Origin of the sequence: uncultured Stenotrophomonas sp., from assembly GCF_963519125.1 — a bacterium.
GTDB lineage: Bacteria > Pseudomonadota > Gammaproteobacteria > Xanthomonadales > Xanthomonadaceae > Stenotrophomonas.
Genome location: NZ_CAUQLJ010000014.1, coordinates 1 through 57,671, shown reverse-complemented (window position 1 = coordinate 57,671; position 57,671 = coordinate 1). Strand labels below are relative to the sequence as shown.

General features: G+C 67.1%; 47 protein-coding genes, 1 tRNA gene and 1 pseudogene (1 of these 49 running past the window's edge). 16 read left to right on the top strand and 33 right to left on the bottom strand.

From position 1 onward, the window contains the following. The 4 genes from RYM47_RS13330 to mtnC form a co-directional block, all read left to right on the top strand. Positions 1-949: the 3' portion of an amino acid permease gene (locus tag RYM47_RS13330; RefSeq protein ID WP_315388552.1), read on the top strand. 479 nt of this gene lie to the left of the window's left edge; 949 of the gene's 1,428 nt are visible here — the last part of the coding sequence; its start codon lies beyond the left edge, outside the window; the stop codon is at positions 947-949. Between the two features lie 139 nt (positions 950-1,088). After that, complete coding sequence (locus tag RYM47_RS13325; protein ID WP_315388551.1) at positions 1,089-1,727, top strand: methylthioribulose 1-phosphate dehydratase; 639 nt, start codon at positions 1,089-1,091, stop codon at positions 1,725-1,727. 76 nt (positions 1,728-1,803) lie between these two features. Then, positions 1,804-2,361, top strand: a complete 558-nt coding sequence (locus RYM47_RS13320; RefSeq protein ID WP_315388550.1) for an acireductone dioxygenase — start codon at positions 1,804-1,806, stop codon at positions 2,359-2,361. Positions 2,362-2,364: 3 nt separating this feature from the next. Beyond that, positions 2,365-3,063 (top strand): acireductone synthase, encoded by a 699-nt coding sequence (mtnC, locus tag RYM47_RS13315; protein WP_315388549.1) that lies wholly within the window; start codon positions 2,365-2,367, stop codon positions 3,061-3,063. A 107-nt stretch (positions 3,064-3,170) separates the two neighbouring features. On the opposite strand, the gene RYM47_RS13310 is transcribed toward mtnC, so the two are convergent. The 6 genes from RYM47_RS13310 to RYM47_RS13285 form a co-directional block, all read right to left on the bottom strand. Next, entirely contained in the window at positions 3,171-5,795 is a 2,625-nt protein-coding gene (locus RYM47_RS13310) for a glycoside hydrolase family 2 protein (protein WP_315388548.1), read from the bottom strand. A 33-nt stretch (positions 5,796-5,828) separates the two neighbouring features. Beyond that, positions 5,829-7,022: an AGE family epimerase/isomerase gene (locus RYM47_RS13305; RefSeq protein ID WP_315388547.1), complete on the bottom strand. Its 1,194-nt coding sequence runs from the start codon at positions 7,020-7,022 to the stop codon at positions 5,829-5,831. Continuing rightward, on the bottom strand, positions 7,019-8,017 hold the full coding sequence (locus RYM47_RS13300; protein ID WP_315388546.1) for a carbohydrate kinase: 999 nt from the start codon (positions 8,015-8,017) through the stop codon (positions 7,019-7,021). Before RYM47_RS13300 ends, RYM47_RS13305 begins: the two co-directional genes overlap by 4 nt. Before the next feature lie 7 nt (positions 8,018-8,024). After that, entirely contained in the window at positions 8,025-9,269 is a 1,245-nt protein-coding gene (fucP, locus tag RYM47_RS13295; protein WP_315388603.1) for an L-fucose:H+ symporter permease, read from the bottom strand. A gap of 110 nt (positions 9,270-9,379) precedes the next feature. Further along, positions 9,380-10,450, bottom strand: coding sequence for a LacI family DNA-binding transcriptional regulator (locus RYM47_RS13290; protein WP_315388545.1), 1,071 nt, complete (start codon positions 10,448-10,450; stop codon positions 9,380-9,382). Between the two features lie 70 nt (positions 10,451-10,520). Further along, the gene (locus tag RYM47_RS13285; protein WP_315388544.1) at positions 10,521-12,956 is read right to left on the bottom strand and encodes a GH92 family glycosyl hydrolase; all 2,436 of its coding nucleotides are present in this window, start codon (positions 12,954-12,956) and stop codon (positions 10,521-10,523) included. Between the two features lie 424 nt (positions 12,957-13,380). On the opposite strand from RYM47_RS13285, the gene RYM47_RS13280 reads away from it, so the two are divergent. Beyond that, positions 13,381-16,461, top strand: a complete 3,081-nt coding sequence (locus RYM47_RS13280) for a TonB-dependent receptor (RefSeq protein WP_315388543.1) — start codon at positions 13,381-13,383, stop codon at positions 16,459-16,461. A gap of 112 nt (positions 16,462-16,573) precedes the next feature. Here RYM47_RS13280 and RYM47_RS13275 read toward each other — a convergent pair whose 3' ends face one another. From RYM47_RS13275 to hisS, 14 genes are all read right to left on the bottom strand, one after another. Beyond that, positions 16,574-17,314, bottom strand: a complete 741-nt coding sequence (locus RYM47_RS13275; protein ID WP_315388542.1) for a copper homeostasis protein CutC — start codon at positions 17,312-17,314, stop codon at positions 16,574-16,576. Next, a complete protein-coding gene (locus tag RYM47_RS13270; RefSeq protein ID WP_315388541.1) occupies positions 17,314-18,312 on the bottom strand; it encodes a N(4)-(beta-N-acetylglucosaminyl)-L-asparaginase in 999 nt (332 codons plus the stop codon). The genes RYM47_RS13275 and RYM47_RS13270 overlap by 1 nt, the downstream gene beginning before the upstream one ends. Before the next feature lie 24 nt (positions 18,313-18,336). After that, positions 18,337-19,296 (bottom strand): glucokinase, encoded by a 960-nt coding sequence (locus RYM47_RS13265; RefSeq protein WP_315388602.1) that lies wholly within the window; start codon positions 19,294-19,296, stop codon positions 18,337-18,339. A 227-nt stretch (positions 19,297-19,523) separates the two neighbouring features. Then, complete coding sequence (locus tag RYM47_RS13260) at positions 19,524-21,122, bottom strand: calcineurin-like phosphoesterase family protein (RefSeq protein WP_315388540.1); 1,599 nt, start codon at positions 21,120-21,122, stop codon at positions 19,524-19,526. 89 nt (positions 21,123-21,211) lie between these two features. Continuing rightward, complete coding sequence (hisIE, locus tag RYM47_RS13255; protein ID WP_315388539.1) at positions 21,212-21,835, bottom strand: bifunctional phosphoribosyl-AMP cyclohydrolase/phosphoribosyl-ATP diphosphatase HisIE; 624 nt, start codon at positions 21,833-21,835, stop codon at positions 21,212-21,214. Further along, complete coding sequence (gene hisF / locus RYM47_RS13250) at positions 21,825-22,601, bottom strand: imidazole glycerol phosphate synthase subunit HisF (RefSeq protein WP_315388538.1); 777 nt, start codon at positions 22,599-22,601, stop codon at positions 21,825-21,827. The genes hisIE and hisF overlap by 11 nt, the downstream gene beginning before the upstream one ends. Continuing rightward, positions 22,595-23,329: a 1-(5-phosphoribosyl)-5-[(5-phosphoribosylamino)methylideneamino]imidazole-4-carboxamide isomerase gene (hisA, locus tag RYM47_RS13245; RefSeq protein WP_315388537.1), complete on the bottom strand. Its 735-nt coding sequence runs from the start codon at positions 23,327-23,329 to the stop codon at positions 22,595-22,597. Before hisA ends, hisF begins: the two co-directional genes overlap by 7 nt. Next, positions 23,326-23,928, bottom strand: coding sequence for an imidazole glycerol phosphate synthase subunit HisH (gene hisH, locus RYM47_RS13240; protein WP_315388536.1), 603 nt, complete (start codon positions 23,926-23,928; stop codon positions 23,326-23,328). The genes hisA and hisH overlap by 4 nt, the downstream gene beginning before the upstream one ends. Then, positions 23,925-24,998, bottom strand: coding sequence for a bifunctional histidinol-phosphatase/imidazoleglycerol-phosphate dehydratase HisB (gene hisB / locus RYM47_RS13235; protein ID WP_315388535.1), 1,074 nt, complete (start codon positions 24,996-24,998; stop codon positions 23,925-23,927). The genes hisH and hisB overlap by 4 nt, the downstream gene beginning before the upstream one ends. Then, complete coding sequence (gene hisC, locus RYM47_RS13230; RefSeq protein ID WP_315388534.1) at positions 24,995-26,083, bottom strand: histidinol-phosphate transaminase; 1,089 nt, start codon at positions 26,081-26,083, stop codon at positions 24,995-24,997. The genes hisB and hisC overlap by 4 nt, the downstream gene beginning before the upstream one ends. Further along, complete coding sequence (hisD, locus tag RYM47_RS13225) at positions 26,080-27,375, bottom strand: histidinol dehydrogenase (RefSeq protein ID WP_315388533.1); 1,296 nt, start codon at positions 27,373-27,375, stop codon at positions 26,080-26,082. The genes hisC and hisD overlap by 4 nt, the downstream gene beginning before the upstream one ends. Beyond that, positions 27,372-28,283 carry an ATP phosphoribosyltransferase gene (gene hisG / locus RYM47_RS13220; RefSeq protein ID WP_315388532.1) on the bottom strand — a complete coding sequence of 304 codons (912 nt, stop codon included), beginning with the start codon at positions 28,281-28,283 and terminating at the stop codon, positions 27,372-27,374. The genes hisD and hisG overlap by 4 nt, the downstream gene beginning before the upstream one ends. Positions 28,284-28,294: 11 nt before the next feature. Next, positions 28,295-28,621: a YerC/YecD family TrpR-related protein gene (locus tag RYM47_RS13215; RefSeq protein ID WP_315388530.1), complete on the bottom strand. Its 327-nt coding sequence runs from the start codon at positions 28,619-28,621 to the stop codon at positions 28,295-28,297. Positions 28,622-29,326: 705 nt separating this feature from the next. Next, positions 29,327-30,724, bottom strand: coding sequence for a histidine--tRNA ligase (gene hisS / locus RYM47_RS13210; protein ID WP_315388529.1), 1,398 nt, complete (start codon positions 30,722-30,724; stop codon positions 29,327-29,329). A gap of 108 nt (positions 30,725-30,832) precedes the next feature. Between hisS and RYM47_RS13205 the strand changes: the two genes are divergently transcribed. Continuing rightward, positions 30,833-31,582, top strand: coding sequence for a helix-turn-helix domain-containing protein (locus RYM47_RS13205; protein WP_315388527.1), 750 nt, complete (start codon positions 30,833-30,835; stop codon positions 31,580-31,582). Positions 31,583-31,620: 38 nt separating this feature from the next. On the opposite strand, the gene thrC is transcribed toward RYM47_RS13205, so the two are convergent. From thrC to RYM47_RS13180, 5 genes are all read right to left on the bottom strand, one after another. After that, positions 31,621-32,910, bottom strand: coding sequence for a threonine synthase (thrC, locus tag RYM47_RS13200; RefSeq protein ID WP_315388525.1), 1,290 nt, complete (start codon positions 32,908-32,910; stop codon positions 31,621-31,623). Positions 32,911-32,942: 32 nt separating this feature from the next. Next, positions 32,943-33,857 carry a homoserine kinase gene (locus RYM47_RS13195; RefSeq protein ID WP_315388601.1) on the bottom strand — a complete coding sequence of 305 codons (915 nt, stop codon included), beginning with the start codon at positions 33,855-33,857 and terminating at the stop codon, positions 32,943-32,945. Between the two features lie 14 nt (positions 33,858-33,871). Then, the gene (gene thrA / locus RYM47_RS13190; protein ID WP_315388524.1) at positions 33,872-36,394 is read right to left on the bottom strand and encodes a bifunctional aspartate kinase/homoserine dehydrogenase I; all 2,523 of its coding nucleotides are present in this window, start codon (positions 36,392-36,394) and stop codon (positions 33,872-33,874) included. Between the two features lie 351 nt (positions 36,395-36,745). Further along, positions 36,746-37,693 carry a DMT family transporter gene (locus RYM47_RS13185; protein WP_315388522.1) on the bottom strand — a complete coding sequence of 316 codons (948 nt, stop codon included), beginning with the start codon at positions 37,691-37,693 and terminating at the stop codon, positions 36,746-36,748. Positions 37,694-37,766: 73 nt separating this feature from the next. Continuing rightward, on the bottom strand, positions 37,767-38,495 hold the full coding sequence (locus RYM47_RS13180) for an AraC family transcriptional regulator (RefSeq protein ID WP_315388520.1): 729 nt from the start codon (positions 38,493-38,495) through the stop codon (positions 37,767-37,769). Positions 38,496-38,615: 120 nt separating this feature from the next. On the opposite strand from RYM47_RS13180, the gene RYM47_RS13175 reads away from it, so the two are divergent. After that, the gene (locus RYM47_RS13175) at positions 38,616-39,152 is read left to right on the top strand and encodes a GNAT family N-acetyltransferase (protein ID WP_315388519.1); all 537 of its coding nucleotides are present in this window, start codon (positions 38,616-38,618) and stop codon (positions 39,150-39,152) included. Here the strand turns inward: RYM47_RS13175 and RYM47_RS13170 are convergent. The 4 genes and pseudogenes from RYM47_RS13170 to kdsA all read right to left on the bottom strand — a co-directional run bounded on the left by RYM47_RS13170 (position 39,097) and on the right by kdsA (position 41,568). Then, a pseudogene (locus RYM47_RS13170) lies at positions 39,097-39,384 on the bottom strand (hypothetical protein). The gene RYM47_RS13175 and the pseudogene RYM47_RS13170 overlap by 56 nt on opposite strands. Before the next feature lie 152 nt (positions 39,385-39,536). Then, positions 39,537-39,986, bottom strand: coding sequence for a PA2169 family four-helix-bundle protein (locus RYM47_RS13165; RefSeq protein WP_315388517.1), 450 nt, complete (start codon positions 39,984-39,986; stop codon positions 39,537-39,539). 535 nt (positions 39,987-40,521) lie between these two features. Further along, positions 40,522-40,598 (bottom strand) — tRNA-Arg (locus RYM47_RS13160). 124 nt (positions 40,599-40,722) lie between these two features. After that, positions 40,723-41,568, bottom strand: a complete 846-nt coding sequence (kdsA, locus tag RYM47_RS13155) for a 3-deoxy-8-phosphooctulonate synthase (RefSeq protein WP_315388515.1) — start codon at positions 41,566-41,568, stop codon at positions 40,723-40,725. A 167-nt stretch (positions 41,569-41,735) separates the two neighbouring features. On the opposite strand from kdsA, the gene RYM47_RS13150 reads away from it, so the two are divergent. Genes RYM47_RS13150 through RYM47_RS13120 form a run of 7 tightly spaced genes read left to right on the top strand, consistent with a single transcriptional unit; the run spans position 41,736 to position 48,171 of the window. Continuing rightward, positions 41,736-43,268, top strand: coding sequence for an aldehyde dehydrogenase family protein (locus RYM47_RS13150; RefSeq protein WP_315388513.1), 1,533 nt, complete (start codon positions 41,736-41,738; stop codon positions 43,266-43,268). Continuing rightward, entirely contained in the window at positions 43,265-44,026 is a 762-nt protein-coding gene (locus RYM47_RS13145; protein ID WP_315388512.1) for an SDR family oxidoreductase, read from the top strand. The genes RYM47_RS13150 and RYM47_RS13145 overlap by 4 nt, the downstream gene beginning before the upstream one ends. Before the next feature lie 51 nt (positions 44,027-44,077). Further along, on the top strand, positions 44,078-44,362 hold the full coding sequence (locus RYM47_RS13140) for a DUF4190 domain-containing protein (RefSeq protein WP_315388509.1): 285 nt from the start codon (positions 44,078-44,080) through the stop codon (positions 44,360-44,362). Between the two features lie 7 nt (positions 44,363-44,369). After that, positions 44,370-45,140 (top strand): class I SAM-dependent methyltransferase, encoded by a 771-nt coding sequence (locus tag RYM47_RS13135; protein WP_315388507.1) that lies wholly within the window; start codon positions 44,370-44,372, stop codon positions 45,138-45,140. A gap of 9 nt (positions 45,141-45,149) precedes the next feature. Next, complete coding sequence (locus tag RYM47_RS13130; protein ID WP_315388505.1) at positions 45,150-46,205, top strand: quinone-dependent dihydroorotate dehydrogenase; 1,056 nt, start codon at positions 45,150-45,152, stop codon at positions 46,203-46,205. Continuing rightward, positions 46,202-47,251, top strand: a complete 1,050-nt coding sequence (gene murB / locus RYM47_RS13125; RefSeq protein ID WP_315388503.1) for a UDP-N-acetylmuramate dehydrogenase — start codon at positions 46,202-46,204, stop codon at positions 47,249-47,251. The genes RYM47_RS13130 and murB overlap by 4 nt, the downstream gene beginning before the upstream one ends. Positions 47,252-47,283: 32 nt before the next feature. Next, the gene (locus tag RYM47_RS13120) at positions 47,284-48,171 is read left to right on the top strand and encodes an EamA family transporter (protein WP_315388600.1); all 888 of its coding nucleotides are present in this window, start codon (positions 47,284-47,286) and stop codon (positions 48,169-48,171) included. Here the strand turns inward: RYM47_RS13120 and RYM47_RS13115 are convergent, their stop codons facing one another. The 3 genes from RYM47_RS13115 to RYM47_RS13105 all read right to left on the bottom strand — a co-directional run bounded on the left by RYM47_RS13115 (position 48,172) and on the right by RYM47_RS13105 (position 52,195). Further along, entirely contained in the window at positions 48,172-50,364 is a 2,193-nt protein-coding gene (locus tag RYM47_RS13115; RefSeq protein ID WP_315388501.1) for a hypothetical protein, read from the bottom strand. Continuing rightward, positions 50,361-51,578, bottom strand: coding sequence for a hypothetical protein (locus RYM47_RS13110; RefSeq protein ID WP_315388499.1), 1,218 nt, complete (start codon positions 51,576-51,578; stop codon positions 50,361-50,363). The genes RYM47_RS13115 and RYM47_RS13110 overlap by 4 nt, the downstream gene beginning before the upstream one ends. Before the next feature lie 92 nt (positions 51,579-51,670). Next, positions 51,671-52,195: a DUF3592 domain-containing protein gene (locus RYM47_RS13105; protein WP_315388497.1), complete on the bottom strand. Its 525-nt coding sequence runs from the start codon at positions 52,193-52,195 to the stop codon at positions 51,671-51,673. Positions 52,196-52,450: 255 nt separating this feature from the next. Between RYM47_RS13105 and RYM47_RS13100 the strand changes: the two genes are divergently transcribed. After that, complete coding sequence (locus RYM47_RS13100; RefSeq protein ID WP_315388495.1) at positions 52,451-55,534, top strand: discoidin domain-containing protein; 3,084 nt, start codon at positions 52,451-52,453, stop codon at positions 55,532-55,534. A gap of 336 nt (positions 55,535-55,870) precedes the next feature. On the opposite strand, the gene RYM47_RS13095 is transcribed toward RYM47_RS13100, so the two are convergent. Further along, positions 55,871-56,716, bottom strand: coding sequence for a hypothetical protein (locus RYM47_RS13095; RefSeq protein ID WP_052914393.1), 846 nt, complete (start codon positions 56,714-56,716; stop codon positions 55,871-55,873). Between the two features lie 55 nt (positions 56,717-56,771). Between RYM47_RS13095 and RYM47_RS13090 the strand changes: the two genes are divergently transcribed. Then, the gene (locus tag RYM47_RS13090; RefSeq protein WP_137138293.1) at positions 56,772-57,533 is read left to right on the top strand and encodes an IS5 family transposase; all 762 of its coding nucleotides are present in this window, start codon (positions 56,772-56,774) and stop codon (positions 57,531-57,533) included. Positions 57,534-57,671: the final 138 nt, after the last annotated feature.

Below are 57,671 nucleotides of genomic sequence, written 5' to 3'. Positions count from 1 at the left end.
GATCGCCAACATCCCGGCCGCGATCCTGGTCCTGCTGCTGACCTGGCTGTGCTACGTGGGCATCAGCAAGTCCTCGGCGATGAACATGGCGATGGTCATCCTGAAGACCGGGTTGATCGTGCTGGTCATCGTGGTCGGCTGGAAGTACGTCGACCCGGCAAACTGGAGCCCGTTCATCCCGGAGAACCAGGGTCCGGGCAAGTACGGCATGGAAGGCGTGCTGCGCGGCGCCGCGATGGTGTTCTTCGCCTACATCGGCTTCGAGGCGGTTTCGGTCGCCGCTCAGGAATCGCACCGCCCGCAGCGCGACATGCCGATCGGCATGCTGCTGTCGCTGGTGATCTGCACCGTGCTCTACATCGCCATGGCCGCGGTAATGACCGGCCTGGTGCCCTACACGCTGCTGGGCACCGACGAGCCGGTGGTCACCGCCGTGGCCGCGCATCCCCAGCTGGGCTGGCTGCGGGTGGTGGTCGAGATCGGCGCGCTGATCGGCCTGAGCTCGGTGGTGCTGGTGATGATCATCGGCCAGCCGCGCATCTTCATGATCATGGGCCGCGACGGCCTGCTGCCGCCCGTGTTCACCAAGATCCACCCCAAATACCGCACCCCGCACATCAACACCGTCATCACCGGCATCGGCATCGCCCTGCTCGCGGCCCTGTTCCCGCTGGACATCCTCGGCGAACTGACCTCGATGGGCACCCTGATCGCGTTCGCGGCCGTCTGCGCCGGCGTGCTGGTCCTGCGCCGCACCCAGCCCGACCTGCCGCGCCCGTTCCGCATCCCGGCCGCCTGGCTGGTCTGCAGCCTGGGCGTACTCAGCTGCCTGGCCCTGCTCTCGGCCATGACGATGCACAACTGGATGCTGATGGGCGTCTGGACCTTCGTAGGCTTCGTCATCTACTTCGGCTACAGCTACCGTCACAGCCGCCTGCGCAACCGCTGACGGCGATGGTCTTGGAGCCGGCCAGAGGCCGGCTCTACCTCCCCTCCCACCCAAAGATGCTGGCACTCGCCCAAATCTGTCGAGGGGCTTTTACCTGCCTTTACCTGCCCTTACCTGCTTTCGCAGTTAAAATGCCAGCATGAACGACACCCCCTACGACACGACCCGGCTGAGCGAACTGGCCCAGGTGCTGATCGACAACATCCGCGAACTGGCCCAGGCCGGGTGGACCCCAGCGACCAGCAGCAACTTCTCGCACCGGCTGGACGACCAGCACGCCGCCATCACCGTGTCCGGCAAGGACAAGGGCCGCCTGATCGAAGACGACATCATGGTCGTCGACTTCGACGGCAAGGCGGTCGGCCGCCCGCTGCGTCCCTCCGCCGAAACCCTGCTGCACACCCAGCTGTACCGCCGCTTCCCTGAAATCGGCTGTGTACTGCACACCCACTCCCCGGTGCAGACCATCGCCTCTCGCCTGTATGCCGCCAACGGCCATATCCGGATCGAAGGGTATGAGCTGCTCAAGGCCTTCCATGGCAACAGCACCCATGAAACCGCCGTTGAGATTCCGGTATTCGCCAACACCCAGGACATGGATGAACTGGCGGCCAAGGTCGAAGCAAAGCTCGACGAAGGCTGCATGTGGGGCTACCTGATCGACGGCCATGGCCTGTACGCCTGGGGCCGCGACATGGCTGAAGCGCGCCGGCATATGGAAGCGTTCGAGTTCCTCCTGCACTGCGAGCTCGAGCTGCGCAAGCTGCGCGGGCCCTGAGCGTTCCAGCCGTGCGGTTGCCGGGCAGAGCCCGGCGCTACACACTCTCTGTCCCCCTCCCGTTCAAGCTGCCGCCATGAGCCGACTGCGCATTTACGACCACGACGTTCCCGACGCCCCGCTGCTGGACACCCAGGACGGCGCGGTCATCGCTGCCGAACTGAAGAAGATCGGTGTCACCTTCGAGCGCTGGCAGGCCGCCCATGAGGTTGCCCCCGGCGCCAGCCAGGACGAGGTGTTCGCCGCCTATCGCAGCGACATCGACCGCCTCGTCGCCGAGCACGGCTTCAAGAGCGTCGACGTCGCCTCGATCGCTCCGGACAACCCCAACCGCGCCGAACTCCGCAAGAAGTTCCTCGACGAACACTTCCACAAGGAAGATGAAGTCCGCTTCTTCGTCGCCGGCTCCGGCCTGTTCACCCTGCACGTGGACGACAAGGTCTACGAGATCGAGTGCGTGAAGGACGACCTGATCGCCGTGCCCGATGGCACCACCCACTGGTTCGACATGGGCGATGAGCCCAGCTTCGTTGCGATCCGCTTCTTCACCGAGCCGGACGGCTGGGTCGGCCACTTCACCGGCACCGACATCGCACAGAAATTCCCCCGTTACGTTCCGACCAAGGCGTCCTGATCCATGCCCCACCCCACCGTCATCCTCACCGACATCGAAGGCACCACCAGCAGCATCTCGTTCGTCAAGAACGTGCTGTTCCCGTATGCGCGCAAGGCCCTGCCGGCCTTCGTCACCGCGCACGGCCAGCAGCCGGAAGTGCGTCGCTGGCTGGATGCGGTGGCCGTGGAGATCGGCGGTGCCTGCCAGGACGCCCTGATCGTGGAGACCCTGCAGGGCTGGATCGACCAGGACCGCAAGCACACCGCGCTGAAGGCGCTGCAGGGCATGATCTGGGAAGCCGGTTACCGCAACGGCGACTACAAGGCGCATTTCTATCCGGAAGTGGCTGCCGTGCTGAACGGCTGGCACGCCGAAGGCAAGCCGCTCTACGTGTATTCCTCCGGCTCGGTGCCCTCGCAGAAGCTGTTCTTCGGTTTCAGCGAACCCGGCGACCTCACCGGCCTCGTGTCCGGCTGGTTCGATACCGAGATCGGCGGCAAGCGCGAAGCCGAGAGCTACCGCAACATCGTCAAGGCGATTGGCGTGCCTGCCGGGCAGATCGTGTTCCTGTCCGATGTGGTTGAAGAGCTGGATGCTGCGCGTGAGGCCGGGTTGCAGACGCGCCTTCTGGACCGCCTGGACGATTACCCGATGCCGCGCACCGGAGATGCGACGCATGGGCATGACCGGGTCGAGAATTTCCAGCAGATCACGGTGTGACCTGACATCGCGCGGGACACGCATGGCGTGTCGCTACGCATCAACGCTCGATGAGATGCCGCGTAGAGACACGCCATGCGTGTCCTCGCGGTGCCCGGCGCGGTCGACTAGCTCCCGATCGCGTCCGCCACGGATCGAACCTGCAACGCGTTCTGCAACGCCTCCGCATCTGCATCCGCGTTGACCCGCACGCGTACCGTCTCACCCGGCACCAGGTCGAACGCGTTGTCATCCAGCGTCGCATCGAACCCGTCAAACGCCACCCAGACGCCGCGCGCCAGCTGCGCCGAACGCAGCTCGAGCACAGTGCCAGCACCGTCCTGCAGCCAACGCGCCTCGATCTTCGCGTTCGGCAACTGCATATCCTTGGCCGCGGCGAAATAGACCACCTGGCGCGACAACACCTTCGTTCCCTCGAGCAGCTCCACCACCGCTACCGTCCGCGTTGGATCGGCCTTGCCCAACAGCTGCGCATCGGCGAAGCGCCCTACCTCCAGCGCCGACAGCGCGGGCACCATCACCGCGTGCTGCTGCTTCGAAATCTCCCGACCGTCCACGTCCATGACCCGCACCCGCCACTGCGCCTTCAACGGCGTCTGCAGGTCGTTGAGCAGGTTCACCCGGGTCACATTCTCATCGCGCAGTGCCGCCACCGCATGGTCGGCAAAGAACCGCTTTGCATGGAAATGCAGCGCCTTCCAGCGTCCCGCGTGGTCGATGCTCGACCACGACGCCCCCGGCCACACATCGTTGAGCTGCCAGTACAGCGAGCCCATCGTGTAGGGACGTGAGGCGCGGTGATGCAGGGCGGCCAGCTCGATGCCTTCGGCCTGCATGACCTGGCTCAGATAAACGAAATCGGCGAAGTCGCGCGGCGTGCCGAATTCTCGTTCGATGTACTGCAGCAGGCGCTGATTGCCCTCGCCCGCCATGAACTTCTGGTGCGCACGCACGGTGGTGCTGTCCACCTGTCGCTCGCTCTCCGGGATGATGCCATCCAGCGTCCGCAGCACCGGCCACGCCTGCAGGCCGTATTCGGACATGAAGCGCGGCGTCTCGCGCAGGTAGGCCTGCACCGGCAGCGCTGGATTACCCCATACCTGCCAGTAGTGCTTGTCGCCCCGGGTCGAGTCATTGGCCACGGTGTCCAGGTCGTTGCTCGGCGAGCTGGACCAGTACGGCACGCCCAGCCCGTCCTCACCCACCACCTGGCGCAGATCATTGCCGAACAGATCCACATAGCCCTGCCAGACCTTTGCTGCAAACACCGGATCGGCCGCTTTCAGGTCTTTGCCGTGGCCCCAATCCTTCCACGCGGTTTCTTCTTCATTGTTGCCACACCACAGCACCACGCTGGGATGGCGACGCAGGCGGCGCACGTTGTCGCGCGCCTCGGCCACCACGTTGGCACGGAACGCCGGATCGTAGCCCGGCTGCATGCCGCCGCCGAACATGAAGTCCTGCCAGACCAGCAACCCCAGTTCGTCGGCGATGTCGAAGAACGCATCGTCTTCGTAGTAACCGCCGCCCCAGTTGCGCAGCATGTTCATGTTGGCGTCGCGTGCCGCGGTCAGCTCGCGCCGGATCCGTGCCGGATCGACCCGGGCCGGGAACATGTCGAACGGAATGACGTTGGCGCCCTTGGCGAAGATCGGCACGCCGTTGATGACGAAGGTGAAGCCTTGCCCGCCCTTGGCGTCGTTCTCGCGACGCAGCTCGACCGTGCGCAGGCCGGTGCGGATGCTGCGCTCCACCGCGTCGGGCGTACCGCCATCCACGCGCACGTTCACGGTGTAACGCGCCTGCTCGCCTTGCCCGACCGGCCACCAACGGCGCGGCTTGGACAGCGTGACCGGCACCGACACTACCTGGACGCCGGCACGCAGCGAGGTCGGCTGTGTCACCGTGGTCGCGATGCGCCCCTCCGGATCCACCATCTCCACCTGCACCGTTGCCTGGCGTGTTCCGGCGGTTTCCACCTCGACCTGGACCTGCAGCGCAGCGCGCCGTGCGTCCAGTGACGTGGTCTGCACCGCCACATCGGTGATCCGCTGCGCGTTCCAGCTTTCAAGCCGCACCGGCCGCCAGATGCCGGCGGTGACATAGCGCGGACCCCAGTCCCAGCCGAAGTGGTAACCGGGCTTGCGCACGAAATTGCCGACCATCGCATCACGCGGTTCATCGCCGTACGGCGACGGGTAGTTGCCCGCGATCTTGTGCGGCATTGCCTGCACGCCCGGCAGCAGCGTGGCGATCGGCGAACGGAACACCACCTGCAGCTCGTTGCCGCGGGCGCGCAGCTGGCCCGCAACGGAAGCCCGCCACGTACGGTGGCTGTTGTCGGCGCGCAACAGCGGCCGACCGTTGAGGGTGACTTCGGCAAACGTGTCCAACCCTTCGAAGACCAGTTCCGCGTGCGCACGCGCCAGGGTGGCGGCGTCCACATCGAAACGCGCCTGGTACTCCCAATCTGCCAGACCGATCCATTGCAGGGCGGCTTCAGGCGCGCCGGCGTACGGGTCAGGAATCAGGTTCGCTGCCAGCAGGTCGGTGTGCACCGAACCGGGCACGGACGCGGTGCGCCATCCGGCCGCTTCCGGGTGTGCCTGCACCTGCGCATTGCCGGGCAGCAGCCGGAACGACCACTGCGCCTGCAACGGCGCGGCGGCGGTGGGGAGCGCATGAAGCGCAAGCAGCAGAACAAGACCCGATACCCACGCCCACTGCTTCATTCACCTACCCCTTCATTGCCCCTGGAATCGAACTCAGCGCACCACGTTGAGCACTTCGTAACACGCGCCCATGGTGTGGTAGTCGGTCTTGCCCGCCGGGCTCTTCTCGTCGCTGTACTTGCGGTTCTGCACATCCAGGATGCGGTACCAGGCACCGTACTGATGGTCGATCATGTGCGCCCACGAATACGCCCACAGGCGGTCGTACCATTCCCAGTACACCGCCTCGCCGGTGCGCGCGGCCAGCAGCGCGGCCGTCGCCAGCGACTCGGCCTGCACCCAGAAGTACTTGTCGTCGTCGCACACGCTGCCGTCCGGCGCGAAGCCGTAGACCAGGCCGCCATGGGTGTCGTCCCAGCTGCGCGCCATCGCGGTATCGAACAGGTGGCGCGCGGTCGGCACCAGCCAGTCCGCCTGCACGTGGCGGTCCAGGATCAACAGCAGCTTGGCCCACTCGGTCTGGTGGCCCGGCTGGAAGCCCCACGGACGGAACAGGTGCTTGGGATTGTCGAGGTTGTAGTTCCAGTCGATCTGCCAGTTGCGGTCGTAATGTTCCCAGACCAGGCCATCGCCCTGCGCTGCCTGGCGGCGGGTCATGTGGTCGGCCAGCAGCAACGCACGGTCGCGGTAGCGCGCCTCGCCGCTGGCCTCGAACGCGGCCAGCATCGCTTCGCACATGTGCATGTTGGCGTTCTGGCCACGGTAATCGCTGAAGTTCCAGTCGGCGTCGGCTTCGTCCTTGTACAGGCCGAATTCGGGTTCCCAGAAGCGCGCTTCCAGCAGCTCCCAGGTTTCATCCATCCACGCACGTGCTTCGCCGATGCCGGCCTTGAGCGCGCAGCTGTAGGCCAGCAGCACGAACGCCACGCCGTAGCAGTGGTTGGTGGCATCTTCGACCACGCCATCGCGCAGGGTCCACGCATAGCCGCCGGTAACTGGGTTGCGGTGCACCTCGCGCAGGTAGCGCACGCCGTGCTCGGTGGCCTTGAGGTCCTCGGGGTTGCCGAACTCGCGATAGGCCATCGCGTGGTTGAACACGAAACGGGTACTGCTCACCAGGTGGCGGTGGTGGGCGTCGTAGACAGTCCCGTCGTCACGGTAGTAGTGGAAAAAGCCCCCGTTCGGGTCGAGCTCGTGCGGATGGTAGAACGCCATGGTGTGCGCGATGTGCGCGCGCAGGAACGCAGGCGAACGAAAATCGGGCTGGGCGGGAACGGCGGTGGTCATGCGGGAATTTCCTGTTGTTGCTGCAGCAGTTGCTGGACGTCGGCCAGGCTCGGCATCGCGGCGAAAGCGCCCTTGCGGGTCACCGCCAGCGCGCCTACCGCAGCACCAAAACGAATGGCATCCTTCAGAGCGGCCGGATCGCGGCAGAAGTCGATGAACGCTTCGCCGTCGGCACCGCGCTCGCCAAGCGCGAACAGCAGGCCGCCGACGAACGCATCGCCTGCGGCCGTCGTGTCTACGGTAGGCACCTGGAACCCGGTGACCACGCCGTTGCCGTGGCGGGTGTACCAACGCATCGGGGCAGCACCGTCGGTGACCACCACGGCCTGTGCATGGGCGGCGAGCAGGCGCTGGATGACCACGCCATTGCCGTCGGCGCCCAGCGGCGCGGCGAGGTATTCAAGTTCCTCGCGCGAAAGCTTGACCAGATCGGCCAGCACCAGCGCCTGCCACAGCGTGGCGGTCGGGTCCACGTCGGCCGGCCACAGCGCCGGGCGCAGGTTGAGGTCCAGGCTCACCATCGCACCGGCGGCGCGCGCGCGCTGCATGCCGTCCAGCGTGGCCTGTGCGATCGCGGCCTCGGTCAGGCTGTTGGAGCACACATGGAAGCTGCGGGTGCCTGCGAAGCAGGCCGGGCTGAAGTGCTCGGCGCGGAACAGCAGGTCCGCCGCCGGCGGACGATAGAAGCTGAAGCTTCGTTCGCCGTGCGCGTCCAGCGCCACGAACGCCAGCGCGGTCTTGGCCGCGTCGGTACGCACGATGCAATCGGTAGCGACTCCGGCGCTGGCCAGGCTTTCGGCGAGGAAGTCACCGAACATGTCCTGGCCGAGCATGCCGGCGAAATGGGTATCGGCGCCGAGGCGCGCTGCGGCCACCGCAACGTTGGCCGGCGCACCGCCGGCGTACTGCAGGAACGCACGCGGGGTGTCCGGGGTGGCCGGCGGCTGTGCAAGTAGATCGATCAAAATTTCGCCGAAACAAACAATCTTGGTCATGACGCGCTCAGCCCCCCTGGCTGAAACCGGCACGCGGGCGCGAGCCCCACATGCCATAGAAGAGGATGTAGCCGTAGCACAGCAACGGCAGGATGAAAGACAGGTGCAGGCCGATACGGTCGGCCAGCAGGCCCTGCAGGAACGGAATGATCGCGCCACCGACGATGGCCATGATCAGCAGGCTGGAGGCCTTGTTGGTCAGCGGACCCAGGCGCTCGATGCTGAGCGCGAAGATGGTCGGGAACATGATCGAGTTGAACAGGCCGATCGCCACCACCGAGTACATCGCCACGTGGCCTTCGCTGGCCAGCGTTACCGCAAGCAGTACCGCATTGGCGGCGGCAAACAGCGTCAACAGGCGGCGCGGCGAGAAGCGGGTCATGATCGCTGAGCCGGCAAAGCGGCCGACCATCGCCATGGTCCAGTAGGCCGACACGTAACCGGTCGCCTGCTGTTCGGTCAGCCCGCCAATGTTGGGCATCGACAGGTAGTTGACCAGGAAGCTGCCGATCGACACTTCCGCGCCCACGTAGAAGAAGATGCCCAGCACGCCGAACAGGACATGGCGGTGGCGCAGCGCGTCCATCAGGGTGTGGCTGCCGGTGTCGGCCTGCTCGGTGGTCTCGTTCAAGGCCGGCAGGCGGAACAGGTAGACGAACACCGCCAGCAGGGCCAGCGCGATCGCCAGGCCCACGTACGGGCCCTGCACCGCCTGCGCTTCCTGGGTGCGGTAGGCCAGCTGTTCGGCGGCGCCCAGCGCGGCCAGCTCGTCGGCGCTCTTGACCGTGTTGCCCAGGATCAGCAGGCCACCGAAGATCGGCGCGATCGCGGTGCCCAGCGAGTTCAGTGCCTGCGCCAGGGTCAGCCGGCTCGAAGCAGTCTGTTCCGGCCCCAGCAGCGCGACATACGGATTCGCCGCCACCTGCAGCACGGTGATGCCGGTCGCCAGCACGAACAGCGCGCCGAGGAACGCTTCATACACGCGCAGTTCGGCGGCCGGCCAGAAGCCCAGCGCACCGACCGCAGCGATGGCAAGGCCAGCCACGATGCCCTTCTTGTAACCCAGGTGCGCGACCAGCCGACCCGCCGGCAGCGACATCAGGAAGTACGCACCGAAGAAGGTGAACTGCACCAGCATCGCCTTGGCGTAGTTCAGTTCGAACACCGCCTTCAGATGCGGAATCAGGATGTCGTTGAGACAGGTCAGGAAGCCCCACATGAAGAAGATCGTGGTGGCGACCGCCAACGCCATGCGCGTGTTGACCACGGGTGCGGTGGAAGACGACGTGGGCAGGCGTGGCGTCGGAGAAATGGGCATGCGGTACGCGCCTCATTGCGCGGGCGGGTGAAGGGGAGTCGGGATCAGGCGGCCACGGGGCCGCTGCTGTCACGGATACGGAGCTGCACCGGTGCCACGGTACGGCGCGGAGCAGCGGTGGGATCATCCAGGCGTTGCAGCAAGAGTTCGGCTGCCTGGCGGCCGCGCTCTCGGGGGTTTACGGTCAGCGTGGTCAGCGGCGGCATCGCCACCGCGGCCTCGGAAATGTCATCGAATCCCGTCACCGCGAAATCGCGGCCCGGCTGCACGCCGCGCGAGGCCAGGCCCAGCATCAGGCCCAGTGCCACGGTGTCGTTGTAGCAGACCGCAGCAGTGGGCACGTCGCCGGCAAACAGCTCGCCCGTCCGCGCGGCGGCTTCAAGACGGTTGGGCGCCGATTCGATCAGCCAGTCCGGCTGCACCTCCAGCCCTGCTTCGGCCAGCGCCTGCGCATAGCCGGTGCGGCGCTGGTGGCAGGAACTGGATTCGGCGTGACCGCCGAAGAACGCAATGCGCTGGTGGCCGCGCTCGATCAGGTGGCGGGTTGCCAGGTAGGCGCCCTGCTGGTTGTCCAGCGTGAGGAAATCCCAGTCGCCGCCGTTGAGTTCGCGGTTGAACAGCAGCACGTTCGCATTGAAGCCCAGCGCCTGGCGTACCTCGGTAGCGTCGCTGCCTTCGGCCGGCGACAGGATCAGCCCGGCCGGGGTGTGTTCCATCAAGGTGGTCAGCACCGCCTGCTGCCGCTCGGGCGACTCGCCGGTGCTGCCAAGCAGGGTCACGTACCCCTTGGCCCCCAGCGCCTCGTCGACGCCGGAGGCGAATTCGGCGAAGAACGGGTTGGAAAGATCGTTGATCACCAGCGCCACGCTGGTCGAGGTGCGGCGGCGCAGGTTGGCCGCGCCCCGGTTGTACACATAGCGCTGCCGGCGCAGTTCGGCCTCCACCCGCGCGCGGGTGTCGACATTGACCAGTGGGCTGCCCCGCAGCACCAGCGACACCGTGGCGCGCGACACGCCGATGGCATCGGCAATGTCGGTCACGGTGACCGCGCGTGCGGCGCCGGCACGGGGCGTGCTGGCGCGGGTTCCCTTGGCAGCGGAAGTGTCCTTTTTCATCGTGGCGTCGGTCGGGTCAGGGTGCTGCAAGCCTAAACGATCGCATCGGCCAGCGGACCGGGGCGGCGGCTCATTCGAGCACGGCCCCCGGCGTGGCGCAGTACGAGACCGGCAGGTCGGCCACCTGGGTACCCCAACCGGCTTCCGGGGCGGTTTCGCCGAGTGCGTAGGAAATGGTGCCGCCCTGCTGCAGCCGGTTCCAGTCCATCCAGACCGGCGAGTGCGCCTGGCCGTCAACCTGCACGCCCTGCACATACTGGAGCTTGCGGCCGTCGGCGCCCGGCGCCTGCAGGCGCAGCGTGCGGCCCTGGCCCAGGTCCACTTCGACCTTGGCGAAGCGCGGCGCATGCAGCAGGAACTGGCCACTGCCCGGCACCGCCGGGTACAGGCCCAGCGCACTGAACAGGTACCACGCCGACATCGTGCCCAGGTCATCGTTGCCGGTGACGCCGTTGGGCGCGTTGGTGAACAGCTGCTGCGCGGCGCGCACCACCGTAGCGGTCTTCCACGGCTGGCCGATCAGGGTGTACATCCACGGCGCGTGCAGGTCGGGTTCGTTGTTCGGGTTGTAGCGATACTGGTTGTAATAGCTGTAAGGACCGACCACCCATTCCTTGCGCGCGGCCTGCAGCGGCGACTGCAGCAACGCGTCGTAGGCGAAGAAGGCATCCAGGCGCTTGCCGGCCTGTTCGCGGCCGTGCATGGCCTGGACCAGGCCGGGGATGTCCTGCTGGGCCAGCCACTGGTACTGCCACGCGGTGCCTTCATGGAAGCCATGGTGCGAACGCGGGCTGTAGTGGCCGTCGGCCGGCAGGTACCACTTGCCATCATCCATGCGCGGACGCGGGAAGCCGCTCATGCCGGTTTCCTCGTCGCGCACGCTCGGGTCCCACACCTTCTGCCAGTTGCGGCCGCGCTGGCGCAGGACGCCCGCATCGTCGGCATGGCCCAGGCCGTCGGCCATCTGCGCCAGCGCGCAGTCAGCCAGTGCGTACTCCAGCGTGGCCGAGCCGCCGTGGTGCGGGTCGACGTCCATGCCCTTGGACGGGAACGCACGGTCGTAGGCGACGTAGCCGTTCTCGACATAGCCCGGGTTGCCCGAGCGGCCGGCATGGCGCGAGTTCATCGGCGGCAGTTCGAACGCATTGCGGCGCAGCGCGGTGTAGGCCTCGCTTTCGCGACCGGCCAGCGCACCGAAGCGCCACAGGTCGACCATGAAGGGCGTGACCGGGTCGCCGGTCATGATGTTGGTTTCGAAGTTCGCGTAGCCCCAGCGCGGCAGCCATCCCCCCTGCTCGTTGATCGCCAGCAGGCTGCGGCCGATGTCGCGGGTAACCTGCGGACGGGTCAGCGCCAGCCACTGGTTCTGCGCGCGGTAGGTGTCCCACAGCGAGAAGTACTCGTAGTAGGTCCAGCCGTCGGCACGGTGGATGTTGTCGTCATAGCCCCGGTAGCGGCCGTCGGCATCGCTGCCGGTCAGCGGCTGCAGCAGCGCGTGGTACAGCGCGGTGTACAGCACGGTACGGTCATCGGCGTGCTTGCTGTCCACGCGTACCGTGGACAGTTCCTTGCGCCACTGCTGCTGGGACAGGCTGCGCATGCGCTCGAAGCCGAGCAGGCGGCCATCCTGCATGCCGTCGCTGCGCAGGTTGGCGCGCGCGCCTTCGGCGTCGACGTGGGAAATGGCGCTGACTGCCGTCACCGCGCGGCCCTTGGACGTATCGAAGCTCAGCCACGCCCCGCTGGGCTTGAGCTCGCCTTCCATGCCGTGGCGCGCGCCGGGCAGGCCACCGCCCTCGCCCCAGGTGCCGTACGCCTTGAACGGGCGATCGAACTCGATGCGGAACCAGGTGGTGTACTGGTGGCCGCCGCAGAAGCTCTTGGTGACCAGCTTGCCCTCGACCACGCGGTCGCCGACCACATCGATCACGCTGCCGATCACCGAATGGCGTTCGTTGGCCTGGCCGACGTTGACCAGCACGTGGCCGGTAGCGGCGTCGACCGGGAAGGTGTAACGCTCGGCGGCAGCGCGGGTGCGCGCGGTGGCCTCGGCATCGATGCCGCCGTAGCTGGTCAGCCGCACCTTGTAGTAGCCGGCCTGGCCGACCTCGCCTTCGTGGGTATAGCTGGACGCGTAGGTCTTGTGGTCGAAGCTCTTGGCGCTGTCGGTGTCGAAATCGCCACCCGGACCGATGCTGCCGGTCACTGGCAGCACCGAGACCTGCCCGCCCTGCTCCCAGCAGCCTGCACCGGACAGGAAGGAATGGCCGAAGCCGCGGATCTTGGGGTCGTCATAGCGCCAGCCGGCGTAGTGCTCGCCGATCGGGCTGACCTGGATCAGGCCGAACGGGGCCGAGGCGCCCGGGAAGGTGTTGCCGTCATCCTTGCTGCCGATGAAGGTGTTGACCTCACGCTCCAGCGCGGCCGGGGCGGCCTGCAGCACGGGGGTGAAGGCCAAAACGGCCAGGCAGGTCGTCAGGGCGAGGCGGGACGGCAATCGGCGCATGCAGAGGTTCCTGTGGGTTTGGATCGCTCCAAAGTCACGACGGCGTGAATTTAGATCGATTTAAGTAGAACACGGGGCAATCCGGGGATGCATTCTGCGGCGCAACATGAGCGCACCCGCGAACCCATCGTCGCCACCGCGTCCCGACCGCTGCGCAACTGAAGCGTTCAAACTCCCTCCCGCCCCTTGTCCCTTGTGGCGCCTGCGCCCTAGGCACATTCCAGACCCCGTCGTCCATATTGCGGAGCAGCATGCTTCCCTGGCGCGGCCGTGTTAAAAATCCGCTGCCAGCGGTTTAGATCGATCCAACTCCGAACCGTCATATGCGTGGCACGGCGAGCTGGGGGGCTCGCCAGGTCCGCTGCCAGTTTTAGATCGATTCAACGAAATCTCAGTACCGATTCAATCCAACGGAGAGAGTGGAATGAAGCAGATGTCCCGCATGCACGGCCGTGACGCCTTGTCCGCCGCGATCACCTTTGCCCTGGCCGCCGCGGCCTTCGTGCCGGCGACCGTGTTCGCCCAGCAGGCCGCGACCCCGTCCCAGACGCCCTCCGCGACCACGCTCGACAGCGTCCAGGTCACCGGCTATCGCTACGCCATCGAAAAAAGCCTGCAGCAGAAGCGCGACGCCAATGCCGTGGTCGAAGTGATCACCGCCGAAGACGTGGGCAAGTTCCCCGACAAGAACGTGGCCGACTCGCTGCAGCGCGTGCCGGGCGTGGTCATTACCCGCGACGGCGGCGAAGGCAAGAGCGTCAGCGTGCGCGGCCTGGATCCTGACCTGACCCTGACCCAGTTGAACGGCAATTACATCGCGACCTCGGAAACCAACGACGAGGCCAGCCGTTCGTTCAACTACACCCTGCTGCCGTCGAACATGCTGTCCAGCGCCGAGCTGTTCAAGTCGCCCGAAGCGCGCATCGACGAAGGCGGCATCGGCGGCACGGTGATCCTGCATACCCGTCGCCCGCTCGAGATGGAATCCAATTCCGGCTACGTGACCCTGGAAGGCACTTCCTCGGACACCAGCCCTGACGTCGACCCGCAGGCGTCCGCGCTGTACTCCTGGCACAGCGACGACGAGCGCTTCGGCGTGCTGGTCGGCGTGACCCAGCAGAAGCGCACCAGCCGCACCATGGAAGCCACCACCGAGAACTACCAGTGGTACGGCACCGACACCGACGCGCGCGATGTCAACGGCAACCCGCTGACCCAGGGCGGCGTCAACTACTGGTGGGGCAACTCGGGTTTCAACGACCAGAACGGCAACAACTACACCGACTTCTTCATGCCCACCTCGGTGAACTTCGCCGTGAAGGAAGAGGAGCGCGAGCGCAAGGGTGGCCAATTCACCTTCCAGTTCAAGCCGACCGACAACGTCACCCTGACCGCCAATTACTTCCGCTTCGAGCTGCAGGGTGACTACACCCAGAACATGCTCAAGATTCCGGAATGGAACATGGCGCGCTACAACCAGGACGGCAACTGGGCCGGCGGTCGCCTGCTCAACGGCCTGACCATGGACCCCAGCGGCAGCATCGTGACCGGCGCGCAGTTCGAGAAGCTGGCCGGAAAGACCTACTACTGCAGCGAAGACGAAGCTGCTGCGGCCGGCCTGCCGCCGGGCGGCTGGGGTCCGGACGACTGCACCATCCCCACCCCGCAGCTGACCGGTGGCTACAGCCGCGAAAAGGCGCTGTCTCAGACCGCCGACCTGAGCGTCGACTGGGACATCAGCCCGCTCTGGAAGGCGTCCTTCAGCGGCGGCCGCACCTGGTCCGAAGGTGGGCCGACGATGAACTTCCGCATGTCGGCCAAGCCGCGCCGTCGTGTCGATGGCGTGTGGGAAACCGGCAACCGCTACTCCGCGTGGGACCTGACTGGCACGCCGTCGGCCACGTTCTCGCCTGACCTGCAGCAGCAGCTGATGAACGGCATCGCCGAAGTGGACACCGGCTCGACCGATTCGTCCTGGATGCAGACCGAGGTCAAGCAGAACCACTTCCAGGCCGACTTCACCAAGCTGTTCGAAGCCGGCTGGCTGGACTCGTTCCAGTTCGGCGCCAAGTACAGCGATGGCAAGGTCCACCGCAATACCGGCAATACCTACTGGGTGTGCCCGGGCACCGACCCCGCCGACTACGACAACAACCGCTACCAGGCAGGCTGCGACAACACGGCGGGCATCGCCCAGCCGGGCTTCTTCCTGTCCAACCCGATCACCGGCATCCGCGGTGGTTTCGACGCCAACGTGTTCCCGGGCATCGACTACCCGGCGTACATCAACTACCTCAACGATCGTTACGGCGGTTCGCACAACCGGACCGAAGAAGACTTCGTCTACAACGTCAACGAGAAGGTCTACGCCGGCTACTTCCAGGCCAACTTCCGTACCGACCGCCTGCGCGGCAACGTCGGCGTGCGCATGGTGCGTACCGAGCAGTTCGCGCAGTCCAGCGACTCGATCGAACGCTTCAACGACTACTTCCTGGACAACGCGTCGGGCGCGCCGATGTCGTGCAACGACCCGGCGGCGGCGGCGTTCCCGAACTACGGTTGCGAAAGCGGCTTCGTGCGCCTGCCCGACAGCCTGGCCCGCCAGAAGTCGTTCGAGCTGATCGGCTCCGACAAGACCTATACCGACTTCCTGCCGAGCTTCAACATCGCCTGGGACATCACCGAGAACCTGGTGCTGCGTGGCGCGGCGTCCAAGGTGATCGCACGTCCGAGCTACACCAGCATCGCCGCACCGGGCGCGCTGAGCTACTTCAGCGCCGAGTACGTCAATGACCGTCGCGTCGCCGGTGGCGCGCCGCAGGAAGGCTGGCAGGGCCACGGCAGCAACAAGGACCTGGAACCGTTCGAAGCGACCCAGTTCGACGTGGGCCTGGAGTGGTACTTCCAGCCGGGTGCGGTCGCGGGTATCGGCCTGTTCCGCAAGAACGTGGACAACTTCACGGTGCCGGTGGTGCGTGACGTGCAGATGGTGATCGGCGGCGAGTCGGTCACCGTGCAGGACTACGAGACCCAGGCCAACGGCCGCGACGGCGTGTCGCAGGGCGTGGAGCTGTATGGTCAGTACACCTTCGACTTCGGTCTGGGCGTGCAGGCCAACTACACCTACAACGACACCAACCTGGCTTCGATCGTGCTCGACGGCGAGAACATCGGCGCATCGCCGCTGGTGGGCAGCGCCAAGAACCAGGCCAACTTCACCGTGTTCTACGAGAACGACACCTTCCTGGCGCGTGCGTCCTACAACCGCCGTGGCGAAGTCGTCGGTGGCTTGAATGGCGGCATGACCGAGTACTCCGAGCCGTACGCACAGCTCGACCTCAACGTGGCCTACAACTTCACCGACGCACTGACGTTCACTGCCTCGGTACTGAATGCCACCAAGGAAGAGCAGCGCATCCACCTCGGCAACGACACCGATGCCCGCCTGATCTCCAGTCTGTACTCCGGCCGCCAGCTGTACTTCGGCGCGACCTACAAGTTCTAAGCATCACCTGCCCTCGCCTTACCGGCGGGGGCAACGTTCCTCCACGGCAGTCAGGCTGGTACAGATGGCTGTCGTTTTTTTTTAGGGACACGCCACGCGTGTCAGCGCAGACTCAACGCCCGGTGACATCCAGTGCAGAACGCAATGCCGCCACCGTCCCGGCATCGGTCTGCACCCAGTCGTTATCCAGTCCACGTAGATCGGCGTTGCGGAACCGCATGCCCGAAACACGCGCCGCCTTCGCAGACGCATGCATCTCGCGGCAACCGGTAGCCGACGCAATACCGGCGATGTTGTCAGGCGTAATGCCCGCACCGGCCATCACCGACAACCGCCCACCCGCCTGCGCGACCAGCCAGGCCAGCATCGCGCTGCCCTGCCCTGCGCTCGCCTGACCACCAGAGCTGAGTACGCGCTGACACCCCAGCTCTACCACCTGCTCCAAGGCTTCGGGCAGATTACGTGCCGCATCAAAGGCGCGGTGAAACGTGACGCCCAATGGGCCCGCCGCAGCTACCAGCTCACGGCACAACGGCATATCCACCGCGCCATCCGCATCCAGCGCACCGATCACCACACCATCGCAGCCCAGCTGACGGCAGTTGGCAATATCGCGGAGCATCAGCTCCGACTCCAGCGCGTCGTAATGGAAATCACCTGGTCGCGGCCGGATCAACACGAACAGCGGTATGCGCAGGCGCTCGCGTGCGATGGCGATACTTGCGTACGAAGGCGTGGTGCCGCCTTCGCCCAGGTTGTCGAACAGCTCGACCCGATCCGCACCGCCCGCCTGCGCGGCCAGTGCCGAGGCCACCGAGTTCGAGGCGATCTCAAGCACGTGGCGGGCAGCCATCAGGTCTGCTCGGTGGTGTAGACCGATGCCGAATCGCGCAGGTCGTCCTGGCGGTCCTTGTCGCAGACCGCGTAGACGAAGCCGCGATGCAGCGCGTATGCGCCCACTTCGCCGTTTCGGTCCAGCGCCAGGAAGCACACCTGCAGGGTCTTGCTGGCCTCGGGGCGCTTGCGCACCACGCGCGCGATGGCCTCGCGGCAGGCCTCGGCCGGGGAGCGGCCCTGGCGCATCAGTTCGACCACCAGGAACGAGGCGGCGTTGCGGATCATTTCCTCGCCCACGCCCGACGCCGTGGCTGCGCCTACTTCATTGTCTACATACAGGCCGGCGCCAATGATCGGGCTGTCGCCGACCCGGCCGTGCAGCTTCCAGGCCATGCCACTGGTGGTGCAGGCGCCAGCCAACTGACCCTGCGCGTCGATCGCCAGCATGCCCAGCGTGTCGTGGTTGCTGCTGTCGCCCGGGCGCGTGCGCCGCTCGGCATTGATTTCCGGGGTGTACTGCGCGGTCTTCAACCATTCGCGCCAGGCCTTCTCGGCAGCGGGCGTCAGCAGCTTTTCGCGCGGGAAGCCCTGCTGCATGGCGAACTGCTGCGCGCCCTCGCCCACCAGCATCACGTGCGGAGTCTGCTCCATCACTTTGCGCGCGACCGAGACCGCATGCAGGATGTCGGTCAGCGCCGCCACGGAACCACAGCGGCCGTCGCCGGCCATGATGCTGGCATCCAGGCTCAACACGCCGTCGCGGTCGGGATTGCCGCAGCGCCCGACCGTGGGATTGCACAGCTCGCTTTCGGCCCAGCGTGCGCCGGTTTCCACTGCATCCAGCGCACTGCCGCCGGCAGACAACACTTTCCACGCGGCCTGGTTGGCTCCCACGCCGAAGTCCCAGGTCGAGACTACCCTGGCACGACCGTTGCTGCTGGCCTGCACCTTTGGAAACGCCATCACGCCGGCGGCCAGTGCACCGGCCTGGAGAAACTGCCTACGGTCTGTCACGTGCTGCTCCCCCGGAAAAGAATCCTATGCGGCCGCGCGGCGGTGTTCGGCGTGCCATACCGCCGCACCGACCACGCCCAGCTCGCCATGTTCGACCCGCCACACCGGCACCTGTTCCAGCACCCGGCGCATCACGCCCTTGGCCAGGAACCGCGTGCGGAAGTGGCCGTCATCGATGAAACGTGCAACGTGGCCGGAAATGCCACCGGCCAGGTACACCGAACGCGCCCCGAAGGTCGCAGCCAGGTCGCCGGCGAGACTGCCCAGCCAGCTGCAGAACACCTCCAGCGTCTCCACCGCCAGCGCGTCGTCGCCCGCCAGTGCGGCGGCGATGAGCGTTTCAGTCGTGGTCCACTGCGGTGACACGCCCCGGATCGCGCACAGGCTGGGATACAGGTTCATCAACCCGCTGCCGGACAGGATGCGTTCGTTGTCCACGTGCTCCCAGCGTTGCAGCATCTGCTGCAGCACCTGTAGTTCGAGTGCAGTCACCGCGCCGAGTGCGGCGTGCCCTGCTTCGCTGGCCAGCACCGCGCCTGCGCCTGCTTCGAAACGCAGCGCCGCGCCCAGCCCGGTGCCCGGGCCCAGCACCAATGCCGGCCAACGGCTGCCTGCATCCGATTCGCCGTTCAACGCCACCAGCGTGTCGCCGGCGACGTGCGGAATCGCGTAGGCAACGGCTTCGAAATCGTTGATCAGGTCGAGCGAGGCGAGCCCGGCGTCGCGGCGCGTAGCCGCTACGGACACCGGCCACGGCAGGTTGGTGTTGACCAGGTGGTCGCCTTCGAGCAGACCGGCAATGGCGACCACGGCGGTCGCCGGGGCGCCGTCCTGTGAAGCGCGGAATGCGGCAATGATGTTCGCCAGGCTGGCGAATTCCGCACAGGCGTAGCGGCGCAGGTTGCGGATGCGTGGGGCCTGGCCGGCCACTACTTCAGCTACCGCCAGCCGCGCATAGGTGCCGCCGACGTCGGCGACGATCAGGGTGTCGCCGTGGGAACCGGGGCGTGGCGGTTGAGCCGGATGGGCGTCGGGAAACGGTGTTGCAACGCTCACTCGCTGGCCTTGGGTTGATTCGATCGCATGGGCGGATTTTCGGTGATCGGTTCGGGTTTGCAAAGCGCGCTTTGCCGTACCTGGGCGTATTGCGGGCTTGGCGGGCATTGCGGGGTTGCCAGGCAGGGCCTGGCACTACCGGGCGCGGGCAGGCATCAGGGTTTGGCGGTCTGGAGGCGGTAACTGGTGCTGGCGGTTGCGGTGGGGCCGTCGGCGTGTACGGCGCGCACTTCTACCTTGTGCTCGCCGATGGCCAGGTCGGTCGGCAGCGCGCCGCGCCACAGGTGCGTCGAGGGGGTGGCTTCCGGCGACCGGTCGAAACCGCGCAGGCGCTCGGCGGTGTCATCGGCGACATTCTCGACCTGCACGCGCGGGTCCGGCTGCTCCACCCGCTTCATCGGCTGCCACGCGCCATCATCCACACGGAACTCCACCACCGTGTCGGCCTGGCCCATGAACACATTGGCGAACACACCCCAGGCCGGGTAAGCGCCCTTGCGCAGTACGTTCGGCGCGTGCAGTGCGATCTGGTAGTCGTCCGGGGCGCGCGCGACGTAATAGCGCAGGCCGTACTCACCGCCCGGCTGCACCGAGAGCACCGCATACCCGTTCGGGGTGCCGTCGCTCATGGTGGCATCGGGAATGCCGGCACTGTCCTTCACACCCGACCAGAACGCGCCGCAGGCCGCACCCACGTTGTACTCGTGCAGTGGTCGGCTGCCTTTCCAGCCTTCGGCTTCGCCGTGGTAGTAGCGCTGCTGGGTATGGCTGTGGCCGCTGAGCACCAGCACGTGCGGGAAATCCCTGAGCAGCGCGAACAGGCGCGCGCGGTCGGCATGGCGGAAGGTTTCGCGGCCCGGTGCGGCGTCGAACAGCGGGATGTGCATGCCGAGCACCAGCAGGCGGTCGCGCGGCAGGCCCTTCAGATAGTTGGCCAGGAAGGTGAACTGGTCCGGGCGCAGGCCGCCGACGTATTTCGGCTTTGCGGTCGGGTCGTACACCACGTCGTCGAGGAACACGAAACTGGCGCCGCCCTCCTCCACTGCGTAGGTATCCGGGCCGTACACGGCGCGCCAGCTGTCCAGCGAATGGCGGTCGTCGCCGGCATCCATGTCCAGGTCGTGGTTGCCCGGCACGTGGAACCACGGCACCTGCAGCTGCGCGGTGGCCTTGTTGATCTCCGGATACAGGGAGAGGTCGTCATTGACAATGTCGCCCAAGGTGGTGCCCAGCCGCGCCGGGTGCTTTCCGATGATCGGTTCGACGATGGCGCGGTGGTAGTAACCCACGTCTTGGCGGCTGGCGGTCTGCGAGTCGGTGAACACCAGCATCTCGAAACCGGCACGCGCAGCGTCGGCGTCCTTGGCGGGTTCCAGTGCGAAATCCCAGTTGCGTACGTTGCCGCCGGTGGCGGCGATGCCGTCGTATTTCAGTCGCGGCGAGCCCTGCGGCGCATAGTGTCGCCAGTAGCTGGGCATGCCGTTGGCCGCGACCGGGAACTGGAACTCGTCGGGCTTGATCACGAACACGGTCTGGCCGTCGCGGACCGGCAGGCTGTAGCTGCCGTCGGCGGCGGTGCGCACGATGACCTCGCCGTTGGAGACCTGCACCCCCGCCAGCGCGGGGTCGGTGGGACCGCGGCCGGGCTTGCCATCGCGCTCCTGGTAGACCTTGCCGGTCACGGTGGCCTCGCTGGCCCAGGCAGGTGCGGACATCAACAGCAGGCAGGCCAGCCAGGCAGCAGTGCGGGTCATCGGGGCGTTCCGTAGGAGGTGGGCAGGTGTAAAGCCGCACATCATCGCTGGTGGCCCGTTTCAGCAACGTTAAATGGCCGCTGCCGCGCTCACTTGGCGTGGCGGGCCACCAGCACTTCGATCGCGTCCTGCAGCGACAGCCCGCGGGCGCGCAGCAGCACGGTCAGGTGGAACAGCAGGTCGGCCGACTCACCCAGCAGTGCGGCATCGTCCTGGACCACGCCGGCCAGCGCGGTCTCGACCCCTTCCTCGCCCACCTTCTGCGCGATGCGGCGGATACCCTGTTCGAACAGTGAGGTGGTGTAGCTGCTGGCCGGGCGCTGCTGTTCGCGCTCGCGCACCAGCGCATCCAGGCGGCCCAGGAAGTTGCCTGGCGCCTGCGCGAAGCAGCTTTCGCTGCCGGTGTGACAGGTGGGCCCGGCCGGACGCGCAGTGACCAGCAGGGTGTCGCGGTCGCAGTCCACGCGCACGGCCACTACTGACAGCACGTTGCCGGAGGACTCGCCCTTGGTCCACAGCCGCTGCTTGCTGCGACTGAAGAACGTCATGTGACCGGTTTCCAGGGTCACCGCCAGCGACTCGGCATTGGCGTAACCCAGCATCAGCACCGCCAGGCTGTCGGCATCCTGCACCACTACCGGCAGCAGGCCGTCGCCCTTGGCCCAGTCCAGCGTCTGCAGGGCCGCGCGGGAGGGCAACACTTCAATAGACATCTCGAACCTCGATCTGCTGCGTGCGCAGGAACTGCTTCAGCACGGGAATGGCGATGGTGCCACTGTGGAAGACGCTGGCGGCGAGCGCACCGTCGACATCGGCCTGGTCGAACACATCGGCGAAGTGCTGCATGTCGCCGGCGCCGCCGGAGGCGATCAGCGGCACGTGGCAGGCGTCGCGTGCCTGGCGCAGCTGTTCGACGTCGTAGCCACGGCGCACGCCGTCACTGTCCATGCAGTTCAGCACGATCTCGCCGGCACCGCGGCGCTGCACTTCGCGCACCCAGTCCAGCGTGCGCACGGCAACCGCCTGGGTCTTGTCCGGGTCGCCACTGAAACGGCGCACCCGCCATTGCCCGTCCGCTTCTCGCACCGAGTCGATCCCGACCACCACGCACTGCACGCCGAACTCATCAGCCAGCTCGGTGATCAGTTCCGGCCGACCCAGCGCCGGGGAGTTGATCGAAATCTTGTCGGCCCCGGCGAACAGCACCCGGCGTGCGGTCTCCACGCTGTCGATGCCACCAGCCACGCAGAACGGGATGTCGATCAGGCGCGCGATGCGCTCGATCCAGGCCACGTCCACCGAGCGCGCTTCCGGACTGGCGCCGATGTCGTAGAACACCAGCTCGTCGGCACCCTGGTCGCGGTAACGCTGCGACAGCTCGACGATGTCGCCCATGTCCACGTGGTCGCGGAAGCGCACGCCCTTGACCACGCGGCCGTCGCGCACGTCCAGGCAGGGGATGATGCGGCGGCTCAACATGCCAGCGCCTCGCCCAGGTCCATGCGCTGCTCCAGCAGGGCCTTGCCCAGCACCGCGCCGGCACAGCCCGCTGCCCGCGCGGCGGCCACATCGGCCACGTCACGCACGCCACCGGATGCCTGCACCGCCACGCCCGGCAGGCGTGCGGTCAGGTGCCGGTACAGGTCCAGGTTCGGTCCGGCCAGCATGCCGTCGCGCGCGATGTCGGTGCACAGCAGGTGGCGCAGGCCGGCCTGCGCGTAGCGCTCGGCCAAAGCGTCGAGGGTGACCCCGGCATTCTCGGTCCAACCGTGCACGGGCAGCTGCCACTGCCCTTCGGCATCCTGGCGCGCGTCCAGCGCGATGGTGATGCGCTCGGCGCCGAATTCGGCGAGCCAGCCGATGACCTGCTCCGGTTCGCGCACCGCCAGCGAGCCGACCACCACGCGGCTGGCGCCCGCCTCGAGGATGTTCGCCACATCGTCGCGGCCGCGTACGCCGCCGCCGGTCTGCACCTGCAGGCCGGTGTTGGCGCGGATCGCCGACAGCAGCGGTGCCAGCGTGTACCCCCCGGCGCGTGCGGCGTCGAGGTCGACCAGGTGCATCCAGCGTGCGCCCTGGGCTTCAAACGCCTGCGCGCGCGGCAGCGGGTCGTCGCCGTAATGGGTTTCCTGCGCGTAGTCGCCCTGGCGCAACCGCACCACGCGGCCGCCGCGGATGTCCAGCGCGGGGTAGACGATGAAGCTCATACAGCGGTGTCCTCAAGGAAATTGCGGAGCATCAGCGCGCCGGTGTCGCCGGAACGCTCGGGGTGGAACTGGGCACCGAAGTAGCGGTCCTGCTCCACCATCGCGGTGAACAGCCCACCGTGGTCGCAGGCTGCCACGGTGTGGGCGTTGAGCGGTGCGGCATAGCTGTGCACGAAGTAGGCGCTGGCACGCGCGGGGATGTCGCGCAGCAGCACCGAAGGCTTCAAAGGCAGCAGTCGGTTCCAGCCCATGTGCGGCACGCGGATGCCGGTCGCCGGCACCAGCTTGCGCACCGTGCCGGGGATCAACCCCAGCGTTTCCACCCCGGCTTCTTCGGAATGTTCGAACAACAGCTGCATGCCGAGGCAGATGCCCATCAGCGGCACCTGCAGGCGGCGCAGCGGTTCCACCAGGCCCTGCGCGTGCAGGCGCTGCATGGCAGGCTTCGCTGCGCCCACGCCAGGCAGGATCACCCGGCGCGCATCGCGCAGGCCGTCCGCGTCGCGGACCAGCCGCACGTTCGCACCCAGCCGTTCCAGTGCGTAACGCACCGAGCCCAGGTTGGCACCGCCGGCATCGATCAGCGCAACGTCGGTCACAGCGCCCCCTTGGTGCTGGGCAACGCCGTGCCCTGGCGCGGCAGGGCCTGCCGCAATGCGCGGGCCAGCGCCTTGAAACACGCCTCGACCTTGTGGTGGTCGTTGTCGCCGCGCACACTCAGGTGCAGGTTCATTCCCGAGGCATCACACAGCGAACGGAAGAAGTGCGGCACCAGCTCGGTCGGCATGTCGCCGACGCGTTCGCGCTTGAACTCGCCTTCGAACACGAAGTACGGGCGGCCGCTGAAGTCCAGCGCCGCGCTGGCCAGGGTTTCGTCCATCGGCAGGGTGAAACCGTAGCGCCCGATACCGCGCTTGTCGCCCAGCGCTTCGCGCAGCGCCTGGCCCAACGCCAGGCCGGTGTCTTCAATCGTGTGGTGTTCGTCGATATGCAGGTCGCCTTCGGCCTGCACGCTCAGCGCGAACCCGCCGTGCTTGCCGATCTGCTCCAGCATGTGGTCGAAGAATGGCAGGCCGGTGTGGGTCTGCGGTTCGGCAGTGCGATCGAGATCCACATCCACCCGGATGCGGGTTTCCTTCGTATTGCGCTGCACCGTGGCGCGGCGCGGCGCATCGGCCAGCTCGTGGGCGATGCCGTTCCAGTCCCACTCGCCGCCGAACTGTTCGGTCCGCAACTGGAAGCCGCGGATGTTCATGTTCTGCGCGAACTGGATGTCGGTCGGACGGTCGCCGACCATGGCCGAGCGCGACCAGTCGATAGTGCGGTCCTGCAGGTACGGCAGCATCATGCCGATGCCGGGCTTGCGCGTGGGCGCATTGTCGTGCGGCCAGGTGCCGTCGATGAGCACGTCACGAAACACGATGCCCTGGCTGGCGAAGATCTGCAGCATCAGGTCGTTGGGACCATCGAAGGACGCCTGCGGGTAGCCTTCGCTGCCCAGCCCGTCCTGGTTGCTGACGATGACGAACTGGTAGCCGGCATCGCGCAGCTTGAGCATCGCCGGAATCACATCGCGCACGAAGCGGATCTTCTCGTAGGCGTCGATCTGGAAATCGGCGGGCTCTTCGATCAGGGTGCCGTCGCGGTCGACGAACAGGATGGGGGTCATGCGGCGGCCCTCCGGGCGGTGAGTACCTGGAGCACGCGGTCATTCTGTTCCGGGCTGCCAATGGTGATGCGCAGTGCGTCGTGCAGTTGCGGGGCGGCGCGCTGGTCGCGGACGACCACGCCGGCGGCGAGCAGCGCGTCGAAGGCGGCTTGTGCGTCGCCGAAACGGACCAGCAGGTAGTTGCCCTGCGAGGGGTAGGCGCGGACCACGCCGGGTGCCTGCTGCAGCGCGTTGTACAGACGGGCACGCTCCGATTTGACCTGCGCGATGCGCGTTTGCGTAACGGCCAAGGCGTCGGCATCCAGGGCGGCCAGCGCCAGCTCGGTACACGGCGCCGGCACCGGGTACGGCGCCTGGCAACGGCGCAGCACCTGGATCAGGGCGGGCGCTGCGATCAGGGTGCCGATGCGTGCAGCGGCGAGCGCGTGCGCCTTGGACAGCGTGCGCAGCACCGCTACGTTGTCGAAGCGGGAGATCAAGGTTGTCGCCGACGCCTGTTCGGCGTACTCGCCGTAGGCTTCGTCGACCACCACCAGCGCCCTGCCCTGCAGCGCCTGGGCGACGCGCTCGATGTCCGACAGCGTGATGCTGCTGCCGGCCGGGTTCGACGGCGTGCACAGGAACACCAGCTTGGCCTTGCCTGCCACTGCGGTGGCAATGATGGCGTCGATATCGGCGTTCAGTGCCTCGCCGGTGTCGCGCAGCGGAACTTCGAGCAGCGGCGCGTTCTGCAGGCGCGCGCAGACAGCGTACATGCCGAATACCGGCGGGGTGACCAGTACCGCGTCGCGGCCGGGTTGGCAGAGGGCGCGCACCAGCAGGTCGATGGCTTCATCGCTGCCCCGCCCGATCAGCAGCTGGTCGGTGCTGCAGCCATACAGCGCGGCGAGCTGCGCGCGCAGGGCCTGCGGCTGCGGCTCGGGATACCGCCGCGCGATGCCCTGCGCGTCAGCTGGATTGGCCCAGGCCGATTCGTTGGCGTTGAGCCAGACATCGCCGACCAGCGCGCTGCTGCGTGCGGAGGAATAGCCGGCGAACGCACGCAGGTCGTCGCGCACCAACGAGAGCACGGTGTCGGCGCTCATGCGGCGCTCTCCATGCGCAGGGCCACGGCATTTTCGTGCGCATCCAGGCCTTCGGCACGAGCCAGCACCCGCGCGCAGTTGCCGATGGCGGCAATGCCCTGCGCGGTGGCGGACTGCACGCTGATCATGTTCTGGAAACTGGCGACGCTGACGCCGCTGTAGGCGCGTGCGGCACCGGCGGTGGGCAGGACGTGATTGGTACCGCTGCAGTAGTCGCCGAGCGCTTCCGGCGTGTAATCGCCGAGGAACACCGAGCCGGCCGCCTCGACCTGGGCCAGCCAGTCGCGCGGCTCGCGCAGGGCCAGGATCAGATGCTCGGGGGCGTAGCGGTTGCTGACCTGGAAGGCCTCGACCAACGAGTCGACCAGGATCAGGCGTGAGGACTGCAGGGCCTGCGCGGCGATGTCGGCGCGCGACAGGCGCGCCAGCTGCGCCTGTACCTGTGCTTCCACGCGCTCCAGCAAGGCAGCATCGTCGGTGAGCAGCAGCACCTGCGAGTCCGGGCCGTGCTCGGCCTGCGAAAGCAGGTCGGCGGCCACGAACGCAGGGTTGGCGCCGGCATCGGCGATTACCAGCACTTCGGAGGGACCGGCCGGCATGTCGATGGCGGCGGCGCCGTCCTGGGCGACCTGCTGCTTGGCTTCGGTGACGTAGCTGTTGCCCGGGCCATACAGCTTGTCGCAGGCAGGCACGCTGGCGGTGCCGTAGGCCATGGCAGCAATAGCCTGGGCGCCGCCGAGCTTGAACACGCGGTGCACGCCGGTCAGGCGCGCGGCCACCAGCACGGCGGGATCGGCGCTGCCGTCACGGCGCGGCGGCGTGCACAGCACCACTTCGCGGCAACCGGCCAGCTGCGCGGGCACGCCAAGCATCAGCGCGGTGGAGGGCAACGGCGCGCTACCGGCCGGCACGTACAGGCCGACCCGGCCGATCGGGCGCACCATGCGCTCGCAGCGCACGCCGGGCGCGGTCTCGACTGCGTAGCCTTGGCTCATGCCGGCCTTGTGGAAGACGCGGATGCGTTCGGCGGCGTCGATCATGGCCTGGCGCAGCTCGGCCGGTACGGCGCGTTCGGCGGCGGCGAATTCGTCATCAGTCACTTCGAACGAGGCCGGTGCGACGCCATCGAAACGCAGGCTGATTTCGCGCAGGGCGGCATCACCGTCATCGCGCACGGAGGCGATCAGGGCGGCAACCGATTCACGGGTACGCGCGGCTACGGCCTGCACGGGGCGCTGCAGCGCCTGGGCCTGTGCGGCGGGATCCAGCTTGGACCAGAGCAGACGATTCATGCCAGTGACCGCTCCACGCTCAACACCATCAGGCCCTGGGCGCCGGCGCGCTCGAGTTCTTCGAGCCGCTGCCAGGTCAGTGCGCCGTGGCACATGGTCTGCAGACGCAGGTGGCCGCCGTCATCGGGCAGCTGCACCAGCGGGTCGGCGTCGGGCAGCAGGCGGGCCAGGTCGGAGACGCGGTCGAGTTCGGCGCGGAACATCAGCAGTTTGCTGTCCTGCACTTTCACCACGCCGTCGAGGCGACGCAGCAGCATGGCCATCAGGCCAGCGCGGGCATCGTCGGGGGTCTTGACCGGTCCGGCCAGCACGGCTTCGCTCTCGAGCAGCGTTTCGACCGGCTTGAGCTGGTTGGCGGCCAGGGTGGCGCCGCTGGACACGAGGTCGCAGATGAGGTCGGCGGTGCCGAGGCGCGGGGCGATTTCCACCGAGCCGGACAGTTCGACGACCTGGGCGTCGACACCGCGCTCGGCCAGCCAGTCGGCCAGGATGGCGGGGTAGCTGGTGGCGATGCGCTTGCCGGCTAGCTGCTGCACGCCCTGCCATTCCCATTCTTCGGGCACGGCGAGCATCAGGCGGCACTTGCCGAAGTTGAGGCCGCGCAGGGCCTGGTAGGCGTCGGGCAGGCCGATCCGGCGGCGGGCGGCGCCCTGCTCGTCCAGTTCATTGCGGCCGACGATGCCGAAGTCGCAGACGCCGTCGGCGATCAGGCCGGGGATGTCGTCGTCGCGCACGAGCAGCAGGTCCACCGGCAGCGATTCGCCGTAGCAGAACAGCTTGTCGCGGCTCTGCCGCCAGCTCAGGCCGCAGGCGGTGAGCAGGCTGCGCGCGGGTTCGGCGAGCCGCCCGCTCTTCTGGATGGCGATACGCAGCCGGTCGCGTGCCGGGGCGGTCTGGGTTGCACTCATGGGGGAGGTCTCTACTCGGATTCGGGGGACGCGGGCGTGGCGGTCGCGGCGATGGCGGCGGCATACCCGCCGTGGCCATGGTCCAGCGAGCGCGCCACGCGCCCGGTGGTGGTCACGCTGACACCGGTCAATTCATGGATTTCGCGATACGGCACGCCCTGCTTGAGCAGGGGCACCACCTTCCACCGGTCGGACAGGGCTTCCAGCTCGGCAGGAGTGCACAGGTCGCGCAGGAAGGCAGTCACCTGCGCCTCGCTGTCCAGGCCGGCAAAGGCCGCAGCCAGGCAGGCCAGATCGGCCTGGGGGTCTTTCTCACGGGGGACGGGGCGGATTTTCATCGTATCAATGTAATAGCGTGCTATTACATTAGCGCAAATCTGCCCAGAAGCCAATTCCCGGGATGCGACGGTTCAGCCAGAGCCCTGCTGCTACTTGATTCAAGGGGGTAGAGCCGGGCTCTGCCCGGCTGCTGTTGGATTCAGGCGAACAGCCGCAGGTGCAAGGGTCCTCTGGCTTGGGCCGCCCGCTGCCGGTTTGCGGGGTCGCCGTAAACCCATCCATGGGGGCTAAGCGGACGCCATCCATGGCGCCGATTCCCCCGCAAACCGACCCCGGTCGACCCTTTGACAGTTGGCCGGTGGCCACGGGACACGCGGGAACCGGCCGTTGGCCGGCGTTGCAGTGCCGATTACTTTCATGCGTTACCGAGCGCGGACGATTTCACGGCGGTCGTTTGGGAACCGACCCTACTGCCGCAACACGCATGGACCCGGCGCATCGCGTAGGGACACGCCACGCGTGTCTGCTCCTGAAGACGTCGCGGATTCCACTGGAGGAAAGCCCCCTTCTTGTTGAAGGGGGCGCGCCGAAGGCGCGGGGTTAAGGTGGAATGCGCGGATAACGCGGGCCGGAGGCACGTGTTATCCCGGAGCGGGGCCGCCCGGCGGCCGCCCCAGCACGTAAGAATGGAAACGCTGCCTTACGCGCAAACCAAAAACGGCACCCGTAGGTGCCGTCGTCGAACTCTGAAACAAATGGCCAAATCACGCCATGGCGCGGGTCTGCTCCAGTTCCACCTGCAGCGCACTGGCCAGCTCGTCGCGGGCGACTTCGAACTGCTGCTCGCGCAGCAGGTCCTTCACCGCCACCACGCCGCGCGCCAGTTCGTCCTCACCGGCCAGCACCACGAAGCGGATGCCCGCCTTGGCCGCGTACTGGAACTGCTTGCCGATCTTCTTCGGCTCCATCTGCACTTCCGCGTTGATGCCGCACACGCGCAGGCGGCGTGCGATATCCAGCGAATCGGCCAGGCCGTTGTCGTCCATCAATGCCACCAGCGCATGCACGCTGCTGTCTTCGATGCCCGCAATCAGGCCCGCTTCGCGCAGCTGCCAGAACAGCCGGGTCAGCCCGATCGAAATACCCACGCCCGGCAGCTTCGACTTGCTGTAGTGGCTGGCCAGGTCCTCGTAACGGCCGCCCGAACAGATCGAACCGATCTGCGGGTGGTCGGTCAGCGTGGTTTCGTACACCGTGCCGGTGTAGTAATCCAGGCCGCGCGCAATCGAGAAGTTCAGGCAGTACGCCGTCTCCGGCACGCCCAGCGCCTTCACCAGCTGCAGCACCTCGCGCAACTCGGCCACGCCCAGCTGCAGCGTTTCGCTCGCGTTGCCGTCGGCCACCAGCGCGTCCAGCTGCGCCAGCGCGTCGGCGTGGCTGCTCGAACGCACCGCCACGAAGGCCAGGATGCGGTCCACCTGTTCGGCCGGAATCGCAAAGCCTTCACCGGTCAGCGTCTCGCGCACGTAATCCGGACCGCGCTTGTCCAGCTTGTCGACCTCACGCAGCACCGCCATCTGGCGCTCGCCGTCAGCCACGCCCAGGCTTTCGAAGAAGCCGCGCATCAAATTGCGGTTGTTGAGCTGCACCGAGAAGTCGCCGATGCGCAGTTCCGAGAACACCGCGTGGATCACCGCCAGCACTTCCGCGTCGTAACGCGTGCTCAGGCCGTCCTTGCCGATCACGTCGATGTCGCACTGGTAGAACTCGCGGAACCGACCACGTTGCGCGCGCTCGCCACGGTACACCCGCTGCATCTGGTAACGACGGAACGGGAAGGTCAGGTCGTGTTCGTGCTCGGCCACGTAGCGCGCCAGCGGCACCGTCAGGTCGAAGCGCAGCGCAAGTTCCGGCAGACTCTTGTCACCCGCCTCTGCCGCATTGGCCAGCGCCCCGGTGGACTGCACGAAGTACACCTGGCGCTCGGTTTCGCCCCCCGACTTGGTCAGCAGCACGTCCGACAGCTCGAACACCGGCGTTTCCACCGGCAGGAACCCGAACCGCTCGTAATTGCGGCGGATGACGTCCAGCATGCGCTGGAACGCGATCTGCTCGCGCGGCAGCAATTCCATGATGCCGGGCGGCGTACGGGGCTTGATCACTTGCGGGACTCCTGCGGAACGTGGGGATGTTCGGACTGCATATTCTAGCCGCAGCCGGGCCGGACGCCGCATGACGTATCATGGTCGGGTCCCGCTTCCAGGTTCGACATGACCCGGCCCCACTCCGGAACCGCCGTTGCCGCCGTAGATGTTCCCGCCCCGGGCTGCTCCGCCCTGCGCGATTGCCTGCACTGCTCGGTGCGCCATCTGGCGGTGTGTTCAGCCTTGTCGCCGGACGAAGTACAGGCGCTGGAACAGGTCACGGTCTCGCAGGCGCTCCCGCTGGGCGCCACCTTGGCCCGCGCCGGCGAGCCGCGCCAACATGTCTATACCTTGACCGGCGGCGCCCTGCGCCTGGTCCGCACCCTGGCCGACGGCCGTCGCCAGATCAGCGGTTTCGTGCTGCCCGGCGACTACCTGGGCCTGACCGGCAGCGACCACCACCGGTATGACATCGAGTCCATTGCCGACAGCCGGGTCTGCCGCGTCGCCCTGCCGCAGATGAAGGACCTGCGTGCGCGCTATCCGCACCTGGAACGCAAGCTGCTGCAGCGCGCCTGCCAGGCGCTGGACGATGCCGCCGATGCCGCGCTGGCCCTGGCCCGCCTGCAACCGGCCGAGAAGCTGGCCGATTTCCTGCTGCGGCTGGCCGCCCGCGAAGCCCGGCTGGGGGATCCCAGCCTGCGCGTGACCCTGCCGATGGGCCGCAGCGACATCGCCGACCACCTCGGCCTGACCATGGAAACGGTCAGCCGCACCTTCACGAAGCTGCGCCAGCAGGGCCTGATCGCCCTGCCCCACCTGAACACCGTCGAGATCCTGGACGAAGCCGGTCTACGCGAGCTCTGCGGCGCGTAACCCCGCTTCGGCAGGGCCGGGCCCTGCCCGGTTGCCCCTCAGGCCAACAGAAATTCCCGCAACGCCGCGTAATGCGGCGCACAAGGTTCCGCATGCGCTGGGCGCTTCAGCAGGTCCGCCAACGCAGGCGGCACCTCGATGCTGCGACCAATCAACGGTTCCACCACCGACTCGAACTTGGCCGGATGCGCGGTGGCAGCCACCGCCCAATCGCCCTGCACACCTTCGGCACGCAGCTGTTCAAGCAGTTTCACCGCCGTTGCGGTGTGCGGGCAGAACACTTCGCCTGCTGCTGCGTAACGGCGGGCGATCACCTCGCGGATCCCGGCATCACTCACCGCTGCGGTACGGAACGCGGCACGCAGGGCGTCATCGTCTCCCTCGAACAACCAACGCAACCGTTCGAAATTGCTCGGACCGCCGACGTCCATCGCATTCGCCAGCGTGGACACACTCTGTTGCGGTCGGTAATCCAGCCCATCGAAGAACCGCGGCAGCACATCATTTGCGTTGGTGGCCAGCGCGATCTGCCCCAACGGCAAACCCATGGCACGCGCCAGCACTGCCGCCATTGCATTGCCCAGGTTGCCGGTCGGCACCACCAGGTTCAGCACCTCGCCGGTGGCAGCGTGATGGCTCAATGCGGCATGCGCGTAGTAACTCATCTGCGGCAGCCAACGGCCCAGGCTGATGCTGTTGGCCGAGCTCAGCGGCACCTGCGCCTGCAGCTCGCGGTCGCCCAGCGCCTGCTTCACCATCGCCTGGCAGTCGTCGAATGAACCCGCGACGCGCAACGCATGGATGTTGTCGCCGAAGCACCCCAGCTGATGCGCCTGGCGCGGCGAGACCCGGCCATCCGGATACAGCACCACCACGCGGATACCGGGCTGCTGATGGAACGCGGCCGCCACGGCCGCGCCGGTATCGCCCGAGGTCGCCACCACGATGGTCAGTTCCTGCGCCCGGTCGCGCTGCAGCTGCGCGAGACTCGCCGCGAGGAAGCGCGCCCCGAAATCCTTGAACGCCGCCGTGGGCCCATGGAACAGCTCAAGCACGTGGTCGCCCGGCGTGGACAGCGCGCGCAACGGCGCCGGGAAGTTGAACGCCTGTTCGCACAGCGCGCCGAGCTGCGGCGCCAGCGCGTCTCCGGCAAAGAACGGCGCCAGGACCGCCTCGGCGTCGCGTGCCAGACTGTCGTGCCCCTGCCAGCGCCGGGGTTGCGGACGCTGCTCGGGCACGTACAGGCCACCGTCGGGCGCAAGGCCGGAGGCGATCGCCGCACTGAGGGTGGCGGCCGGTGCTGCGTGTCGGGTCGAAACAAAAAGCATGGCAGATCCTGAAATAGGTAAAGAAGCCGCGCTCACAGCAGGCATGCGCCTGGCGCGTTCAATGGAGAGACCCAGGCCTGACTGTCGAAGCCTGCATCGGCGAACGCCTTCTGCACCGCCGCCTGCGCGGCATGCGCCGCCGTTGCGCTGTCGAACCAGGCAAACACGCTCGGCCCGGCACCGGAAATGCTGGCGCCCAGCGCACCGGCGGCCAGTGCCGCCTCGCGCGCGGCGGCAAAGCCTGCGATCAACTCTGCACGACGCGGCTCCACCAGAACGTCGCGAAGGCCAGCACGGACCAGTTCCGCATCGCCACGGAAGCAACCACTGAGCACCAGCGCGAGGTTCGCGCTCTGCGCAACGAACTCCGGCAACGCGTAGCTGCCCTGCAACGCCGCGCGCGCGCGTCGGGTCTCCAGCACGGCATCCGGATGCACCAGCAGGCTGTGCCAGTGGGCAGGTACGGGAATCGGCACCAGCCGGTCGGCCGTGCTCAGCACCAGTCCGCCCAGCAGCATCGGCCCCAGGTTGTCGCCGTGGCGCCCGCCACTGGCCACGGCTTCGCCAGTCAGCGCGAATGGATACAACGCCTCACGCGGCAGAGGCACGTCCAGCAGCGCGTTGGCCGCCACCAACGCCGCCACGCACGATGCCGCTGAGCCGCCCATGCCCGATCCCAGCGCGATGCCCTTGTCGATTTCCACTTCAAATCCAAACGGAAGCGCCAGCGCCTCGCACATCGCAAGCAACGCTGCGCCCGCCGTGTTGTCCGCCGCCTCCAGCGGCAGGTCAACGGTGGTGCCGCGAATCGCCAGGATGTTCACGCCCGGTGACTGCGTACGGCGCACCGTCACGGTATCGCCGACGCCAGCGATGACGTGGCCGAGGATGTCGAAGCCCACCGCCACGTTGCCCACCGACGCAGGCGAGAACGCACGCGCCTGCACTGCGACGGCCTCGCTCACAGGCGCGCTCCTTCACCCGCAGCCACCCGCAGCACGTCGGCGAACACCCCGGCGGCCGTCACCTCCGGACCCGCGCCCGGACCCTGTACCACCAGCGGGTTTTCGCAATAGCGACGCGTGGTGAACTGCACCACGTTGTCGGTCAGCCGCAGGTTCGCGAACGCATGGCCTGCCGGAAGCTCGACCAGCCCAACCTGCGCCGCGTCCGCCGAAAGGCGCGCCACGTAGCGCAGCACCGCGCCGCGTACGCGCGCCTGCGCCAAGCGCTCGGCAAACACTGCGTCGACCGCACCCAGGCCTTCCATGAAGCCATCCACACTGCTCTCGCGCAACGCCTCGGGCACCAGGCTTTCCACCGTGACCTGTTCCAGGCTCAGCTCGCGCCCGGCCTCCCGCGCCAGGATCACCAGCTTGCGGGCGACGTCCACGCCGGACAGATCGTCGCGTGGATCCGGCTCGGTGTAGCCCATGCCGCGCGCCTGCGCGACCAGTTCGGAGAACGGCACCTGGCCGTCGTATTTGTTGAACAGCCAGGCCAGCGTGCCGGAGAAGATGCCATCGACCGCCAGCACTTCATCGCCCGTATCGACCAGGTCACGCAGCGTGGTGATCACCGGCAGACCGGCGCCGACAGTGGCTTCATAACGGAATCGTGCACCGCTGGCCGCGGCTGCTTCGCGAATGGCGTGGTAACGCGACAGCGGGCCGGCGCCGGCCTGCTTGTTGGGGGTCACCACGTGGATGCCTGCCTGCAGCCACCCCGCGTAGCGGTCGGCGACCTCGGCACTGCCGCTGCAGTCGATGATCAACGCGTGCGGCAGGTGCGCCGAGAGCAGGTGTTCGGTGAACTGGTCCAGGTCGGTCGCCTGTACCTCACCAGCCAGCGCGGCGCGCCAGTCGCCGGACACGCCGCGTGCATCCAGCCGCATGCGGCTGCGCGAGGCCACCGCACGCAGCCGCAGGTCGACGTTGGCGCGGGTCAGCAACGTCGGCTGCGCCGCCAGCAGCTGATCCAGCAAAGCCGCGCCGACGTTACCGGGTCCGATCACGCCGACCGAGAAGGTCTGCGGCGACAGCCAGAACCCCGCATGCGCGGCGCGCAGCGCCTTGGTCGCATGGCGGCTGTCCACCGCCACCGAGATGTTGCGCTCGGAAGAGCCCTGCGCGATCGCCAGGATGTTCACCTGTGCGCGCCCCAGCGACTCGAACAGACGCGCGGCGACGCCGGGCTGTCCGGCCATGCCGTCGCCCACCGCAGCCAGCACGCTGACGTTGTCGGTGAGCTGCACGCGCTGCACCTGGCCCAGACTCAGTTCATGCGCGAAGGCATGCAGCAAGGCATCCCGCGCACGTTGCGCTTCCGCCTGGCGCACCACGCAGCAGATCGAATGCTCCGACGAACCCTGCGAGATCATCACCACCGAAACGTGCGCATTGCGCAGCGCGGCGAACACCCGCTCGGCCGTGCCCGGCACGCCGATCAGCCCGGTGCCCTCCAGGTTGAGCAGGGCCAGCTCGGCGCTGAGCGTCAGCCCCTTGATCGGGCCGGAAGCAGTACGTTCGGCGGTGATGCGGGTGCCGGGATGGTCGGGATGGAATGTATTGCGGATGATGATCGGCAGGCCGCGCTCGATCGCCGGCGACATGGTCTGCGGGTGCACCACCTTGGCGCCGAAATAGGCCAGCTCGCAGGCTTCGTCGTAGCTCAGCGCTTCCAGCTGCACCGCTTCGGGCACTACGCGCGGGTCGGCTGAAAGTACCCCGTCCACGTCGGTCCAGATGTGCAGCTCGTCGGCATTGAACAGGGCAGCGAAGATCGCGCCGGAGTAGTCACTGCCGTTACGGCCCAGCGTGGTCACGCGGTCACGACGGTCACGCGCTACGAACCCGGTCGCCACGACGCGCGCCGCCGCGTTCGCCTCGCGCCAGCGGGCCAGGCGCTGCGCGCTCTGTACCCAGTCCACGTCCACCCCGAGTTCGCCACGGTCAACCACCAGTACGTCGCGTGCATCCAGCACCGCGCAGTCCTCGCCGATGCTGCGCAGGTAATGGCCCAGCAGATGTGCCGAGTAAACCTCGCCCAGTCCCTGCACGCGATCGAGGACTTCGGCCGGCAGCTCGCCGATCACCGCAAGCGCGCCCAGCACTTCGGCCAGCTGGTCGAAACGCGCATCCAGCCACTCCACGGTGTCGCCGGCATGTTCACCGAGCAGCGCCACCGCCGCACCGCGATGGCGTGCACGCAGGTCGTGCCAGTCGTCTCGCCACTGCGGCGCGCTCTCCGCCGCGGCGCCGGCCAGCGCGATCAGCGCGTCGGTGACGCCTTTCATCGCCGAAACCACGGTGACCTGCACGGCTTCGTCGCGTGCCAGCAGCAGCTGCGCTACATGGCGGTAACGGTCGGCATCGGCCACGGACGTGCCGCCGAACTTGTGCACCACGGTGGAAGTGGCCGCCTGTAGTGGCGAGGAGGATTCGGGCGATGCGACGGCATCGGGTGAAGCGGCGACGATGGACATGCTGACCTCGATTCGAGGCCCCGCGTCATTCAGGCTGAAGGAGAGTCCCCGCAACCTGATCTGGTGCGGGGCCGTTGTGTTCGGAAATTACGCGAAGACGACGGGCCGCACCAGGCGAGTGGTGACGGTGGTAATCGTGGTGGTACCGGTGGCTGGCGCAAGGCTGCGACCGCTGCCCTGGGAGGCAGTGGCAAGCAGTTCGGCGGTGGCGGCGGCAAGGACCATGGGCCAAGAAAACTACGCCGGTGCACCGCTTGTCAAGTGCTGCACTGCAAAAAGCCGGTGGCGTCGATCAGCGGATATCGTCCCGCAAAAAGTTGCGAATGTGACCATCCAGGTGCCGCAACGGCCTCACCCGGCATGTTCGGCCACCGCGCGCGGCGGCCGGTGCGCGTGGGCGCACAACAGCACGCCGGAAATGAGGCAGACGATGGCAAGGCACTCCATCTGCGTCGGCCAGCGCTGCTGCCAGGCGAACCCATAGAGCAGCGCGAACAGGGTTTCGAACACGATCATCTGCCCGGTCAGGGTCAACGGCAGGTTGCGGCTGGCCCGGTTCCAGCAGGCGTTGCCCACCACCGACGCCACCACCGCCACGCCGGCACTGATCACCCAGAACCACAGCCAGTCCACCGGTGCATGTACCGGCCCGCGTACGAAGAACGCGCTCGGTACCAGCAGCAGCGCCAGCGCGCCGGTGGTGACGCCGGTCAGCAGCGACCAGTCGTGCCCGGACAGGTCCGGCCGCCGCCCCAGCCACCGGCTGTTGCCAATCGAATACACCGCCCACGAGAACAGCGCCCCGATCGCGCACAGCAGGCCGAGCAGGCGCTGGTTGGCCGTGCCCTGCGCATGTTCGGATTGCAGCGCCTCATACCCGACCAGGGCAACCCCGACCAGGCACAACAGCAGGGCCGGCGCCAGCTGGCGCAGCGGCACTGCGCCCTGTTCGCGCACCCCGGCCACGGTCACCACCACCGGGATAAGCCCCACGATCAGTGACGCGGCCGCCCCACCCGCCCACTGCACCGCCTTGGCCAGCAGCACGAAGTACACCAGGTTGCCGGCCAAGCTCAACCACAGCAGCCCGCGCCATTCGGCGATGCCGATGCGCTGGCGCAGCTCGCGCCAGCGGGGTGCGAGCAGCACCACGGCGATCAGGCCGTAGACCAGGTAGCGCCCGGCCGACAGCTGCACCGCGCTGAAGTGGCTCAGCACCGCCGGGGCCAGGAACACCACGCCCCACAACGCACCGGCGGCAACACCGTTGGCGATTCCCACGCCCATCGAACGATTCATCAGGGATCACGCGCCCGGCAACAGAAAGTCCGGCCAAGTGTAGGGACCGGCGTGCTGGCGTTCTTGACCCAGACTACTGCGCGGGTCGGTAGCGGCGGCGGTAGTCGGCCGGGGTCATGCCCCACTCCCGTCGCAGGGCACGGGTCAGCGCGCTCTGCTCGGAGTATCCGGCGTGCTGGGCAATGGCGGCGATGGACGCATCGCTGTCTGCCAGCCGACCCCGCGCCCAGCGCAGCCGGCTGCCACTCAACCACGCCTGCGGGCTGAGCCCGAACGCCTGCCGGAACAGGGCATGCAGGCGACTGCTGCTGACCCCCACTTCGCCGGCGATGCGCTCCACCGGCCAAGCCTGGCCCGGGTCTGCTTCGATGCGCGCACAGACCGCCTGCAACCGGGTGGCGCTGCCAGCCAGCGAGAACGCCTGCAGCAGCCCCGGAAGTTCTGTCTGAACCAGTGCGGCGTCGACCTGTTCGCCCCCCACGACGCCCACGCGCTGCGCCATCCGGCGCACCTGGGCCGGAAGCGCCAACACGGGCTGTCGCCGCAGGCACTCCAAGGTGTCGTCATCGAACATTTCGGCCGGGCAGTCGACGATCAGGAAGCGGTCGTCATCCGCGGCAGTCTGCGCATGCCCGGCCATCGGCGCGACGAAGGCGCCCTGCAGCAGATCCAGTCGCGCGCCCCGCCCTTCCAGCTCGAACGCCAGCTCACCGCGCACCGGCACCACCCACTGCGCGAACGCGTGGCGGTCCACGCTGGACGCGCGGCCGTAGCGGCGAAGGTTGAAAGCAGGTGAAGACATGCTGCGCAGTCTGCGCGCGGTTGCAAAAACCTGCAACGCGTCACGGTAGTGGCCCGAGGGGTGGGTGGTATAACGGGCTGTCGCGCCGGAACTACCGACGTTCTGTACAGGGAGTACTCAATGAAGTTCCTGACCCTGAGCCAGGCCCCGCAGTTGATGCCCACGGTTGCGCACTGGTACTTCGATACCTGGGGCGCCCGCGTGCCCGGGCACACCTTTGATGACGAGCAGCAGCGACTGGAAGTGTTCCTGCACGACAACGAACTGCCGATGCTGCTCATGGCCATGCAGGACGACACACCCATTGCCGCCGCGCAGCTGAAATTCCATGAACGCACCGAGCACCCGCAACGGCTGCATTGGCTCGGCGGCGTGTTCGTCACGCCAGAGCACCGCGGCCATGACCTGGCCAGCGAGATGATTGAAACGCTGATGCAGAAAGCGCGGGGCTACGGCGTGCGCGAAGTGTTCCTGCAGACCGAGTATGACGACGGCGGTCTGTATGCCCGCCTGGGCTGGGAACCGCTGGAGCGGCAGACCCATCGCACCGGTGTGCCGGTCCGGATCATGCGCCGCGTTGCCCATCGCAGGCTGAGCACCCTCAGCGGAAGCGCACCGGCTGTGGCGCCGGGCGGTCGGCCAGCGAACCCATGGTGAAGGTGTAACCGGCTTCTTCGAGCAGCTTGCGCATGCGCAGTTCCGCCCGCTTCGGATACGCCAGGGACGTGGGCGCATGCAGCGCGTAGGCAGTCGAGCGGCCTACCGGCTTGTCGCGTGTGACTTACGACTGGTTCGTCTCGCACGCGTTGGACCACAGATTCAACAGCACCTGCGGTCCAATGGACTGGTTGTTGCCAAGACGAAGCGTGAGCCAACGCATGTGTTCCATGAGCATTCCCAGCGATATCCGGTTTCGAGTATGCACCATATCCGCAGGTGCCGTACGCCGGGGTCTGGAAGGCGGAGTCGGCCGGAAACGCGGACGCCCCGGCTGAACCGGGGCGCCCATTCGGTGGGGCGGCGTGGGGCCGCCCACCTCGATCAATGCTTCATGGCGTGCTTGCGGGCGCGCATGACTTCATGCGTTTCCTGCACCGACGGCAGCAGGCGGGTGACTTCCTGGCGCGCGGCCGGCGGGGTGTCGTTGTCGTTCAGGGTGTCCTTGAAGGCCTTCAGCAGACGGTCTTCCGATTCTTCCAGCTCGGCCACGTAGCCGTACTGGGTGTCGCCCAGGGTGGCGCGGACCTTGCCATAGAACTGCTGCATGGAGCCGACCATGGTGCCGTGCTCGGCCGGCTTGCCACCCGTCGCGAGCACGGTGCTGCTCAGCGAATTGACGATGTCGGCCTTGACGCCGGCGATGCGGGTGAACAGCGAGGACAGCTCGGCGTCTTTTACTTTGCCGGCGGCTTCGGTGTAGAAGTCCTTGCCGTCACGTGCGATTTCGATCAGGTCATTGAGGGTGTGCGCGGTCTTGGATTCGGTGCTCACTGATTTCTACTCCTGGTAAAAAATTCTGGGTGACCCGTGTCGGGGTGGAGCCACTTTTCCGTATCCGGAATGAAGTCGGCGTGACCTCCAAACAGCAGCGTTAAGTGATGTCTGCGCGGTGAAAAAGCGATGTTGTCGAAGCGTGTTCTCGCTGCAACGACACCCTCACGCGCACCTTTCCTGCACCAGGAAAACAAACGCCGCAACGAGTGCGGCGTGATGTTTTCCAATCGACTTCAACGTGGCTTTTCAGGTTCCGGCGCTTCCAGTGGAGGACGGTCCGGCGACGGATCCTGCTCGGGCGGAACTTCGCTTGGCGGCTCGGTCACCGGCGGCTCGCCCGGCGGCGGCGCTTCCACGGGTGGCTCAGGCGCTGCGGGTTCCGGTTCGGGTGCAGGCACCTGCAAAGTCGGCTGCCAGGGGAATTCAAGTCGAGTAGCAACGAGGGACATGCGTGGGGTCCTGCACAACGGCGTTATGACCACGCTGACACGAAGCCCGTCAATCCTCGGCGACGGTTGCGTGCACATCGTGTTGGTGACCCCGGCCCGATTCGAACGGGCGACCTTCCCCTTAGGAGGGGGACGCTCTATCCAGCTGAGCTACGGGGCCAATAAGCAGTGCGGGCGCGTTGCCTGCCCGCCCACCGCCTGCACGTTGCATGCAGGCAGGTGTGAAGGATACCCACATTCAGCGACGGGACCAAGGCCGATCCCGCCGTGCAGGGCCATCCGCCTCAGCGGATATCCAGCTCCGCGAAGCCCTTGACCAGCTCGTCCACGGCTTTGATCTGGGCCAGGAACGGTTCCAGCGCGCTGAGCGGCAGGGCGCTCGGTCCGTCGCAGCGGGCGTGGTCCGGGTCGCGGTGGGCTTCCAGGAACAGGCCGGCCAGGCCGAGCGCCATGCCCGAGCGCGCCAGCTCGGCGACCTGGCGGCGGCGGCCGCCGGAGGCTTCGCTGCCGGCGTCGCGGCGCTGCAGGCTGTGGGTCACGTCGAAGATCGCCGGCAGGCCGCCGGTGGATTCGATCATTTCGCGGAAGCCCAGCATGTCCACGACCAGGTTGTCGTAGCCGAACTGCGAACCGCGCTCGCACAGGATGATGTTCTCGTTGCCAGCCTCGCGGATCTTGGACACGATGTGCTTGATCTGCGTGGGGCTGAGGAACTGCGGCTTCTTGATGTTGACCGCGCGACCGGTGCCGGCAATGGCGGCCACCAGATCGGTCTGGCGGGCCAGGAAGGCCGGGATCTGCAGCACGTCGACCACTTCGGCGACGGGGGCGGCCTGGGCCACTTCGTGCACGTCGGTGATGACGGGAATGCCGAACTGGCGCTTGACCTCTTCGAAGATGCGCAGCCCTTCGTCCAGGCCTACGCCGCGGTAGGAGTTGATCGAGGAACGGTTGGCCTTGTCGAAGGACGCCTTGAACACGTACGGGATGCCCAGCTTGCGGGTGACCGTGGTGAAGTGCTCGGCCGCGTGCAGGGTCGAGTCCAGGTCCTCAAGCACGTTCAGGCCGCCAAACAGCACGAACGGGAGCCGGTTCCCGACGACGACGCCTTCTGCAACGGTAACGTTCATTCAGATTCCTGGGGGCGAACAATGGCGTCAATTGTAGCGGTCCCGGCCCGGTCGTGTGGCGTTGCGGCAATGCCCGGACGGGCGTCCTGATAGAATGACGGGTCTGCATGCCGCATCCCCCACCCTGCCAGCGGCTGCGCCCTTTTCGATCCGCAACAGGAGTTTGCATGTCCTCTGACCTGCTCAAGGCGCTCGGCCTCGACGCGACCAACGCTGGCAGCTATCTCGGCAACGGCGAGTGGTCCACCGCCACCGATGCCGGCGTGATCACCCCGGTCAACCCGACCACCGGTGAAGCCATCGCCCAGGTGAATGCCACCACCGACGCCGACTACGAAACCATCGTGGCGCGTGCGCAGGAAGCCTTCAAGGTGTGGCGTACCACCCCGGCCCCGCGCCGTGGCGAAGCGGTGCGCCTGTGCGGCGAAGCGCTGCGCGCCAACAAGGATGCGCTGGGTTCGCTGGTTGCACTGGAAATGGGCAAGAGCAAGCCGGAAGGCGACGGTGAAGTGCAGGAGATGATCGACATCGCCGACTTCGCGGTGGGCCAGAGCCGCATGCTGTACGGCTACACGATGCATTCCGAGCGTCCCGGCCACCGCATGTACGAGCAGTATCAGCCGCTCGGCCTGGTCGGCATCATCAGCGCGTTCAACTTCCCGGTTGCGGTGTGGGCCTGGAACTCGTTCCTGGCCGCGATCTGCGGCGATGTGTGCCTGTGGAAGCCGTCCAACAAGACGCCGCTGACCGCCATTGCTTCGATGAAGATCTGCAATGACGCGCTGCGTGGCGCCGGCTTCCCGGACATCTTCTTCCTGATCAACGACGCCGGCACCGCGCTGTCGGAGAAGATGGTCGCCGACAAGCGCGTGCCGCTGATCAGCTTCACCGGTTCGACCCAGGTCGGCCGCCAGGTCGCCGAGAAGGTCGCCCATCGCCTCGGCCGCTGCCTGCTGGAGCTGGGCGGCAACAACGCGATCATCCTCGACGAAACCGCCGACCTGAAGCTGGCCATCCCCGGCATCGTGTTCGGTGCGGTCGGCACCGCCGGCCAGCGCTGCACCACCACCCGCCGCCTGATCGTGCACGAGTCCATCTACGACGACGTGCTGGCAACTTTGATCAAGGCGTACAAGCAGGTCGAGGGCAAGATCGGCGACCCGACCGACCCGGCCAACCTGATGGGCCCGCTCAACAGCGACGGCGCCGTGCAGCAGTTCCTGGCCTCGATCGAGAAGGCCAAGGCCAGCGGCGGTACCGTGGAAACCGGCGGCACCCGCATCGAACGCGCCGGCAACTTCGTGCTGCCCGCCATCGTGACCGGCCTGAAGAACAGCGACGAAGTGGTGCAGCACGAAACCTTCGCGCCGATCCTGTACGTGATGAAGTACAGCACCCTGGACGAAGCCATCGACATGCAGAACGGCGTGCCGCAGGGCCTGTCCTCGTCGATCTTCACCACCAACCTCAAGACCGCCGAGCGCTTCCTCTCGGCAGCCGGTTCGGACTGCGGCATCGCCAACGTCAACATCGGCACCTCGGGTGCGGAGATCGGCGGTGCGTTCGGTGGTGAAAAGGACACCGGCGGTGGCCGCGAGTCCGGTTCGGATGCGTGGAAGGTCTACATGCGCCGCCAGACCAACACCATCAACTACTCCGATTCGCTGCCGCTGGCCCAGGGCATCAAGTTCGACCTGTGAGCCACGCGCTCGACTTCAGCGGCCGCCGGGTACTGGTGGCCGGCGGCAGCAAGGGCATCGGCCGTGCCATGGCGCTGGCCTTTGCCTCGGCGGGCGCGGCAGTCTCGGTCTGCGCCCGCGGCGAACCGGGCCTGGCCGCGCTGCGCGACGACGCCGCCGCGCTGGGCGTTTCGATACACACCGAAACGGCCGACCTGGCCCGACTGGACGACATCGAACGCTGGCTGGCCGGCGCCGCCAAGGCGCTGGGCGGCATCGACGTCCTGATCAACAACGCCACCGGCTACGGCATGTCCGATGACGAAGCCGGCTGGGAAGCCAGCCTGGGCGTGGACCTGCTTTCTGCAGTCCGCGCGTCGCGGCTTGCCCTGCCCTGGCTGCAGCAGTCCAGCGACGCCTGCATCCTCAACCTGGCCTCGATCGCCGCGCAGCAGCCACGGCCGGGTGCTGCGCCCTATGGCGCCGCCAAGGCGGCCCTGATGCACTACACCACCTCGCAGGCACTGGCGCTGGCCCCGCACCGGATCCGCGTCAATGCCATCGCCCCGGGCTCGATCGAGTTCGAGGACGGGCTGTGGGCGCGCCGCCGCAGCGAGGATCCAGCGCTGTACCACGGCACCCTCGCCAAAATCCCGTTCGGGCGCTTCGGCCAGCCGCAGGAGGTCGCCGACGCGGCCCTGTTCCTCTGCTCGCCGCTGGCCCGCTGGATCACCGGCCATACATTGAACGTCGATGGTGGGCAGGTCTTGATGGGATAACGTCGGCTCTGGCCCTATCATTCCCTTGTCCGCCCATTCCCCAGGAGCCGCATGAGCCTTCCGCCGCGTCAAACCAGCCCGATGGCCCTGATCAGCCTGATTGCCGGCATCCTCGGCTGGACCGCCCTTCCCTTCCTTGGCAGCGTGGTTGCGATCATCACAGGGCACATGGCCCGCGCCGAGATCCGCCGCCGCCCGCTGGAACTGGAAGGCGACGGCCTGGCACTGGCCGGCCTGATCATGGGCTGGGTGGTGGTGATTGGCAGCCTGCTGGCCGTGCTCGCCATCCTGATGTTCTTCGGTGGCTTGGCCTGGTTTGTTTCCCTGCAGTCGTGAGGTGCCCATGAGCGGATCGGATCCGACCGGACGTTTCAGCAACCGCGTAGCCGATTACGTGCGCTACCGTCCCGATTACCCGCCGGCGCTGCTGGACTGGCTGCACCGCGAGATCGGCGTGCCGACCGAAACCCTGGTGGCCGACATCGGCGCCGGCACCGGCATTTCCACCCGGCTGTTCCTGGCCAGCGGCCACCCGGTGATCGCGGTCGAACCCAACGCGCCGATGCGCGAGGCGGCCGAGGCCCTGCTGGCCCAGGAGTATCTGCGCCTGAAGCTGGTCGACGGCACGTCCGAAGCCACCACCCTGGCCGACGACAGCGTCGGGCTGGTCAGCGCCGCACAGGCCTTCCACTGGTTCGACACCACCGCCGTGCGCCGCGAATGGGCGCGAATCCTGCACCCGGGCGGGATGGCGCTGGTGTTCTGGAACTCGCGCCTGCTCGACGCCTCACCGTTCCTGGTCGGCTATGAGCAGCTGCTGCTGGAGTTCGGAACCGACTACACCGAGGTCGCCGAGCGCTACCAGGACGACGACACCATGCGCGCCTGGTTCGGCGACGGCCTTCGCGGCATCGCGCAGTTCCCGAATACGCAGACCATGGACGCCGACGGCCTGCGTGGCCGCCTGCTGTCGTCCTCGTACGCGCCCCCGCCGGGCCACCCGCGCCACGCGCCGATGCTGGAGGCACTGCAGCAGCTGTTCGACGCACACGCGGTGGATGGCAAGATCGCTTTTGAATACCAAACCCGTGCCTTCGTCGGCACGCTGGACTGACTGGACGCCATGTACTCGCTTGCCCGACCCTTCCTGTTTTCCCTGGACGCCGAACGCGCCCACGGCCTGGGCCTGAGTGCGCTGGAACTCGCCTACCGCACCGGCACCTCGCCGCTGCTGGCACGCCGCCCTGCGCCGCTACCGACCAACGTGTTCGGGCTGCGCTTCCCCAATCCGGTCGGCCTGGCCGCCGGCCTGGACAAGAACGGCGAACACATCGACGCGCTGTTCGCGCTCGGCTTCGGCTTCGTGGAAATCGGCACCATCACCCCACGCCCGCAGGAAGGCAATCCCAAGCCGCGCCTGTTCCGGCTGCCGGCCCACCAGGCGATCATCAATCGCATGGGGTTCAACAACCAGGGCGTGGATGCGCTGGTGCGTAACGTGGAGCGCGCGCAGCGTCGCGACGGCCTGCTGGGCATCAACATCGGCAAGAACAAGGACACCCCCAACGAGCAGGCGTTCGACGATTACCAGCACTGCCTGCAGAAGGTGTACCCGCTGGCCGACTACATCACCGTCAACATCTCCTCGCCCAACACCGCCGGCCTGCGCGAACTGCAGGAAGAAACCGCACTGCGCCAGCTGGTCTCGCAGCTGCGCGAGAGCCAGGAAGCGCTGGCCGCCAAGCATGGCAGGCGCGTACCAATGCTGGTCAAGGTCGCCCCCGACCTGAGCGACCGCGACATCGACGCCGCCGCGCGCGTGCTCGGTGAACTGAAGGTCGACGGCGTGATCGCCACCAATACCACCGTCGACCGCAGCGCGGTGGCGGCCGATCCGCGGGCCAGCGAAGCCGGCGGCCTGTCCGGCGCGCCGCTGCTTGGCCAGTCCACCCTGGTGCTGCGCCGCCTGCGCGCGCGCCTGCCCGAATCCACCCCGCTGATCGGCGTGGGCGGCATCCAGTCCGGTGCCGACGCGGTGGCCAAGATGGCCGCAGGTGCAGCGCTGGTGCAGTGCTACAGCGGCCTGATCTTCCGGGGCCCGGCCCTGGTGCATGACTGTGTCGAGGCCATTCGCCGTCGCCGCGAAGCCCCCAGCCGCGGCGCGGTGGCCCCCCTATGAGTACTGCAATGCCTGCCTGGTCGCTGACCGAAAACGCCTCGCTGAAGGCCCTCAACACCTTCCATGTGGACGCCAGCGCCGAACAGCTGCTGGAGCTGCACGACCCGAGCCTGCTGCCGGAGGTACTGGCGCACCCACGGGTGGCGGGCAAACCGCTGCTGGTGCTCGGCAGCGGCAGCAACGTGCTGCTCGCAGACAACGTCGCCGGTACCGTGCTGGTGTTTGCCAACCGCAGCATCGAGGAACTGGAACATCGCGCCGACCATACCGTGGTTCGTGCTGGTGCCGGGGTCAACTGGCATGGGCTGGTGATGTGGTCGTTGCAGAACGGCTTGTCCGGACTTGAAAACCTGGCATTGATTCCGGGCACGTGCGGTGCCGCTCCGATCCAGAACATCGGTGCGTACGGCGTGCAGGTCGACGAGTTCATCCAGGCGGTGGATGCATGGGATCGTGAGACCGGCGAATGGGTGCGTTTCGATGCCGAGGCCTGCGCGTTCGGCTACCGCGACAGCGTGTTCAAGCACGCCCCCGACCGCTACCTGATCACCGCCATCGAATTGCGCCTGCCGCTGCTGCACGACCTGCGCCTGGGTTACGCGGGCATCGCCGAGGAAATGCAGGCGATGGGCGTGGAGCTGCCGGTCGCCGCCGACGTCGCCAATGCGGTGATCGCGATCCGTCGCCGCAAGCTGCCGGACCCGGACGAGCTGGGCAACGCAGGCAGCTTCTTCAAGAACCCGGTGCTGCCGCTGGAACAGGTGGACGTACTGCTGCAGGAATTCCCCGAGCTGCCGGTGTACCCGGCCGACCAGGACAACCGGCGCAAGCTGTCGGCTGCGTGGCTGATCGAGGCCTGCGGCTGGAAAGGCTTCCGCGAGGGTGATGCCGGCGTGTCGCCGCAGCATGCGCTGGTGCTGGTCAACCATGGCAGCGCGACCGGTGCGGAACTGCTGGCCTTGGCACGGCGCATTTCCGCGTCGGTACTGGAGAAGTTCGGCGTACCGATCGAACCGGAGCCGCGCCTGATCGGCGCACAGTGGTGACCGCGCCGCTCGCTTTGCCCGCGCCCACGCCGATGCGTGCGGCGCTGCTGATGTTTGGCAGCACGATGGCGTTCGGCCTGATGGCCATCGCCATCCGCTATGCCACCCGGCACGTGCCGACCCAGGAGGTGGCGTTCTTCCGCAACGCTTTCGGCCTGCTGGCATTGCTGCCATTTCTGCTACGCCCGGGCAGCAAGCCGTTCCACACCCGGCAGCTGCCGCGCTATTTCGTGCGCAGCCTGATCGGGCTGGCGTCGATGCTCTGCGCGTTCTGGGCGATCGGCCACCTGCCGATCTCGCAGGCGATCTCGCTGTCGTACTCCACGCCTCTTTTCGTCACCATTGCCGCCGTCCTGTTCCTGGGCGAAACCGTGCGGATGCGGCGTTGGGCCGCGGTGGTCTGCGGCTTCATCGGCGTGCTGATCATCGTGCGTCCAGGCGCGGAATCGTTCAGTCCGGGCCTGCTGGTGGCGGTCCTGGCGGCGGTACTGAGCTCGTTGGTTGCGATCCAGATCAAACAGCTCACACGCGTGGACGGCGCCGACACGGTGGTGTTCTACACCTATGCCTTCTGGGTGCCGATGTCGCTGGTGCCGGCCCTGTTTGTGTGGGTCTGGCCCAATAGCATCGGGTGGATGTGGCTGGGCGCCACCGGCGTGCTGGGAACACTGGGCCAGTTGATGTGGACGCGCGCACTGCGCCTGGGCGAAGTCTCCGCGCTGACCCCGATCAGCTTCATGCAGCTGCCGCTGGTGGCGGTGCTGGGCTGGCTGCTGTTCGGCGAGACCCTGGACCGCTGGACCGTGATCGGCGCCGGCATCATCCTCGGCGCGAACGCCTACATTGCCCACCGTGAAGCCGTGCTGGTCCGCCGCGCTGCCTCCGAAGCCGCCAGCGCCGCCGCCAAACCCGGCGAATGACTACCGGCCGCCCATGGCCTGCAACTCCCGTTGCAACAACGCCTGCACTTCTTCGCGCTGGAACTGCGTGGCGAACACGGGCACCGCGAATACGAACGGCAAGCCATCGGCCTCGCGGCGGATCACATAGGCCAACTGCAACCGGGCCAGCGCGTGCCGCACCTGCTCCGGGTCGATCCGCACGCCGGCCGCGTCGAATGTGGCCAGCAGCTCCACCAGCGTGATGCCACGCTCGCCGCTGCCGGTGAGCTGCGCGGTCGCCACCTGGTAGACCACGATGCGGTCGATCCGGCACGCCGCCGGATCCGGACTCAGCCGTGCCCAGCCGGCCAGCGCATCGATCACCGGCTCGCTGACCAGCGCCGCGTGCACCTGCGCGGTGTCCAGCACACGCTGGCCGCGCCCGAGCTGGCTGAGCAGCTGCTGGCAGGTGATGGCGACCAGATTGGCGCGATGCCCGCACGCCGCCACCAGTCGGTGCGGCAGGTCAGGACTGGCGTAATGAACGCCCAACCGCGCCATCGGCACGGTCGCCAGGGCCCGGCAGGCGTCCTCCTCCAGGCTGCCGACATGGATGACGTCGCCGAAATTGCGCAACGGCGAGGCGAAGTCGAGGGTCACCGCTTCGTACAGATCCCAGAACCCGGCCAGCATGAAGTGGCAGCGCCCTTCTTCGCTCAGCGCGCGCAGCGCCAGCAACTGCGGGTAACCCTGCGTTGCCTCGGCACGCAGGAACAGGTCGGTTTCGTCGATCAGCAGCAACAGGCCACGTCCGGCCGCGCGGGCGGACAGCTCCGCAACCAATGCATCGATGCCGGTGTCCTCGGCCATGCCGAGTTCCATCGCCAGGCGCATGGTGAGTCGATGGTCGCGTAGCGACAGGTACACGCAGTGCACGCGCGGGTGGCCGGCAAAGCGCCGCTCGATGGCCTTCATCAGGCTGGTCTTGCCGAGCTGGCGTCCGCCTACCAGCAGGTAGTTGCCCGGTTCGCGGTTGAGCACGCGCGCCAGCAGCGATTCGCGGCCGAAGAACGCGCCCGGGCGGGTGATGCCACCGTGGGTCTGGTACGGCGAAATCCGGGTGACACGCAGCTGGCGTGCGAGCAGGTCGACCAGGGTGTCCAGCGCACCGGGCTGCAGCAACCAGCGCGTCTGCGCGGCCTGTTCCAGGCACACGCACAGGTTGGCCGGGTCGTTGGCATGGGCCACGAGCTCCGGTTCTGCGATCAGCGAAGGGCTGACCACCAGCACCACGTCCTGGCCATTGGGCATGCCGCGCAGCGCCTGCACGATGGCATCGGCCCCCAGTGCCGGGTCGGGCTGGTAGAGCCACAGCCGCTCCAGCGCCAGCGGCAGCGTGTCCGGCAGGGTCCATTCGCGTACCAGTCCGGGCAGCGACCAGCCCGGCGCCGGCGCGTCGACCGCCCCGATCCGTGCCGCCAGTTGCAGCGCGCGCGTGCCGGGCGCTGCGTGCACCTGGCGCAGCGCGTCGCGCCAGCGCACCGTGGCGATACCGGCGCCGGCCAGCACGCGTTCGCGCAGACGCAACCAGCCCAGCTGGCCGTCGATGGCGGGCAAGCCCTGCAGCGGCTGTTCGAACAGCAGCTTCGGCTCCGCGATGATCGCCGCCACGGCCGGGCGCACCCAGTACCAGAGCAGACCGAGCGCGGCCAGCCCGAGCACCGAACCGCCCAACAGCAGCGACAGCCACTGCACGATGGTCCAGGGTTCCTGCGCGCGGCAGTTGGCGGGCAGCCACCGCGCGGGTGGCGCCGGGTGACCCGGACGACATCGCCAGTACTGGGTGCTGGGTTCCAGGGTCTGCTCGATCACCGTGCCGGGTAGTCCGCTGTTGGCCGGGAAGCGCTCACTGAAGCGCAGCCGCAGCACCCACGGGCGCGGCAGCTCGGCGGTCACCAGCGTCTCGGCCGGATCGTGCACGCCCGGCACCGCGACCTCGGTTGGCCAGGTTTCGTGCTGCAACGAATATGAAAGGGCTTCCTCGCGCAGGAACATCATGTCGATGTTCGCCCGCTGCATCAGCATCATGCTTTCGCCGTCGCGCTGCATGCGCCACAGCTGGACCGGATTGAGCCACGGCACGAACAGGTAGCTGCCAACGAACCAGGTGAGCCCGATCACCAGCAGCAACGGCACGCCCACGCCGAGCGACCTGCGCGGCAAGGTCATCATGCCGGTTGTGCCTCCAGCCCTTCGATCACCTGGTGTACCGCGCGGCGGATCGCATCGCAGCGCCATTCCAGGAAGGTGCCGTGCGGTAGCGCGCGGGCTGCCAACAGGTTGCTCCAGTACAGCTGGCGCAGCAGTGGATCGGCCAGGTAGGGGCGCGCCGGTCCCAGCGTGGGGCGCGCCAGCCAGCCTTCCACCGTGCTGCGGGTGGCGGGGTCGCGAAGCAGGGGCACCAGGGCTTCCCACAGCCGCGGATGGGTCGACAGCGTTTCGGTGATCGCCTCATCATCCTGGCTGCCATCGGCCAGCAGCACCAGCGCCGCCTGGGCCAGCAGGGGATGTCCACCGGAAAGATACAGCGCACGCACGAGCGTGGCCTCGGTGGTGTCGACCGCACCACGTCGCAGATCGTCCACGCCCAGTTCCGGCCAGCTTTCGGTGGCAGCGATGTTGAGCAGCGACAGGTCGCCGCCCTGGTATTTGAGGTCCGCCAATGCAGCGCCGCCGCAGATCAGCAGATGCAGCTTGCCGCTGTACATTTCGCTCAGGCTGCGCAGGATTCCGGCAAGCACATCGCGCGGTTCGGGCGCGCCCTGCTCGAAGCGGCTGACCAGGCAGAACAAGGGGCCGGGCTGCTGCAGCAGTCGCGCCAGCGCCATTTCGAAGCTGGCATCCGATGACACACCGTCCAGCCCGCACTGCGCAGCCAGCAGGGCGAAGTAATCCTGGTCGCCCTCGCCCGCCCGGAACGGGGGCTGCAGGTGCAACACCCGATCGCTTCCATAGCGCGAGGCCGCCTCGGCCAGGATCGCTGCACGCTCGGGCGGCTGGCCCCAGTGCGCCTGGGTCAGCAGCAGGCTGACCGGATACGGCCGCAATGCCTGCAGTCGATCGAACAGCCGGGTGACGGTTGGCGGGACCAGCACCGGTGGCGCCACCTGCCCTTCGCCGGCTACGGTGGCGGCCGGCTCCACTGGAAACTCCGGTTCAAAGCCGGCCGATTGCAGCAATGCGTTGCACTCGATTTCGGTCAGGCGCAGGTAGTTGGCGCAGGCCAGCACACGATCGCGATGACGCCGGCTGGGCCGCGAGGTGCCGGCCCGCCAGTTGTTGACCGCCTCGCGGCTGATGCCGATCTCCGAAGCCACCCCACCCGCGCTGGCGCGGATCCGCCGCATGTGCCGGGACAGCAGGTCCGCGAAGTCCAGGGCAGGCATGGGAAACGACCAGAAAGGGAGTGAGCCGCACACCCTACCGTGACCGCTTGGACTGTCAACCATGTGCGCACCGGCCACGGCGTTCTCCCGGCTCAGTCCGCCGCAGTGGCAGGGGCCTGCCGCACGAACAGCTTGCGGGTAAACAGCAGGTGCACCACGAACGCCAGGATCGCCAGCATGCCCAGCGCCACGATCACCCGCCCAAGAACCGAGCCCAGGCTCTTCTGGCCTTCCAACCGGTCCAGTCGCTCGAAGTGGGACGGATCGGCCCGCGAGTAGGCCACGGTGACCTGCGGTTCGTCTCCCAGATACGGCGCGGCGTTGTCTTCGGAAGTGGAGAAGTTGCCGGTGTAGGTAACGCCGTTGGCCTCGAAGTCGTACCGGAAGTGGTACTGATAGGAGACCCGTCCCTTGCGGCGCTTCTCTTCGATGTGGTCGACCTGCACCGGCGCCTGCACGGTCACCGCATCCTTGAGGATGGCCTCGGCCTCACGGTGCCCGCTCAGTGCGGACCAGGCGAAGAACACGGCCAGCACGGCGTAGCCGATGCTGCACAACCAGCGCGAAGCGCGGGACAGGCGGGCGTGCGAGGTGTCTGAAACTGGAATGCTGATCATGTGGTTTCCCCAGAAATGGACCGATTACGTCATCAGCCGGACGGCCGCGACTTCGATTGCCAGTCTGGGCAGTAGTGCTCGGTTGCTGAACGGCCAGCCTGTCAAGTCAAGGCTTTCGGCACCTGACGATTCGTCAACCCAACAGCGCAGCGCAGGGCGAGGCAGCCAATTACCGCACTGCGTCATGTAACCGATTACATCCCCTGCTACGGTTGCCCCGCCTCACTGGCGAGGCACTAGTACGAGGTTGTTCCGATGCGCTTGCATGTAGTTCGCCGCACGCTGTTGTTTTCTGCACTTGGCTTCTTCCTGGCGTCGTCCGGCTTCGCACAGGACCTTCCGCCCCGGTCGGCATGGAAGGCCGGCAGTTCCTCCCAGCAGGTACCCGCCATGGCGGTCAGTCACCTGATCGATGGCGACCCCAAGACGGTCACCGGCGGCGCCTTCAGCCCCGGGCACTGGTTCCAGATCGATCTGGGGCAGCCCACCACGCTCACCGGGGCGCGCGTGACCTGGGATGTCTCCAATCCCGAGGGCTACAGCCTGCAGACCTCGCTGGACGGAACGCAGTGGCAGACCGCGTACACCATGCGCGATTCGCTGGGCGGCATCGAAACCGTGCCCTTCGCACCGCGCCAGGCCCGCTACCTGCGCCTGGCCAGCCCCGAGCGCACCTCCGACTGGGGCGTGTCCATCTTCGAACTGGAGCCGCTGGATGCGCGCTCCGGCCTGCGTGTTGCCGGACTGGATGCGACCCAGGCAGCGGCACTATGGCAAGGCGGTAGCGCCATCGCCATTCCCGCCGGCAAGGCCGGCGGCCATGTCCTCGACATCGCGTTGCCCCACGGCCTGGCAACTACCGGCCTGGCGGTTGAATGGGCCGGTGCGCACGGCGCCGCGCGCCTGCAGGCACAGGACGCACAGGGGCGATGGACCGACCTTGCGCACGACCCGCAGGCCGGCAGCCGCCAGCAGAGCTGGCTGGCGGGTACCGCGCCGGTGACCGCGCATGCCCTGCGCCTGCAGGTCGACGGCGACGCGCCGAAGATCGCCCGCGTGCGCCTGCTCGGCCCCGCTGCGGTGATGACGCCGATGAAGCGCTACCAGACCGCCGCCAGTGGTGCGGACCGCGCATTGTTCCCGGCCTCCCTGCACCTGCAGCAGACCTACTGGACTGCCGTGGGCGTGCATGGGGGGCTGCAGAAGTCGATCTTCGACGAGCACGGCAACATCGAGGCCTTCAAGGGCGCGCCGCTGGTGCAGCCTATCTGGCGCAGCGCCGACGGAACCACCGCTGCGGCCGCCAACCAGACCGTGCAGCACGCGCTGCGCGATGGCTGGAAGCCGATGCCGTCTGCCACCTGGCAACCGCAACCCGGCCTCGAGCTGCGCAGCGAAGCCTTCGCAGTGGAACTGGACGGGCAACCGGTCACCCTCGTCCGCCACCGCCTGCACAACACCGGCACCACGCCGGTGGATGGCACCCTCAACCTGGTGGTGCGGCCGATGCAGATGAACCCACCGTGGCAGAACGGTGGGCTGTCGCCGATCCGCAGCATCGCAGTCGAGGACAACGCGGTGCGGGTCAACCAGCGCACCCTGCTGCGTTCACTTACTCCGGTCGAAAGCGCGGGTGCGGCCGCATTCGGTCCCGACGGCAGCACCGAAATCACCGCAGCCGTGGCAGCGGGTCAATTGCCAACGGCGCAAAAGGCGGACGATCCAGAGGGCTTGGCGGCTGCCGCCCTCGCCTACCGCATCCAGCTCGCACCGGGCGCCAGCCAGTCGGTGGTGGTGGCCTTCCCACTCGGCACCGCTCCCTCCGACGCGCACGGGGTGTTGCCGGAAGCCCCGACGCTCGTGCTGGATACCGCCGATGCCGATGCCACCTTCGACACCCTGGCCACCCGCGTCGCCAACGACTGGCAGGCGCGCCTCGGCCAGGTCGGGCTGCGCCTGCCCGATCCCTCGCTGGTGGACATGCTGCGCGCGCAGGCGGCGTACATGCTGATCAACCAGACCGGCCCGGCCATGCAGCCCGGTCCACGCAACTACAACCGCTCCTTCATCCGCGACGGCATGGCCACCTCGGCGGTGCTGCTGCGCATGGGCGAGTCGAAGATCGCGCGCGACTACCTGGCCTGGTACACCGAGCACGGTGTGCATGACAACGGCCTGGTCTCGCCCATCCTCAACAACGATGGCAGCGTCAACACCGGTTTCGGTTCGGACATCGAGTACGACAGCCAAGGGCAATACGTGGCGCTGGTGGCCGACGTCGCCCGGCTCGACGGCGGCCCGGAATCGGTACGCGCCTACCTGCCCAAGGTGAAGGCCGCGCTGCGCTTCCTCCAGGAACTGCGCGAGCGCACGCTGGTGCCCGGCTACATGGCCAACCAGCCCGCCCCGGAACGCTTCGCCGGCATCCTGGCGCCGTCGATCAGCCATGAGGGCTACCCCGCGCCGACCCACAGCTACTGGGACGACTACTGGGGCCTGAAGGGTTGGCACGACGGCGCGTGGCTGGCCGAGTCGCTGGGCGATCACGAAACCGCGGCGTGGGCGCGCGAACAGTACCGCCTCCTGCACGATGCGCTGGCCGCCTCGATCCGCGCCACCATGGCGTGGAAGGGCATCGACTTCATTCCTTCCTCCGCAGATCTGGGCGATGGTGACCCGACCGGCGTGTCGATCGCACTGGACCCCACCGGCGCGCAGGACGTGCTGCCGGAACAGGCGCTGCGCACCACCTTCGCCCGCTACCTGGACGACGTGCGCAAGCGCAATCAGCCCGATGCGCTGTACGCCTACACGCCGTACGAAATCCGCAATGTGCTCAGCTACGTGCACCTGGACCAGCCGGAAGCAGCCAACGAGCTGCTGCAGGGTCTGCTGCACGACCGCCGGCCACTGGAATGGCAGGTGCTGGCGGAAGTGGTGCACTCGCGACTGCGTTTCCCGCGTTACCTCGGCGACATGCCGCATACGTGGATCGGCGCGGAATACGGCCGCACATTGTTCGGCATGCTGATACGCGAAGACGATGACGCGTTGTCGCTGCTGCCAAGTACGCCAAAGTCGTGGCTGGTGGGCGACGGCCTGGCGGTGGAGCGGCTGCCGACCGCGTTCGGCACGTTGCAGATGGAGGCGAAAGAACGCGACGGCACGCTGCACGTCACGCTCGGCAAGGGCCTGCGCAAGGACACGGCAGTGCGGGTCTGGTGGCCCAGCCGAGCCCGACCGAGCGAAGTACGAGTGGACGGCCGCGTGGTACGGGACTTCGACGAGAAAAGCGTGCTCATCGACAAGCCGTTTCGAACGCTGGAAGCGCGCTGGTAAGCAAGTGCCCGGCGACGCCGGCAACAACGCACAAGGGCGCCTTTCGGCGCCCTTGTGATTCAACCGCAGCGGGGCAGAGCCCCGCTCTACCGGGTGGGGATCATTCCCACTCGATCATCAACAAGCCACGCAAGTCCGCGTGGTTAAAGGGTTTGGCTTTGATCGACATAGGCCCATACCGCCGCTTTTACCGTCAGGGAAACACGCCCTTTCCTGGCGCGGGTTTGCGCGGCATCGGCTCATCATCAATCAGCTTTAATCATACCGAACAAGGGGCCGAACTTCATCCTCTCGCCTCGCGCTGTGATTCCGCATACGAGAGCTTCTTTCGACCCATCATGCGATGCGATGCCGAACCCAAGTGGCTGCCTCTTCAACGGAAGACATGACCCGGCACGGGAAATCGCGTTCGATGCTCAAGTGCCGCTGCGTCAGAAGCGTGTGCATAGGCCCGTCCGTCAAAAGGACATCGCAGTAGCCTAACGCAGCGCCGGCATGATGAAAGTCGAATATGTCGTTGGCATTCAGCTTCTGCGTGCGATTCCAGCGTAGCGCCGCATGCAACAGAGCACCAACTTGCAGCGTGCGCAGAGCACGCCGACCGACTGGCTTCCGGACTGCTGCCCGTAGCAAGCCGAGACACTGCCTCGTGATTCCTTCCCGCTCATCTGCTGAAGGTTGGATGCCGAGGCCGAGCGACTTCACGGCCATGTCGTGCAGCACCTCGGCGGCGATCGGAGCTGCGAGTTCCAAGACACCATTAATCTCGTCGCGATAGACCTGCGCGAAGCTCTTCATCGACGGAGCGTGCGCCGCGTTGTCACGATTCAGCCGATCGGCAATGTCGACGAATGGCGAGGCGGGCGGCCAAGCGTCCCCGATGGTCTCAACCATCGTCGATAAAGAAACCTCCCAGAGGTGGTCGAAGAACGCCTTCTGAATGACGAGTCGCTCATCCTCTGGGAAGGCTGTGGCCACTGGATGCTGGACACCCAGGATGTACGGGACCTTGGTCCAGACCAAGTGTTCCAATGGATGAACGCTGTGCCCAACATTCGCATGGAGGAAATGCGCCACTTCCGTTGCCACGCGCGTCGGTTCGGGACTAAGCGTGATGCCGCAGCTCAGCTCGTCAATCAGTTCGGCCGTTGCACCCCGGGTTACTGGGTCCGACTGCTTCATTAGGGCGTGTTAACACTAATGGCGACGGCGACGATTGCGCCAGAAAATCTCCGACATGGAGATCACGCCCGAACAATTCGCTACCATTGAACACTGCCTGCCCAGGCAGCGTGGCAACGTCAGCCTGAGCAATCTGCAGGTGGTCAATGCGATCCTCTATGTGGCCGAACATGGTTGCAAGTGGCGCGGACTGCCCAAACGCTTCGGCAACTGGCACACGATTTACACGCGCATGAATCGCTGGACCAAAGCTGGCGTCCTGGATCGCATGTTCGAGGAGTTGCAGCGTGCGCAAGTCGTGCGTATCAGGATCGAAGCCGTCTCGCTGGACTCCACAAGCATCAAGGTCCATCCCGACGGCACAGGGGCACTAAAAAAAAGTCCGCAGTCCATCGGAAAGTCCCGAGGCGGATGGAACACCAAGATTCATATGGTTGCCGCGGATGCTCGAACGGCCGTGACGTTTTGCCTCTCGCCTGGGCAGGCGCACGACGCACCCGAAGGCCGGCGCCTGCTCAGCAGTCTTGGGCCGACCAGCAGACCGGTGCATTTGTTGATGGACCGTGCCTACGAAGGCAACGAGACACGGCAGCTGGCACTGGATCTGGGTTTCATTCCGGTGGTGCCACCAATGAAGACGCGGATCGAACCGTGGGACTACGACCGCGAGATGTACAAGCGCCGCAATGAGGTGGAGCGGTTGTTCCGTCGACTCAAAGGCTATCGCCGTATCTTCTCGCGGTTCGAGAAACTCGACCTCATGTTCCTGGGCTTCATCAGCTTCGTGCTCGTCGCTGATGGACTGAGGATGTGTTAACAGGCCCTAGTAAACGGCAGCGGATTTATCGAGCTTTGTTGGTTTTGCCCACCAGAGGTGGGTATAGGAAGTTCAACCGCCCTTTTTTGGCGAGTCTGGCGGGTAGGAAGCGGCCGCGCAAGCGCCGCTTTGGGCACA

What these genes read in the sequence shown, in the direction of transcription:
- RYM47_RS13110 (WP_315388499.1), bottom strand. Translation starts at nt 51,578, where the DNA reads ATGCCTGCCCTGGACTTCGCGGACCTGCTGTCCCGGCACATGCGGCGG.
- RYM47_RS13175 (WP_315388519.1), top strand. Translation starts at nt 38,616, where the DNA reads ATGAAGTTCCTGACCCTGAGCCAGGCCCCGCAGTTGATGCCCACGGTT.
- RYM47_RS13275 (WP_315388542.1), bottom strand. Translation starts at nt 17,314, where the DNA reads ATGGCTGCCCGCCACGTGCTTGAGATCGCCTCGAACTCGGTGGCCTCG.
- hisB (WP_315388535.1), bottom strand. Translation starts at nt 24,998, where the DNA reads ATGACCCCCATCCTGTTCGTCGACCGCGACGGCACCCTGATCGAAGAG.
- RYM47_RS13280 (WP_315388543.1), top strand. Translation starts at nt 13,381, where the DNA reads ATGAAGCAGATGTCCCGCATGCACGGCCGTGACGCCTTGTCCGCCGCG.
- RYM47_RS13180 (WP_315388520.1), bottom strand. Translation starts at nt 38,495, where the DNA reads ATGTCTTCACCTGCTTTCAACCTTCGCCGCTACGGCCGCGCGTCCAGC.
- RYM47_RS13090 (WP_137138293.1), top strand. Translation starts at nt 56,772, where the DNA reads ATGGAGATCACGCCCGAACAATTCGCTACCATTGAACACTGCCTGCCC.
- thrA (WP_315388524.1), bottom strand. Translation starts at nt 36,394, where the DNA reads ATGTCCATCGTCGCCGCTTCACCCGATGCCGTCGCATCGCCCGAATCC.
- hisC (WP_315388534.1), bottom strand. Translation starts at nt 26,083, where the DNA reads ATGAGCGCCGACACCGTGCTCTCGTTGGTGCGCGACGACCTGCGTGCG.
- fucP (WP_315388603.1), bottom strand. Translation starts at nt 9,269, where the DNA reads ATGGCGTTGGCGGTCGCCACCACGATCTTCTTCATGTGGGGCTTCCTG.
- hisD (WP_315388533.1), bottom strand. Translation starts at nt 27,375, where the DNA reads ATGAATCGTCTGCTCTGGTCCAAGCTGGATCCCGCCGCACAGGCCCAG.
- RYM47_RS13115 (WP_315388501.1), bottom strand. Translation starts at nt 50,364, where the DNA reads ATGATGACCTTGCCGCGCAGGTCGCTCGGCGTGGGCGTGCCGTTGCTG.
- hisG (WP_315388532.1), bottom strand. Translation starts at nt 28,283, where the DNA reads ATGAGTGCAACCCAGACCGCCCCGGCACGCGACCGGCTGCGTATCGCC.
- mtnC (WP_315388549.1), top strand. Translation starts at nt 2,365, where the DNA reads ATGCCCCACCCCACCGTCATCCTCACCGACATCGAAGGCACCACCAGC.
- hisF (WP_315388538.1), bottom strand. Translation starts at nt 22,601, where the DNA reads ATGTTGAGCCGCCGCATCATCCCCTGCCTGGACGTGCGCGACGGCCGC.
- RYM47_RS13320 (WP_315388550.1), top strand. Translation starts at nt 1,804, where the DNA reads ATGAGCCGACTGCGCATTTACGACCACGACGTTCCCGACGCCCCGCTG.
- murB (WP_315388503.1), top strand. Translation starts at nt 46,202, where the DNA reads ATGAGTACTGCAATGCCTGCCTGGTCGCTGACCGAAAACGCCTCGCTG.
- thrC (WP_315388525.1), bottom strand. Translation starts at nt 32,910, where the DNA reads ATGCTTTTTGTTTCGACCCGACACGCAGCACCGGCCGCCACCCTCAGT.
- RYM47_RS13300 (WP_315388546.1), bottom strand. Translation starts at nt 8,017, where the DNA reads ATGACCAAGATTGTTTGTTTCGGCGAAATTTTGATCGATCTACTTGCA.
- RYM47_RS13290 (WP_315388545.1), bottom strand. Translation starts at nt 10,450, where the DNA reads ATGAAAAAGGACACTTCCGCTGCCAAGGGAACCCGCGCCAGCACGCCC.
- RYM47_RS13260 (WP_315388540.1), bottom strand. Translation starts at nt 21,122, where the DNA reads ATGACCCGCACTGCTGCCTGGCTGGCCTGCCTGCTGTTGATGTCCGCA.
- hisA (WP_315388537.1), bottom strand. Translation starts at nt 23,329, where the DNA reads ATGAGCTTCATCGTCTACCCCGCGCTGGACATCCGCGGCGGCCGCGTG.
- RYM47_RS13150 (WP_315388513.1), top strand. Translation starts at nt 41,736, where the DNA reads ATGTCCTCTGACCTGCTCAAGGCGCTCGGCCTCGACGCGACCAACGCT.
- RYM47_RS13120 (WP_315388600.1), top strand. Translation starts at nt 47,284, where the DNA reads ATGCGTGCGGCGCTGCTGATGTTTGGCAGCACGATGGCGTTCGGCCTG.
- RYM47_RS13135 (WP_315388507.1), top strand. Translation starts at nt 44,370, where the DNA reads ATGAGCGGATCGGATCCGACCGGACGTTTCAGCAACCGCGTAGCCGAT.
- RYM47_RS13285 (WP_315388544.1), bottom strand. Translation starts at nt 12,956, where the DNA reads ATGCGCCGATTGCCGTCCCGCCTCGCCCTGACGACCTGCCTGGCCGTT.
- RYM47_RS13305 (WP_315388547.1), bottom strand. Translation starts at nt 7,022, where the DNA reads ATGACCACCGCCGTTCCCGCCCAGCCCGATTTTCGTTCGCCTGCGTTC.
- RYM47_RS13215 (WP_315388530.1), bottom strand. Translation starts at nt 28,621, where the DNA reads ATGAAAATCCGCCCCGTCCCCCGTGAGAAAGACCCCCAGGCCGATCTG.
- hisIE (WP_315388539.1), bottom strand. Translation starts at nt 21,835, where the DNA reads ATGTCTATTGAAGTGTTGCCCTCCCGCGCGGCCCTGCAGACGCTGGAC.
- RYM47_RS13100 (WP_315388495.1), top strand. Translation starts at nt 52,451, where the DNA reads ATGCGCTTGCATGTAGTTCGCCGCACGCTGTTGTTTTCTGCACTTGGC.
- RYM47_RS13325 (WP_315388551.1), top strand. Translation starts at nt 1,089, where the DNA reads ATGAACGACACCCCCTACGACACGACCCGGCTGAGCGAACTGGCCCAG.
- RYM47_RS13205 (WP_315388527.1), top strand. Translation starts at nt 30,833, where the DNA reads ATGACCCGGCCCCACTCCGGAACCGCCGTTGCCGCCGTAGATGTTCCC.
- kdsA (WP_315388515.1), bottom strand. Translation starts at nt 41,568, where the DNA reads ATGAACGTTACCGTTGCAGAAGGCGTCGTCGTCGGGAACCGGCTCCCG.
- RYM47_RS13140 (WP_315388509.1), top strand. Translation starts at nt 44,078, where the DNA reads ATGAGCCTTCCGCCGCGTCAAACCAGCCCGATGGCCCTGATCAGCCTG.
- RYM47_RS13130 (WP_315388505.1), top strand. Translation starts at nt 45,150, where the DNA reads ATGTACTCGCTTGCCCGACCCTTCCTGTTTTCCCTGGACGCCGAACGC.
- RYM47_RS13095 (WP_052914393.1), bottom strand. Translation starts at nt 56,716, where the DNA reads ATGAAGCAGTCGGACCCAGTAACCCGGGGTGCAACGGCCGAACTGATT.
- RYM47_RS13105 (WP_315388497.1), bottom strand. Translation starts at nt 52,195, where the DNA reads ATGATCAGCATTCCAGTTTCAGACACCTCGCACGCCCGCCTGTCCCGC.
- RYM47_RS13185 (WP_315388522.1), bottom strand. Translation starts at nt 37,693, where the DNA reads ATGAATCGTTCGATGGGCGTGGGAATCGCCAACGGTGTTGCCGCCGGT.
- RYM47_RS13310 (WP_315388548.1), bottom strand. Translation starts at nt 5,795, where the DNA reads ATGAAGCAGTGGGCGTGGGTATCGGGTCTTGTTCTGCTGCTTGCGCTT.